Source organism: Virgisporangium aliadipatigenens (assembly GCF_016863615.1).
Classification (GTDB): domain Bacteria; phylum Actinomycetota; class Actinomycetes; order Mycobacteriales; family Micromonosporaceae; genus Virgisporangium; species Virgisporangium aliadipatigenens.
In genome coordinates, this window is record NZ_BOPF01000036.1 from 57,391 (window position 1) to 113,980 (window position 56,590).

Consider the following 56,590-nt stretch of genomic DNA (forward strand, 5'->3'; position numbering starts at 1 on the left):
GAGCATCTTCGAGTTCCCGCACTACGCCGGTTCGGCCAACAACTACAAGTCGGTGAACTCCATCTTCGGCAAGCGGTACGACCGGGGGCTGTACTTCCCGGGCCTGCTCAGCGGCAAGGCCGTCGACCACACCAAGATGTCGGGCCAGTTCTTCCCCTACGCCGTGCGTGACGTCTACGGTTCGGCCCTGGTGCCGGAGAACATCGGCAACATCGAGCCGGAGCCGTTCAACAACCACCCGGCGCGGCTGCCCGCCGACCTGATCGGCGCCGCCAAGCGCAACCTGGTGGTCCGCGACGGCACAGCGAGCTTCTTCTACCACCCGTACCTGGGTGTGGATCACCTGAAGGCCACGGTCGAGGGGATCCAGGGGCTCGGCTACACCTTCGTGACCGCGAGCTCGATGGTCCAGTAGTTGCCTCGGCGGACCGGGGCAGCGGGTGGGCTCCCGCGAACCGGTCCGCCCCTCCCGCCGCCGAGCGCGTCCGGGCGCGAGGCGGCGAAACGGAACGGCCCCGAACCTGGTGCACCAGGCTCGGGGCCGTTTCCCGTATGCCCGCACGGCCCCATCGACTGCGGGACGCGGACGTGGCAGCGCAGCGGTCGGTCACGCGAAGCGGACCGAGCCGGAGCGGTGCGGCTGGGAACAGCGGTCGCGCGCCCGACGGACCTGCGACATCACGCTCTTGATCCTTATGATTTCGGCTGGCTGAAGACGGCGAACTCGCTGCCCTCCGGGTCGAGCAGGTGGGCGTGGGTGAGGCCGGCCGGCGTGGTGTGCGGCGGCTGCACGACCTTGGCCCCGGCCTCCTCGGCGCGGCGCACGGTGTCGGCCACGTCGTCGACCAGCACCGCGAAGACCGCGTAGCTCGACCGCTTGCCCTGGGTGGCGGTGACGGCCCCGCCGATCGTGCCGGGACCCGCCGGCGGTGCGATCCGGTACGGCCGCTCCGCGTCCGGGTCGGCCTTGAACGTCCAGCCGAAGAGCCCGCCGTAGAAGCGCTCCGCCGCGTCGACGTCCTCCGCACCGATCTGGAACCAGGCAACTGTGGACATGTCTGTCTCCTTCTCTCGTCTGAACCCAGCCTCGACGGGATGAGCGACAGCCCTATGTCGGAGTTTTTCGGCCAACACCTACGCCGCGAATGCCAACGCGTGGACCTCGATGTCATCGGGGATGTCCATCTGGTCGCGGCGCAGCTCACGCAGCGGCGCCGGCTCCCCGGTGTCGCGCACGTCCGTCAGCCGGTCCATCCGGAACATCCGCGCCGCGTCCCGCATCCGGCACCACGCCACCAGATACCACCCCATGCGGCCGCTGAGCCAGCCCATCGGCTCCACGAGCCGCCGCGTCACCTCGCCGTTGCGGTCGATGTAGCCCAGGTCGAGCACGCGGCCCGCCACGAGCGCGTCGCCGACCACGGAGGGCACCGGCGCCGGGGGCGGCGGATCGTCGGGGCGCTTGACCAGGTGCACCCGGCCGGCGAGGTCACCCGCCCGGGCGGCGTCCGCCGGTGGCATGACCGCCAGCAGCTTGTGCAGCGCCACCCGTGCGGGTGACGCGAACGGCGTCCCCTCCAGCCGGCTCAGCGCCACGGCCATCGCGACGGCCTCGCCCGGCGAGATGTTGAGCGGCGGCAGGGTCGCCTTGCGGTCCAGCACGTAGCCGCCGGTGCGCCCCGGCTCGGCGTAGAGCGGCACGCCGGCCTGCTGTAACGCGCCCACGTCCCGCTCGATGGTGCGGCTGGAGACCTCGAAGCGGTCGGCCAGCCAGCGGGCGCTGCGCGGTCGGGGCGCCACTACCCGCAACTCTTCGACGATCGCGTACAACCGGTCGGTGCGGTTCACGCCCCGAAAGTTACCGAAGGGGTACGACTAAAATCCGGCCGTGAGCGGTAACCGTGTGCTGGTGGTGGAGAACGACCCGACCGACGACGCCCGGCTTCTCGGCGAGTGGCTGGTCGAGGGGGGCCTGGAGCTGCACGTGCTGCGCCCGCACGCCGGCGACGGGCTGCCCGAGGAGCTCGACGGATACGCGGCGCTGGTGGTGCTCGGCGGCGAGCAGGACGCGTTCGCGGGTGCCGACGGGTCGCCGGGCGCGCCGTGGTTCCCGGCCCTGGAGAAGCTGCTGCGCAAGGCGACCCGGCACAAGGTTCCGACGCTCGGCGTGTGCCTGGGCGGGCAGCTGTTGGCCACCGCACACGGCGGCACCGTCGAACGCAGCGCCGCCGGGCCGGAGATCGGGCCGAAGCTCGTGGCGCGGCGCGACAAGGCGGTCGAGGACCCGCTGTGGGCGGAGGTGCCGTTCGCGCCGGACGTGCTGCAGTGGCACCGCGACGAGATCACCGAACTGCCGGTGGGCGCCGTGCTGCTGGCCGCCTCGACGCGCTACCCGCATCAGGCGTTCCGGATCGGGCCGTGTGCCTGGGGTCTGCAGTTCCACATCGAATGCGACACCGACCAGTACGCGCGGTGGGCGCAGGACGGCGTGGACACGCTCGCGGACCTGGGTATCGACCCGGCCGCGCTGGTCGACGCGGTGACCGCGGCGCTGCCCGACGTGGCCGAGGTGTGGCGCCCGTTCACGCTGCGGTTCGCCGCCGTGGCAAAGGGCGAACTGCAGCCGGCGTCGCCGATGCGCCTGCCGATGATCGGCGGGTGAGGGATGCGCGAGCCAGGGACCGCACGGTCGACCCGCCTCTCCCGGTACGGCTTCGTCGACGCGGCCAAGGCCGCCGAGCACCTCTCCGGTGACGTGGGCCTGTGGGATCCGGTGACGGCCACGCCCCCGGAGGGTCCGGCGGGCGAACTGCTGGAGACGTTCGCGGTGGCTGCCGATCCGGACCTCGCCGCGTTGCAGCTGCACCGGCTGGTGGAGAAGGCCGGTCCGGAGCCGGTGCGCGCCGCCGTGCGGGACCTGCCGGGGTGGCGCCGCCTGCTGGCCGTGCTCGGCGCGTCGAGCGCCCTCGGCGACCACCTCGTGGCCAACCCCGACGAGTGGCGGCTCCTCGCCCAGCCGCTGTCCACAGTGGACCTCGGCGCGGTGGCGGACGTGCCGGCGCTGCGCCTGGCGTACCGGCGGGTGCTGGCGCGCATCGTCGCCGCCGACCTGACCGGGGCGTTCGCGCTGGAGGCGGTGATGGCGGCGCTGACCGACCTCGCCGACGCGACCCTGGCCGCCGCCCTCGACCTGGCCCGCGCCGAACGCCCCGACACCGCCGCGCAGTGCCGGCTGGCCGTCATCGCCATGGGCAAGTGCGGCGGCCGCGAACTCAACTACGTCAGCGACGTCGACGTGGTCTTCGTCGCCGAGCCGCCGGCCGGGGAGTCCGATGTGGACGGTGCCCTGCGCGCCTCCGCGACCCTCGCCGCGCGCATGATCACCATCTGCGGCATCGTGGCGTGGCCGGTCGACGCCGCGCTGCGCCCGGAGGGCGGCCGCGGGCCGCTGACCCGCACCGTCGCCTCGTACCTCGCCTACTACACGAAGTGGGCCAAGACGTGGGAGTTCCAGGCGCTGCTCAAGGCCCGGCCGGCGGCCGGCGATCTGGAGCTGGGCGCCGAGTGGCTGGCGGCGCTGCAGCCCGCGCAGTGGCACGCCGCCGATCGCCCCGAGGCGGTCGAGGAGGTTCGCGCGATGCGCCGGCGGATCGTCGACGCGGTGCCGCGCGGCGAGGTCGACCGGGAGATCAAGCGGGGACCGGGCGGGCTGCGCGACATCGAGTTCGCGGTGCAGCTGCTGCAGCTGGTGCACGGCCGCTCCGACGAGTCGCTGCGCACACCGTCCACTGTGGAGGCCCTGCGGGCGCTGACCGCCGGCGGCTACGTGGGGCGGGCCGACGGCGAGGCCCTGCTGCGGGCGTACCGGTTCCTGCGCTCGGTGGAACACCGGCTGCAGCTGCAGCGGCTGCGCCGCACGCACACCGTTCCGGAGGATCCGGACGAGCTGCGCTGGCTCGCGGCCGGCCTCGGCTTCCGGCCGAACGCGCAGCGCGATGCCGTCGAGGCGTTCCGGGCGGAGTGGACGCGTCTGTCCGGAGACGTGCGGCGGCTGCACGAGAAGCTGTTCTACCGGCCGATCCTGGAGGCGGTCGCGCGGGTGCCCTCGGAGGCGTGGCGGCTCACCCCGGAATCGGCGCGGGCCCGGCTGGAGGTGCTCGGGTTCGCCGACCCGGCCGGTGCGCTGCGGCACATCACGGCGCTGACCGGCGGGGTCTCCCGGACCGCCGCGATCCAGCGGACGCTGCTGCCGGTGCTGCTGAGCGAGTTCGCCGACGCGCCGGAGCCGGACGGCGGGCTGCTGGCCTACCGCAAGGTGTCGGACCGGCTCGGCAGCACGCCCTGGTACCTGCGGCTGCTGCGCGACGAGGGCGTGGTGGCGCTGCGCCTGGCCCGGCTGCTCGGCATCTCCCGGTACGTCACCGAGCTGCTGAGCCACGACCCGGAGGCGCTGCGGCTGCTGGCCGACGACGCCGAACTGGTGCCGCGCACCGGCGTCGACGGGTTCCTCGCGGCCGCGCGCCGCCACAAGAACGACCCGATCGCCGCCGCGCACGCGGTCCGGGCCAGGCGCCGGCGCGAACTGTTCCGCACGGCCTGTGCCGACCTGCTCGGCAGGCTCGACGTGCACGCCGTCGGCGACGCGCTCGCGGCGGTCACCGACGCCACCATCGCGGGAGTCCTGGAGGTGGCCAACCCGACCGGGCTCAGCTTCGCCGTCATCGGCATGGGCCGCCTCGGCGGCTGCGAGATGAACTACCCCTCCGACGCCGACGTCCTGTTCGTCTACGACCCGGGCGACCGGCCGGACGAGGAGGCGCGCCGCGCCGCGCAGGCCGTCGCCGAGGAACTGCGCGCGCTGCTGTCCCGGCCGGCGCCGGATCCGCCGCTGGGCATCGACGCCGACCTGCGTCCCGAGGGGCGGCAGGGGCCACTGGTGCGCAGCATCGCCGCCTACGCGCAGTACTACGGCCGCTGGTCGAAGGTGTGGGAGGCGCAGGCGTTGCTGCGGGCCCGGTTCGTCGCCGGCGATCCCGCGCTGGGCGCCCGGTTCATCGAGATGGCCGACCGGATCCGTTACCCCGCAGGCGGCCTGACCCGCGAGCAGGTGACGGAGATCCGCCGGATCAAGGCCCGGGTCGACAACGAACGCCTCCCGCGCGGCGCCGACGCCGCCATGCACACCAAGCTCGGCCGGGGTGGGCTCGCCGACGTCGAGTGGACGGTCCAGCTGTTCCAGCTGCGGCACGGGCACGAGGTGCCGGGGCTGCGCACGCCGCGGACCCTCGACGCGCTGACGGCGGCTGCGAAGGCGGGGCTGGTGACGCCGGCCGACGCCGACGCGCTGGCCGCCGCGTGGCGCCTGGCGACCCAGGTGCGCAACGCGCTGACGCTGGTGCGCGGCCGGGCGGTGGACCAGCTGCCGCGCCACGGCGCGGACGTCAACGCGGTGGCGCGCGCGTGCGGCCGGCCGGCGTCGGTGGAGTCGGGCGAGTTCGTCGACGACTACCTGCGCACGGCGCGGCACGCGAGGCAGGCGGTGGAGCGGACCTTTGACGCGGGCTGAGAAACTCGCCCTGCTGACGGGGCCGCTGCTCGCCGTCGTGTTCCTGCTGCTGCCGCCGATGGGGACGGACCTGTCGGCGCAGGTGGCGCACGCCGACTTCTTCGACGCCGCCAAGGTGGCCCCGCTGGACCTGCGCTGGTACGGCGGCACCGTGCAGTGGGGCTACAGCCTGCTGGCGCCGGAGCTGATGGCGCTGCTCGGCGTGCGCCTCACCGGTGCGCTGGCGGGCGCAGCGGCGTCGGTGGCATTGGCGTTGCTGCTGCGCCGCACGGGTGCGCTGCGGCCGACGCTCGGCGGGATCGTGGGGGCGTTCTGCGTCTTCGGCAACCTCGCCTCGGGCCGGGTGACGTACGCGCTCGGGGTGGCGTTCGTCCTCTGTGGACTGTGGGCGCTGGCCCGGGACCGCCGGATCCTCGCGGTGGTGGGAGTTTTGCTCGGCGCCGCGTGCAGTCCGGTCGCGGGCCTGTTCGCCGGTCTCGCCGGTGCCGCACTTTTCCTGGGAACGTCCGAACGCGCGCGCCGCGTCGACGGCGTGCTGCTGGGGATCGCCGGCGCGGTCCCGATCGGGGTGACCGCCGCGCTCGGTGACGCCGGCGGCTGGATGAACATCTCCGTCTCCGACACGGTGCGCGCGGTCGCGGCGGCGGTGCTCGTGGCGGTGTTCGTGCCGCAGCGGGTGATCCGCGTCGGCGCCGCGCTCGCCGCCCTCGGGGTGCTGGCCGCCTTCGCGGTCCACACGCCGGTGGGCCTGAACGCCACCCGCCTCGCCGCGATGTTCACCCTGCCGGTGCTGCTGGCCTACGCGCCCCGGCCGTCCCGGCCGGCGCCCTGGCCGCGAACGGCGGCGGCAGCGGCGCTGGTGGCGGTGGCGTTCGTGCAGTCGCCGGTGATGGTCGGGGATCTGCGCGACATGGGCGACCCGACCGCGTCGCGCCGGTACTTCGCACCGCTGCTGGCCCAGCTGCACGCCCGCGCACCGGTGGGCCGGGTCGAGGTGCTCGCCACCCGCAACTACTGGGAGTCCGCCCACGTGGCCCGGGAGTTCCACCTGGCGCGGGGCTGGCTGCGCCAGGCCGACCTGGCCCGCAATCCGCTCTTCTACGACGGCACGCTCGACGCGTCGTCCTACGGGGCCTGGCTGCGGGACAACGGCGTGAGCTACGTGGCCGTTCCGGACGCGCCGCTGTCCTGGGTCTCCCGCCGGGAGGCCGACATCGTGCGGGGCGGCCAGCCGTACCTGATGCAGGTGTGGCGCGGGGCGGACTGGACCCTGTACGAGGTCGCCGGCAGACCGTCCATCGTGGACGGTGGAACCCTGCTCGGCACGACACCGACGTCGGTGTCGGTGGACCTGCCCGGCCCCGGGACGTATGTCGTGCGGGTGCGCTGGTCGCGCTGGCTGCGCGCCGCCGGGGCGCAGCTGCGGCAGCGGCCGGACGGCTGGACCGACCTGACCGTGCGTAGCGGGGGCGGCTACCGGCTGGAGGGCGGCTACACGGAGCCGCCGCCGGACTGAACGGCTTCGCGGTCGCGGCGCAGGACCTCGGCCTGCCGTTGGTCGTCCTCGGCTATGCGCAGGTGAGCGGGCACGGCGGTGACTAGGAGCAGGTCAGCGCGGATTTCGCCGGGCGATTCGTGCCCGCCCGCTCACCGGATCCTCACAACTGCGTGAGTGCCTTCCACATGACGTGGATGTCGACCAGCCCGGCGGTGCGGTGCCGGTACGCCTGCGGCACGGTGCCGACGATCTCGAAGCCGAGGCTGCGCCACAGGGCGATCGCGCCCGTGTTGGTCGACACGACGGCGTTGAACTGCATCGACAGGTAGCCCGCCTCCCGCGCACGGCGCATGCAGTGCTCGGCCAGCAGCCGCCCGACGCCCTGGTTGCGGGCGGCCGGTGCCACCATGAAGCCGGCGTTGGCCACGTGCGCGCCCGGGCCCTTGCCGTTGGGCTTCAGCTGGTAGGTGCCGACGATCGCCGCGCCGGCGGTCGCCACCCAGGTCTCGGCCGGCGGGTCGGCCAGCCACATCCGCCGCGCCGCCTCGGGCGCGGTGAACGGGTCGAACATGTACGTCTCCTGCGCCGACACGATCGACTGCCAGATCGGCCACAGCGCCGGCCAGTCCGGGTCGCTCGCCCGCCTGATCTCCACGGAGCGGAGCTTAAACGGGGCCTTGACGCGACGCCACTGTTCTAGAACACTAACCACTGTTATAGAACTCTTGGGGAAGGCGGGCCATGCGATTCGGAGACCACGGCGGCCGCTACGTTCCCGAGCCGTTGATTCCGGCGTGCGAGGCGGTGGCGGAGGCGTTCGCCGACGCGTGGGCCGATCCCGGGTTCCGCGCCGAGTTGGACACGCTGCTGCGCCAGCACGCCGGGCGCCCCACGACACTCACCCCGGCGGCCAACCTCTCGGCCGACCTCGGGCTGCGGGTCACGCTCAAGCGCGAGGACCTGGCGCACACCGGTTCGCACAAGATCAACAATGTGCTCGGGCAGGCGCTGCTGGCCAGGCGGATGGGCAAGCCGCGCATCATCGCCGAGACCGGTGCCGGCCAGCACGGCGTCGCCACCGCCACGGCCGCCGCGCTCCTGGGCCTCGACGCGACCGTCTTCATGGGGCAGAAGGACGTCGAGCGCCAATCCCTCAACGTGTTCCGCATGCGGCTGCTCGGCGCCGAGGTCGTGCCCGTCCACGCCGGCAGCCGCACGCTGAAGGACGCGACCAGCGAAGCGATGCGGCACTGGGTCGCGCACACGGAGGACACGTACTACTGCGTCGGTTCCGTCATCGGGCCGCACCCGTATCCGACGATGGTCCGGGAGTTCCAGAGCGTCATCGGGATCGAGGCGCGCGGCCAGGGCGGCATCCCCGACTACGTCGTGGCGTGCGTCGGCGGCGGCTCCAACGCGGCCGGCACCTTCTCCGCCTTCCTCGACACCGACGCGACGCTGATCGGGGTGGAGGCCGACGGCGGCGCCGCGCTGACCAAGGGCGCACCCGGTGTGCTGCACGGCTTCCGGGGCTACATCCTGCAGGACGCGCACGGTCAGGTCGTCGAGGCGCACTCGATCTCCGCCGGGCTCGACTACCCGGGCACCGGCCCCGAGCACGGCCACTGGCGCGACAGCGGACGGGCCCGCTACGTCTCGGTCACCGACGACGAGGTGCTCGCCGCCACCACCCACCTCGCCCGCACCGAGGGCATCCTGCCGGCACTCGAGTCGGCCCACGCGATCGCGTGGGTGATGCGGGCCGCCCGCACCGGTGAGCTGCCCCGCGGGGCGAGTGTCCTGATCACCCTCTCGGGCCGTGGCGACAAGGACGTGCCGACGCTGATGGGAGCCCACCAATGATCTTCACGCGGGATCACAAGCAGCTGCTGCCCTACGTCACCGGCGACATCACGGACGACTGGACCGACATCGTCGCCGCCTACGCGGACGCGGGTGCGGACGCCGTCGAGGTGGGGTTGCCGTTCTCCGATCCGACCCTCGACGGGCCCACCATCCAGGAGGCCTCCTTCGTCGCGCTGTCGCGCGGTGCCACCGCCGACGCGATCATCTCCGACGTCGCGGGCGCACCGGTGCCGCTGGTCGCGTCGACCTACTACCAGCTGGTGGCCTACGCCGGCCCGGAGCGGTTCTGCGCCCGGCTGAGCAGGAGCGGGTTCCGCGGACTCATCGTTCCCGACCTGCCCCTGGAGGAGTCGGCGCACCTGGAGGCGGTGGCGGCCGACGCGGGCGTCGACCTCGTTCTGCTCGCCGCTCCGGTGACGCCCGCCGCGCGCCTGGCCGAGATCGCGCGCCGGTCCCGCGGGTTCATCTACGCCGTCTCGCTCATGGGCACCACCGGCGAACGCGACACCCTCGCCCCCGGCGCCGCGGCCCTCGCCCGCGCGTTGAGCACCCGGACCGACCTGCCGGTGTTGCTAGGCTTCGGCATCGCGACACCCGAGCAGGCCGTCGACGCGGCCCGCGGCGCCGACGGGATCGTCGTCGGCGCGGCGCTCATGCGCCGGGTGCTCGACGGCGTCCAGCCCGCCGCCGTCGGCGCGTTCGTCGCGTCGCTGCGCCGGGCGCTGGACAGTGGAGTGGCCGCTGATGGCGAGGTACCACGAGATCGCCGCTGATCTCGCCGCGAAGATCCTCAACGGGCAGTACGAGCCGGGTGCGGCACTGCCACCGCAGCGGGAGTTGAGCGCCACGTACCGGGTGACGCTGATGACGCTGCGCCAGGCGTTGCGGATGCTCAGCGACGACGGGCTCGTGGTGCAGCAGCCGGGGAAGGGCACGTACGTGGCGCCGGCGACAATGGCCTACCAGTTGGACACGCTGCGGAGCCTCGAGGAGGACCTGCGCGACCAGGGCAGCGAGGTCCGTACCGAGGTGCTGACCCAGCTCGTGCGGCGTCCGCCGGCCGCGGTCGCCGCGACGCTCAACCTGCCCGTGGGCCGTTCCGCCCTTCTGCTCGAACGGGTCAGGCACGTCGGCGGCCGCCCCGGAGTCCACCAGGTCTCGTGGGTGGTGCCGACCGGCCTGCGTGAAACGGATTTCACGAAGCACTCGTTGTACGCGGCCCTCGCCGGCACCGGGATGGTGGTGGCCCGCGCCGCCGAACGCATCCGCCCCGAGGCGCTGCCCGGCATCGTCGCCCGCATCCTCGGGGAGCCGCAGGGCACGCCGGTGTTCGTCAGCGACCGCACCACCTACCTCCTCGACGGCACGCCCGTCGTGACGGACCGCGCGACGATCCTCGGTCGCGTCATGGAGATCCGGACCGAACGTGCCGCAGCCGGGGTGTCCATTCGTTGGCAGCCACCTGCCTGATCGGGTAATGCTGGCGGGGACACCCGGACCATCGAGAGGAGCATCGACGCCGATGTACCGCCACCTCAGATCACTGGCAGTCGTGACTGCCGTGGGTCTCGCGGCGCTCGTACCCGCTGCCGCGCCGGCCTCGGCCGCGCCGTCAGCGGCCTTCCCAACGACGATCCAACTGCCCAACGGGTTCCAGCCCGAGGGCATCGCCACCGGCATCGGCACCTACGCGTACTTCGGTTCCCGGGGGACCGGTGTGGTCTACCGCGTGGACCTGCGCACCGGTGCGGGCAAGGTGATCACCGAACCCACCAACACCCCCTCGCTCGGCATGAAGACCGACGCGCGCGGCCGGCTCTTCGTGGCCGGCGGCACCGGCGGCGACGGCCGGGTCTACGACGGCCGCAGCGGCAGGCTGCTGGCGCAGTACCGGTTCGCCACCACGCCGCCCAACACGTTCGTCAACGACGTGATCCTCACCGACGACGCCGCGTGGTTCACCGACTCCAACCGGGCGGTGCTCTACAAGGTGCCGTTCGGCCGCCACGGCAGGCTGCCCGCCGCGGACGGCTTCGAGACGCTCGCCCTGACCGGCGCTTACCAGCACGTCGACGGCGCCGTCAACCTCAACGGCATCGCCCGCACCCCGGACGGCAAGGGCCTGCTCGTCGTCCAGTCCAACCTCGGCTTCCTGTTCCGCGTCGACCCGCGCACCGGCGTCACCACCCAGGTCGACCTCGGCGGCGTCTCCGTGGCCCGTGGCGACGGACTCCTCCTGCTCGGCCGCACGCTCTACGTCGTGCAGAACCGCGACAACCTGATTTCGGTGTTCACCCTCAACAAGGCCGGCACCGCCGGCACCAAGGTGAAGGAGATCACCGACACCCGCTTCGACATTCCGACGACCGTGGCGGCCTTCGGCAACCGGCTCTACCTGCCCAACGCCCGCTTCGGCGTCGCCGACCCGGGGACCGTGCCCTACAACGCGGTCGCCGTCGACAAGTAAGGCGCACCGACAGGACGACGGGCGCCGCACCCCGGAGGGTTGGTGCGGCGCCCGTCGCGTTCGGGTGGGTCATCGGGGGTCAGGCCAGCGGCACGCTGCCGCAGACCACGGCCGTGCAGCGCCACGACGCCCAGTCGGTGCCGTACCCCGCCAACGGGTTGGTGCCGGTGACCGGCGCCAGGGTGAGGCCGTTCAGCGCCGACGGGGCACCGAGGGCCGGACCCGGGCGGTAGGTCGTGCCTGCCGGTCCCGCCGGGGGAGCGGCCGGGCCGCTGACACCCGGGTTCGGGGTGCCGCCCGCGTTCGGGTCGCCGGTCCCGGGGTTGCCGGGAGCGCCCGCGCCCGGGTTGTCGACGGCCGGCGTGGAACCCGCGGCGGTGCCCAGGTACCGGTAGGCACCCGCCATCGTCACCGTGCGGCCGGAGTGGTCGCCCACCGTCACGTCCGCCGCGCCGGGCACACCGGTCGGGGCGATGACGGTCAGGCTCACCGACGAGCGGGCCGCCACGTAGGCGCCGTTGCCGCCGATGCTCACCACCGGGTACTCGGGCAGGTTCAGGCCCATGATCATGATGGCGTTGCCGCCGCCGGTGCTGCCGCTCGCCGGGGAGACGGACAGGATCGTGATGCCGTCGTCCGTGACCGGGGCCGGCGGGGGAGCCGGCGTGCCGGTCGACGGGTTGCCCGGGGCGGTGCCGCCGTTGCCCGTGTTCGGCGTGCTGCCGCCGCCGTTGTCGGGGGCCGCGCCGTTGCCCGGAGCGGTGCCGCTGTCAGGGGCCGTGCCGCCGTCCGGGGTGGTGCCGCTGCCGGGAGCCTGCCCGCCGCCGGGGGCCGGGTCGCCGCCGGGCGCGGGGTCTGCCGGAGCGGCCGCGCCGGGGCCGGACCCGGCGCCGGGAGCCGACGGCGCGGAGCCGCCGCCGTTGTTCGGTGCCGAGCCGCCGTTGTCGGGCGCTGCGCCATTGCCGGGTGTGGCGTTGCCACTGTCCGGCGTGGAGCCGCCGCTATCGGGTGCGGAGCCGTTGCCCGGCGTGGAGCCGCCGTTGTCGGGCGCGGTGCCGTTGCCGGGCGTGGTGGGAGCCGTGCCCCCGCTGCCCGGGGTCTCCCCACCGGTGGCCGGCGTCGTGCCCTTGCCGGGCGCGCTGTCGCCGGGGGCCGGCGCGCTCGGCGGGGTGATGCCGTCGCCGGGGACCGGAGCCGGGTTCGCCGGCGTCTCGCCGCCGCCCTGCGGCCCGTCCGGCGCGGGCTCACCGGGAGCGGCCGGTGCGCTCGGCGTCTGCGACGCGGCGGGGTTCACGGTGAAGAAGAGCGCCGCCGGTGCGCCGTACCCGTAGTCGGGCTGAGCGGCGGCCACCGCGTCGACGGCGATCGCATACTCGCCGGCCGGCAGCTGCGTGGCGAACGTGACCCGCAGACCCCCGCCGGTGAGCGTCGAGTCGGCCGGGTCGACCCCGTCGGAGCCGGTCAGCGTGATCCGCGCGGCGCCGTCTGTGCTCCCGTCCGCGCCGTTCACCGCGACCGGGTGGTTGACGACGGCGTACACGGAACCGTTCACGAGGCTGTAGAGCGTCGCGCGCACCGCCGCCGTGCTGCCCGAGGGGAAGAGCGACTTCGGGGCCCGCACGGTCAGCGTTGCCGTGTGCCGTTCGCCGGCGACGAACCCGTTCAGCGCACCGGCCTCCACCCGCAGCCCGTCCGCACCCAGCGCGCGTTCGGTGTTGAGGCGGCCACCGGTGACCGACCTGCCGGCGTACGCGCCGAACGGCTCAGCCGTCGACATGAGGCGTTCGCGGACGGCGGCGGGGCTCAGGCCGGACTCGCGGGAGAACACCAGGGCCGCCGCGGCGGTCACGTGCGGGGTGGCCATCGACGTGCCCTGCATGGCCGAGTACGCGGATTTGTCCACAGTGGACGCGATGAAGTGGCCGGGCGCGAAGAGGTCGACGGCGCTCGCACCGGTGTTGGAGAACGACGCCACCCCCTCGGCCGCCGTCGAGGCGCCCACGGTGACGACGTTGTCGTAGGGGAGGCTGGCCGGCCAGACCGGCTTGCTGTCGATGTTCACGCCGTTGTTGCCGGCCGCGGCGACGACGAGCACACCCTTGGAACGCGCGTACGCGACGGCGTCCTCCAGCACGGAGACACCGGCCCGGGTCGCGCCGGGGTTCGAGCCGAAGCTGGCGTTGATCACCTTCGCGCCGTTGTCGGCGGCGTAGCGGATCGCCTCGGCGGCGTGCGACAGCCAGATCGAACCGTTCGCGGTGATCTTGAGCGACATCAGGGTCACGCCGGGCGCGAGCCCCGCGACCCCGCGGCCGTTGTGCGGGATCGCGGCGATCGTGCCCGCCACGTGGGTGCCGTGGTCGTTGTTGTCGGCCGTGTCGTAGGGGGTGTTGTCGTTGTGCACGAAGTCCCAGCCGGTGCAGTCGTCGACGTAGCCGTTGCGGTCGTCGTCGACGCCGTTCCCGCAGACCTCGCCCGAGTTGCTCCAGAGGCGCGGCAGGTCGGGGTGGTTCGGCTGGATCCCGGAGTCGACGATCGCGACGACCACGCCGGCACCGGTGGCCCGGGCGCCGGCCTCCACGCCGTCCACGTCGGCGTCGGCGGTGCCGCTGACCCCGTCGAACGACCCGCCGCCCTTGTTCTCCAGCCCCCACAGCAGGTGCCGGTAGGTGTCGTCGGCGTCGAGGAACATCCGCTCGTCCGCGACGGTCGACAGGCCGGTGAGCGACGACACCGCCTGCGGGGTCAGGTCGCCGGTGACCCGCCACGTCAGCGAGTCCACCGGCGAGATCTCCCGCACCTGCGGCGAGGAGGCCAGCGCGGCGAGCGGCTCCGGCAGCGTGCGGGTGCTCAGCACGTCCGACGGCGCGGCGCCGTCGCCGGTGATGTCCACAGTGGACCCGTCGGTGAGCGTGGCGACGAGGCGTCCATCGGCGGTGCGGGAGACCTCGGCGACGCGGCCCTGGTAGCGGGCCAGCGCGGTGAAGTCGAGGCCGGGCGTCACCCGGGGCGTTCCCGCCGGCACCCGCACCAGAACGTGCTGGTAGCTGTCCGGTGCCGCCGGTCGGCCGGCCAGCGGACGCAGTTCGAGGGTGGGCTCACGCAGGGAGAGGGCGACGCCGGCGCCCCCGCTCGCGGCGAGGGCCAGCACCCCCAACCCGGAGAACACCCGCCGCCAGATACGCCCGTCCATGGACCGCTCCTTCCGCCGCGCCGCGCGGGGGCGGCGCACGGCGGCCGGAATGGCGCCGCGTGTGACCGATGACATCGGCCGGACGGTGCGGTGCGGTGCGGTGCCCGGTGCGGACGGGTTGCGGGCATTGGCGCCTGTCAGCCCTTCGGCTAGGGTGCGCCACCCGCACAGCATCAACCTCAAGAACGGGTGTGCGCCGGTTCAGGAGGAACGAAAGAAGCCCGGGCCAGGACGGCCCGGGCTTCGATCGAAGGAAACTGATTACACGTCGAAATACATGGCGAACTCGTGCGGGGTCGGCCGAAGGCGGACCGGGTCGACCTCGTTCTCCCGCTTGTAGCTGATCCAGGTCTCGATCAGGTCGGGCGTGAAGACGCCGCCCTCGAGCAGGAAGTTGTGGTCCTCTTCCAGCTTGTCGAGCACCTCCGGCAGCGAGCCGGGGACCTGCTTGACGTTGGCGATCTCGTCGGGCGCCAGGTCGTAGAGGTCCTTGTCGATCGGCTCCGGCGGCTCGATCTTGTTCTTGATGCCGTCGAGGCCGGCCATCATCATCGCGGAGAACGCGAGGTACGGGTTGGCCGACGGGTCCGGCACGCGGAACTCGACGCGCTTGGCCTTGGCGTTGGTGCCCGTCACCGGGATACGCGTGCAGGCCGAGCGGTTGCGCTGCGAGTACACCAGGTTGACCGGGGCCTCGAAGCCGGGCACGAGGCGCCGGTAGGAGTTGACGGTCGGGTTGGTGAACGCCAGCAGCGACGGCGCGTGGTGCAGCAGGCCGCCGATGTACCAGCGGGCCGTGTCGGAGAGGCCGCCGTAGCCGGTCTCGTCGTAGAACAGCGGCTCGCCGCCCAGCCACAGCGACTGGTGGGTGTGCATGCCGGAGCCGTTGTCGCCGAAGAGCGGCTTGGGCATGAACGTCGCGGTCTTGCCGGCGTTCCAGGCCACGTTCTTCACGATGTACTTGAAGAGCTGGAGCTGGTCACCCGCGTGCAGCAGGGTCGAGAACTTGTAGTTGATCTCGGCCTGGCCGGCGGTGCCCACCTCGTGGTGCGAACGCTCCACCGTGTAACCGGTGTCGATCAGCCGGCGCACGATCTGGTCGCGCAGGTCGGCGTAGTGGTCGACCGGCGGGACCGGGAAGTAGCCGCCCTTGTAGGTGGTCTTGTAGCCCCGGTTGCCGCCGTTCTCCTCGCGGCCCGTGTTCCACCAGCCCTCGACCGAGTCGATGTAGTAGTACGCCTGGTGGGGGCTGGTCTCGTGGCGGATCGAGTCGAAGATGTAGAACTCCGCCTCGGGGCCGAAGTACGCCGTGTCGGCGATGCCGCTGGCCGCCAGGTAGGCCTCCGCCTTCTTGGCCACGTTGCGCGGGTCGCGGCTGTAGGCCTCACGGGTGAACGGGTCGTGGATGAAGAAGTTCAGCGCCACGGTCTTCTCGGTGCGGAACGGGTCCACGAAAGCCGACGCCGCGTCCGGCAGCAGCAGCATGTCCGACTCGTGGATCTGCTGGAAACCGCGGATGGACGAGCCGTCGAAGGCGAGGCCGTCACTGAAGACCTTGTCGTCGAACGACTCCACCGGCACGTTGAAGTGCTGCATAACGCCGGGCAGGTCACAGAATCGTACGTCGACGAATCGGACGCCTTCGTCCTTGATGTATCTGAGGAGCTCGTCGGGGTTGGCGAACACGCGGTCCTCCAGGCTCGTGCGCGAAGTGGTCGCTAGTGGACTGGGACGCTATGACCGAGCGGTTGCCCGGGCATGTCTCGATTGTTTCCGCCATGTTTCGGTGGCCCCAATCGCGACGCTGAGTGTCGAGGAACACCCTGGTCCCGTGGGCGACGCTAGACGACCGACCTCAAAAACGTGCCGGATGTGCGAAAGATACCGTGGTGTTCCGTGGAGATCGCGACGTTGGACCGCCGATTCGGTGCCCTGATGATCGATTGGATTATCTGTCTGATCATCGGAGCGGCATTCGGCCCTTTGACCGGAAGTCCATGGCCGGTCGTCGTCCTGGTCGTTCAGCACGCATTTCTCGTGGGCCTCTGGGGTCACACGTTCGGGATGGCCGTCATGCGGATCAAGTGCGTGTCGGTGGCCGACCGGAAGCCGATCGGGATCCCGCTGGCGGCGCTGCGCGGCGGCCTGCTGGCGCTCATCGTGCCCGCCCTGATCATGGACGCGCAGCGGCGCGGGTGGCACGACCGCCTCGCCGGATCGATCGTGCTCCGGGCCGTTCCGGCGGACCGGGATCACTAGTGCGAAGACCAGACTAACTATACGACCGGTCGTTCATAAAATACGCTGCGACCATGATCGATGGTCGACTTCAACGCGGCGAACGCACCCGCACCGCCGTGCTCGATCGCACGCTGCTGCTCGCCTCCGCCGAGGGGCTCAGCGGCCTGTCGCTGGCCCGGCTCGCCGACACGCTGAACCTCAGCAAGTCGGGCCTCTTCGCGCACTGGGGTTCCAAGGAGGCGCTCCAGCTCGCGGTGATCGAGCACGCCCGGAGCCAATGGGAGCAGGAGGTGATCCGGCCGGCCGTGGCGGCGCCGCGCGGCCTGCGCCGGCTGTGGGCCACCCACGACCGGCGGATGGCCTACTACGAGTCGGAGAAGCAGCCCGGCTGCTTCTTCTTCGCCAACGCCTACTTCGAGTACAACGCCCGCCCGGGAGCCGTTCGGGAGCGGCTGCTGGTGGAGCTCGCCGACTGGGTCCGCTACCTGACCGGCCTGGTCGAGCAGGCCGTCGAGATCGGCGAACTCCCGCCGGGGATCGACGCGTCCGCGCTCGTCCACCTGACCGACGCCCTCGGCGTGTACGCGGCCATGCAGGCGCCTGCCGTCGGGGCCGCCGTGACCTGCCGGGGTTCCCGCGTCGCGCTGCTCACCCATCTGCGCTCGCTCGCCACCGACCCGACCGTGCTACCGGAGCCGACATGACCGACACCGTCACCGCGGCGCCGCGGGCCTCGTACGGGTTCGCCGCTTCCGCGTACGTCCACTTCGACGACCTCGACCAGTTCGGCATGCTGCACAACACCCGCCACGCGGTGCTCGTCGAACGGGCGATCGTCGCGTGGTGGGGCGAGCGCGGCGTGTCGTTCGCGGACGGGCGCCCGAGCAGTCCCGACGCGTTCAGCGCCGTGCGGGACTTCGCGATCACGTACCACGCGCCGATCCGCGGCACCGGCGAGATCGCCGTCCACTTCTGGATCGAACGGCTCGGCCGGACCAGCCTCGAATACAGGTTCCGGCTGACGTCCCTGGACCGCGCGACGCTGTATGCCGAGGGCCGTCGCCTGGCCGTTCGCCTCGACCCCGCCACTTTGGCGCCGACGGCGTGGACCGATCGGGGCCGCGAGATCGCCGCCGCGCTCACCGCACCCGGACGCCGGGCGGAGGACTCCGCATGACGGACGTCTCACGGCTGGACCTGTACGCGGCCGAGTTCAACGCCGATCCGTACCCGACCCTCGACCGGCTACGCGAGGAGACGCCGGCGCGGCCGGTCGACACGCCCGCCGGGCGGCTGTGGCTGGTGACCCGGCGCGCCGACGTCCGGCAGCTGCTCGCCGACCCGCGGCTGTCCAAGAGCGTCAACGTCGACCTGGGCTACTACCCGCTGCCCCCGCTGCAGCGCCGATCCGGCTTCCACATGCTCAACGCGGACCCGCCGGAGCACACCCGGCTGCGTCGCCTCGTGGCCAAGGCGTTCACCAACGGCCGGGTCGAGAAGCTGCGCCCCCACATCCGCGCCATCGTCGAGGAACTGGTGCGCCCGATGGTCGACCGGGGACACGCCGACCTGATCGCCGACCTCGCCTTCCCGCTGCCCATCACCGTCATCTCCGAACTCGTCGGTGTGCCGCCCGCCGACCGGTACGCGTTCGGCGACTGGACCGGAGCGATGATCGCGCCGCGCAGCCCCGAACACGCTCTCGCCGGGCGCGAGCAGATGACCGACTACCTCGTCGCGTTGATCGCCGAGAAGCGCCGCCACCCCGCCGACGACCTCTTCTCCGACCTGGTCGCGGTGCAGGACGAGGACGACGACCGGCTCACCGACCCGGAACTGGTGTCGATGGCGTTCCTGCTGCTGCTCGCCGGCTTCGAGACGACGGTGAACCTGATCGGCAACGGCACCTATCTCCTGCTCACCCATCCGGACGTGTACGCCCGGCTACGTGCCGACCGCGGCCTGATCCCGGCGGCCGTCGAGGAGTTCCTGCGGCTGGAGAGCCCGCTCTCCGGCGGCACCCCCCGGGTCACCACCGAACCGGTCGACGTCGGCGGCGTCACGATCCCCGCCGGCGAAGTCGTCTACACCTCGATCGCCTCGGCCAACCGCGATCCCGATCAGTACGTCGACCCGGATCGCCTCGACCTCGACCGCGCGGACGGCTCGCACCTCGCGTTCGGGCACGGCATCCACTTCTGCATCGGAGCCCCGCTGGCCCGGGCGGAGGGTCAGATCGCGTTCGACACGGTCCTCGCGATGCTGCCCGAGCTGCGGCTGGCCGTCCCGCCGGACGCGCTCGTGTGGCGTGGCGGCATCCTCATGCGCGGACTGGTGGACCTGCCGGTGCGCTGGTGACGTCCTAGCGACCCCGCGCGGCGCGGAACGCGCCGCGCGGCGGCCGCATGTTCTTGGGGATGGCGCCCTTGGGCATCTGCGGGCGGGCCGACAGGGCGGTGATCCGCGCCTCCAGGGCGTTGACCTCCTTGCCGGTGATCGTGCGCGGCAGCTTCATCAGCGTCATCCGCAGCTTGGCCAGCGTCAGCTGACCCTCTTCCGCACCGACCACGTACTCGCGCAGCTCGGTCGAGCCGATGATCTTGACGAGGCGCCGCTTCTCCTGGCTCATCAGCGAACGCACCCGCGACGGGCTGCCCTCGCCGATCAGGATCACGCCCGGCCGGCCGATCACGACGTGCACCATGTCGAACTGCGTCGTGCTCTGCACCGCCGGCTTGACCCGCCAGTCGCCGCGCATGCTCTGCACGATCTGGGCGGCGGCGCCCGGCTGCCCCTCGTACTCGTTCATCATGGCCTTGTTGGCCCGCAGGTTGAGCACGATCATGACCCCGAGCAGCGCCGTCATGACGGCGGCGATCAGCCAGAACCAGCTCGCCCCGAGCGCGATCGCCACCCCGGCGGCGATCAGCGGCACCAGCGCGGCCGCGAGAGCCAGCGGCGCGAACAGCTTGTCCCGCTTGGCCGTGAACTTGATCGCCATCGGAAGCTGCTTGAGGCTCGCGAGGAAGCCGGGCCTCTCGGGCTGTGCGTTCGCCATGTCTCGAAGTCTAGAGGCATAACGTGCGGGTCCGCCGTCGGCGTGGTGCGCAGAGATTCAAGAGCGTGCTGTCGACCGCACGCGGACGTGGAGCGAAGCGACCCGGCGGGAGCAGCGGTCGCGCCCCCGACGGGCCGTCGCGATGAAGCTCTTAGGCCTTTGCCCGTGCCTCGACGGCCTGGCTGTACAGGCGGCCGGCGCGGTACGACGAACGAACCAGCGGGCCGGACATGACGCCGGCGAACCCGATCGCCTCGGCTTCCTCGCGTAGCTCGACGAACTCCTCCGGCTTGACCCAGCGCTCCACCGGGTGGTGCCGCGGCGTCGGCCGCAGGTACTGCGTGATCGTGATCAGCTCGCACCCGGCGGCGTGCAGGTCGCGCAGCGCCTGCGACACCTCCTCGCGGGTCTCGCCGAGCCCGAGGATCAGGTTGGACTTCGTGACCAGCCCGGCCGCGCGGGCCTGCGTGATGACGTCGAGCGAACGCTCGTAGCGGAACGCCGGCCGGATCCGCTTGAAGATGCGGGGCACCGTCTCGACGTTGTGCGCCAGCACCTCCGGCCGCGCGTCGAACACCTCGGCGAGCTGCTTCGGCTCGGCGTTGAAGTCGGGGATGAGCAGTTCGACGCCGCAACCCGGCAGGAGCGCGTGGATCTGGCGAACGGTCTCCGCGTACAGCCATGCCCCGCCGTCGGGCAGGTCGTCGCGGGCCACACCGGTGACGGTGGCGTACTTCAGCCCCATCGCCTGCACCGACTCGGCCACCCGGCGCGGCTCGTCGGCGTCGAACTCGGCCGGCTTGCCCGTGTCGATCTGGCAGAAGTCGCACCGGCGCGTGCACTGGTCGCCACCGATGAGGAACGTCGCCTCCCGGTCCTCCCAGCACTCGTAGATGTTGGGACAGCCGGCCTCCTGACACACCGTGTGGAGGCCCTCCCGCTGGACGAGCCCGCGCAGGTGGGTGAACTCCGGCCCCATCTGCGCCTTGACCTTGATCCACGGCGGCTTGCGCTCGATCGGGGTCTGCGCATTGCGCACCTCGAGTCGGAGCAGCTTGCGGCCCTCGGGAACGACAGCGGTCACCCGGCAAGCCTACGCCGGTGACGGACGGCGGCGGCACGTGTGCCTCGCCACTACGCTGTCGGACGTGACATCGGAGGTCGTCGTTCAACTGGCGTTGGGCGTGGGGTCGAGTGTGATCACCGGTGCGGGAGTCTGGCTCGCGCAGCGCGTGCGCGCGACCGGGCGGGTCCGGCGCCTGCGCCGGTTCCTCGGCCTGCACGGGCTGGTCGGCGGGGACTGCCGGCTCGTCATCGGGGACCACTTCTCGCAGCCCGGCGCCGTGCACCGGCGGGACATGGCCGCCATGCTCGAACTGGCGACCGTCGTGCGTTCGGCCGGCGCACGACCCGAGGTGCTCTCCGCCGGCCAGGCGACCGCTCCCAGCGACGACGTGGAGTTCAGCGTCGCCGGCGTGCACGCCAACCGGCGCACCGAGGCTCATATGCGCCGTTACCTGCCGGGGCTGTCGATGCGCAACCGCGACGGGGTGACGGTGCCGGACATCGTCGTCGGGACGACCTGGTATCCGGTCAGCGACGACGCGCACCACGGAATCATCGCGCGGGTGTGCCGGCCGGGGCGGCCGCATCTGTTCCTGGTGTTCGGGCAGACCGGCATCAGCACAGTCGCGATGGCGGCCCACTTCGCGGCGCAACTGCCGGCCCTCGACCGGCGTTTCGGGGCGGAGCGGACGTTCTGCCTGGTGCTGCGGGCGCACACGCCGCGGGCGTACGGGTACAGCGAGGTGGAGGAACTGGCCGACGTCACCGAGGCGGTACTGAGCCCGTCGATCCCGGAAGTGGAGTCCGAGACATCCGCGTAGGGCCTAATCGCGCTGCGGCGGCAGCATCGGCGGGGCGTTGAGGTCCCGGCACGTCTGGGGCACGCAGGGACGGTCCCAGCCGCGCAGTTCGTGACAGGGCACGTAGACGATCGAGTACCACGGCTGCGGAGCCGTCCGGATCCAGACGTGCTGCAGCTGCGGATCGTCGCGGCACATCTTCGAGGCCGCCACGACCTGGTCCTTCCAGCGCGGCGAGTTGTGCCGGTAGGTGTCCTCGAAGCGGTAGTTGACCGCTCCCACGACGAGGACGTACGCGGCGAGCGCCAACACCGGAGCGGTGCGCCGGTCGAACCGGGGCCGCCAGCCGGCCGTCTCCCGCGGCGCGGGACTCTCCCGTGGCGCGGGAGACAGGAACATCCCCAGCGCGGCGAACAGCAGCAGCTCCACCACCAGCACGTACCGCATCGCGGCGCCGCCGCCGGCCATCACCATCATGCAGTGCAGCGCCACCGCGTGCAGGAGCGTGACCGTGAGCAGCAGCCACGGCGGCCGGGTCCAGCGCTTCCACGCGGCGAACGCCCCCACCGCCACGATCACCGCCACGACCAGCCAGCCGAGCACCGACGTCGTCACGTCCGGCCCGAACGCGAGCACCTTCGCCCAGCGGAACCCGAGCATCGACAGGGGCACCGTCTCGTCGCCGAACATCTTCAGCGCCCACACCGGGTCGAGGACGGTCTCGTTGATGCCGTTGCGGCTGGTGAGCCCGCGCACGTTCGCGGAGTAGTGCAGCGCCGAGCCGCCGAGGAGCGTCAGCAGCGCGAGCACGCCGAACCGGTCGCGGCGCACCACCACCCGCAATGCGGCGAGCGGGATCATCCCGGCCACGAGCACCGTGCTCGTCGCGGTGAAGAACAGGATCGCCAGGCCCGACCACCGGCCGCCGCGCCCCTGCGGGGTCCACAGCAGCACCCAGAACAGCGTGTACAGGGCGAAGAAGTGCAGGCAGACCGGACGGTTGTAGACCTCGGAGAGGAAGTTCTCGGCGACCGGCGCGAAGAGGATCGGCGCCGCCGCGAGCAGCCGTGGCACCCGGTGCGACAGGTGCGCGGCGCTGGCGACGTACACGGTCAGGGCCAGCAGCGCCGTCACGATCGCCGAGGAGATCGAGAGGACCGCCGCCGCCCACGAGATCGGGAACAGCGCCGCCAGCTCGCCGAGCAGGCGGGGGAAGATGATGTAGTAGCCGACCGCCGGCCGGGTGACGGCCTTCAGCCCGGACATGTTGAGCGCGTCGGTGAGGACGTCGCGGGAGTCTTCCTCCCAGATCGTCTGGAACGGCCCGGTGCCGCTCACCCGGAACAGGCTCACGGCGGTGCCGGCCAGCACGGCGACGATCGCGGCGATCCAGTGCGCCCGGGTGATCCTCACGGCGGGCGCCGCCGGGAACAGCGTCTCCAGAAGGGTGAGCCCGCGCCGCCACCACGGAGCGGCCGGCTCCGGCTGCTCCGTGTCGGTCTGAGGTTCGTCGACGGCCAGCGCCACAGCGTCCACTCCCGATGTGTGTCCTCACCGGCGGTGCCGGCGGAGCGCACTTTAACACCGGGCGATATCGCCCTCCGGCGCTAGGCCGCTTGCACCATCGGGAGGCGCCGCTCGACCAGGGGGAGGACCTCGTCGACGGTCACCGTGCGCCCCAGTTCCCGCGTCAGCGAGGTGACCCCGGCGTCGGAGATCCCGCACGGGACGAACCGGTCGTACGCCGACAGGTCGCAGTCGCAGTTGATCGCGAACCCGTGCTGCGTTACCCCGCGCGCCACCCGGATCCCGATCGCCGCGACCTTGCGCTCCGGCCCCCGCGCGTCCGCCGCCACCCACACGCCGCTGCGCCCCCTGATCTCGGAGCGGATCGTCGGCAGGCCCAGCTCGGCGCAGACCTCGATGAGCAGCTGCTCGGTGCGGCGCACGTAGGCCACCACGTCGATCGGCTCGCCCAGGTGCACGATCGGGTAGCCGACGAGCTGCCCCGGCCCGTGCCAGGTGATCTTGCCGCCGCGGTCGACGTCGACGACGGGACTGCCGTCGATCGGCCGGTCCTGCGCCTCCGTGCGCTTGCCCGCCGTGAAGACGCTCGGGTGCTCCAGCAGCAGCACGGTGTCGGGCCGGGCGCCGGCCACCACCTCCGCGTGGATCTCCTGCTGGCGGCGCCACGCCTCCGTGTACTCCACCGTGCCGGCGCGGATCACGGTGAGCGGACGGGTCGTCGTAGTCACGCCGGCAAGCGTATCCCTCTACAGAACGGCGGCCAGCGCCTCGTCCACGGTGCGGTGCCGGAAGCCGAAGCCGCCGTCGGTCAGGCGCGCGGGGATCACCCGCCGGCTCGCCAGCATCTCGTCGGCGAACTCGCCGAGCGCGATCCTCAGTGCGAACGCCGGCGCCGGGATCAACGCCGGCCGGTGCAGCCGCTTCGCCAGCACCCGGGTGAATTCCGCGTTCGTCACCGGCTGCGGGCCGGTGAGGTTGAGCGGGCCGTCGAGATCCCGTTCGAGGAGGAACTCCACCGCGCCGAGCCAGTCGGCCATCGAGATCCACGGCAGGTACTGCCGGCCGGAGGAGAGCCGCCCACCGGCCCCGAGCAGGAACTGCAGGCGGGTGGGGCCGAGCAGGCCGCCGCCCTTGTCCAGCACCAGCCCGGAACGCAGCAGCGCCACGCGCACCCCGGCGTCGGCGGCCGGGCGGGTGGCGTTCTCCCACTCGACGCAGAGCCCCGCGAGGAAGTCGTCGCCGGGTGAGGCGAACTCGTCGAGCGTGGTGTCGCCGCGATCCGTGCCGTAGTAGCCGACGGCCGATGCGTTGAGCAGCGTCGCCGGGCGGTGCTCGGGCGGCAGCGCCGCGATCGTGCGCGCGAGCGTGCCCGTCGTGTCGAGCCGGCTGTCCCGCAGCTGCCGCTTGTACGCCGCCGTCCAGCGATGGCCGCCGACGTTGGCGCCCGCGAGGTTGAGCACCGCGTCGGTGCCGGCCACGACGGTCGCGTCGAGCACACCGCCGGCCGGGTCCCAGCGGGCCTCCTTGGCCCCCGGATCCCGGCGCACCAGGCGGGTCACGTCGTGCCCGGACTCCCGCAGCCGTGCCGCGAGGCGGGTGCCCAGGAAGCCCGACGCACCGGCCAGCAGGATCTTCATCCGTCCACACTAGACAGAAAAGGGCCGCCCGCCCGGGCGACCCTTTCCTATTGCGTCGGTTGCCTAGCCGAGGCCGACCTCGGACTCGAACGCGCCGTGCTCGAGGCGTTCCTTGATGGTGGTGAGGAACCGGGCCGCGTCCGCACCGTCGACGATCCGGTGGTCGTAGGACAGGGCCAGGTACATCATCGAACGCGGCACGATGACCTCGCCCAACTCCGGGTCCTGCACGACGACCGCGCGCTTGACGATCGCACCGGTGCCGAGGATGCCCACCTGCGGCTGGTTGATGATCGGCGTGTCGAAGAGCGCACCACGGCTGCCGGTGTTGGTCAGCGTGAACGTGCCGCCCGAGATCTCATCCGGCTCGATCTTCATCGAACGGGTGCGCGCGGCGAGATCGGCGATCCGCTTCGCGATGCCGGAGATGTTGAGGTCCTCGGCGTTCTTGATGACCGGCACGAGCAGGCCGCGCTCGGTGTCCACGGCGATGCCCAGGTGCACGGCGCCGTGGTACGTGATGGTCTTCTCTTCCTCGTTGATCTGGGCGTTGACGACCGGGTGGGCCTTCAGCGCCTCGATCGTCGCGAGCGCCATGAACGGCAGGAACGACAGCTTCACCCCGTGGGTGCGCTCGAAGTCGTTCTTCACCTTGGCCCGCAGCTTCGCGATCGCGGTCACGTCGACCTCGACCACGGTGGTCAGCTGCGCCGACGTCTGCAGCGACTGCACCATGCGCTTGGCGATGGTCTGCCGCAGGCGGGTCATCTTCTCGGTGCGCCCCTCGGCGGGGACGGCCGGCGCGGCGGCCCTGGCGGGCGCGGGCGCAGCGGCGGCCGCGGGCGCGGCCTGCTTCGCCTTGGCCTCGGCGGCCTTCTTGGCCTCGGCCGCCGCCAGCACGTCCTGCTTGCGGATGCGGCCGCCGACACCGGTGCCGCTCACCGTCGACAGGTCGACGCCGTGCTGGCCGGCGAGCTTGCGCACCAGCGGGGTCACGTAGCCGGACGGGTCGCCGCCGTTGCCGCCCGCCGCGGGGGCCTGCGCGGGCGGGGCGGCCGGGGCCGGCTGGAAGCGGGACTCCTGCTTGCCGGTGGTCTCCGCGTCGGCCGACGGCGTGGCGTAGGACGCCCCGGCGGTCTGCGGCGCGGGCTGCTCCTGCTTCGGAGCCTCCTGCTTGGGGGCTTCCTGCTTCGGAGCTTCCTGCTTGGCGGCGGGGGCCTCCTGCTTGGGCGCCTCCTGCTTCGGTGCGGGCGCGGCACCGGCCGCACCGATCACGGCCAGGTCGGCGCCGACCTCGACGGTCTCGTCCTCGGGAACCTTGATCTCCAGCAGCGTGCCGGCCACCGGGGACGGGATCTCCGTGTCGACCTTGTCCGTGGAGACCTCCAGCAGCGGCTCGTCGGCCTCGACGGTCTCACCGACCTGCTTGAGCCAGCGGGTGACGGTGCCCTCGGTGACGCTCTCGCCGAGCGCGGGCATCTTCACGGCCGTTCCCTCGGCGGAACCGCCACCGGCCGCGGCCGGAGCCGCCTCCTCCTGCGGCGAGGGAGCGGGCGCCGGGGCCTCCTCCGGCTCGGCCTGGGCCGCCTCCTCGGCGGGAGCCTCCTCCTGCTGCGCGGGGGCGGCCGCGGGCGCGGAACCGCCGTCGCCGTCGCCGCCGATGACGGCCAGCTCGCTGCCGACCTCGACGGTCTCGTCCTCGCCGACCACGATGCGGGTCAGCACGCCGGCCGCCGGGGAGGGGATCTCGGTGTCCACCTTGTCGGTGGAGACCTCGAGCAACGGCTCGTCGGCCTCGACGTGGTCACCCTCCTGCTTCAACCAGCGGGTGACGGTGCCCTCGGTGACGCTTTCGCCCAGCCGGGGCATGGTGACCGATACCGGCATGTCGTACTGCTCCTTGATCTGCTGTTCGAAAGCGGGGCTAGTGGACGTGCAGCGGCTTGCCGGCGAGCGCCAGGAACGCCTCGCCGAGCGCCTCGGTCTGGGTCGGGTGGCCGTGGACCAGCGACGCCACGTCGGCCGGCCACGCCTCCCAGTTGTAGATGAGCTGCGCCTCGCCGATCAGCTCGCTGACCCGGGCGCCGACCATGTGCACACCGACGACCGGGCCGTCCGCGACGCGCACCAGCTTGACGAAGCCGGCGGTCTTCAGGATCTGGCTCTTGCCGTTGCCGGTGAGGTCGTAGGTGACGGTCTCGACCTTGTCCGCGCCGTACTGCTCCTTGGCCTTGGCCTCGGTGAGCCCCATCGAGCCGACCTCGGGCTCGCAGTAGGTGACGCGCGGGATGCCGGCCTCGTCGATGACGGCGGGGTTGAGGCCCGCGATCTCCTCGGCGACGAAGATGCCCTGCTGGAACCCGCGGTGTGCGAGCTGCAGCCCGGGAACGATGTCGCCGACCGCCCACACGCCCGGCACACCGGTGCGCAGCCGCTCGTCGGTGATGACGAACCCGCGTTCGAGCCGCACGCCCTGGGCCTCGTAGCCGAGCCCGTCGGTGACCGGACCACGGCCGACGGCGACCAGCAGCACCTCGGCCTCGATCGCCTCGCCGCCCTGCAGCGTCACCTTCACGCCCGACTTGGTCTTCTCGACCTTCTCGAACGGCTTGCCGACCTTGAACGCGATCTTCCGCTTGCGGAACGCCCGCTCGAGCGCCTTGGAGGACTGCTCGTCCTCGGCGGCGAGCAGCCGCGGCAGCGCCTCGACGATGGTCACGTCGACGCCGAGCGACTTCCACGCACTGGCGAACTCGCACCCGATCACGCCGCCGCCGAGCACCACCGCGGAGGCCGGGGCGGAGTCGAGCGCCAGCGCGTGCTCGGAGGTGATGATCTTCTCGCCGTCGACCTCGAGGCCGGGCAGCGACTTCGAGTACGAACCGGTGGCGAGCACGATGTTCTTGCCCGTGTAGGTCTTGCCGCCGACCTCGACGGCGTTGGGGCCGACGAGCTTGCCCGCGCCCTCCACGTAAGTGATCTTCCTGGACTTGATCAGCCCCTGGAGACCCTTGTACAGCTTGCTGACGACGCCGTCCTTGTAGGCGTTGACCGCCTTGAAGTCGACCCCGTTGAAGGTCGCCTGCACGCCGAACTGCTCGGCCTCGCGAGCGTTGTCGGCGACCTCTCCGGCGTGCAGCAGAGCCTTTGTGGGGATGCAGCCGCGGTGCAGGCAGGTGCCACCCACCTTGTCCTTCTCGATCAGCACTACGGACATGCCGAGCTGTGCCGCCCGCAGCGCTGTCGCGTAGCCGCCGCTACCGCCGCCGAGCACGACGACATCGTGTCCGGGGTTACCTTGAGTCACGTCATCTCCCGAAGTCGCGTTCGCGCGGACGCGACCGGCGTATGGAGCTAACGGTGATCCGGTGAGAGGCGTCCGACGTCCTCGACCATCTTGTCACTCGGACCGGGCGGTTGCGACGCCAGGTGCCAAAGGACACTGAACATGATCTCGTCGGCCCCCCGCTCACGGGCTTCCCGCGTACCCTTGCCGCCAGTCGGGGAGGGAGTGAACGGTGGCCTGGTTCAAGAGGCGCACAGCGGAGCAGGACGACGTCGCGCACCTGGAGGAGTTCGTGCGCTCCCGGCGCGGGGTCGAGGCGTATCTGGAGCCGCGCACGACCGTCACGCCGCCGACGATGATCCTGATCGCGCACGACGGGGAGTGGACCCGCCGCCGCGTGCCGGACGAGCGGGCCGCGCGCCGGTTCGCCGAGAAGCAGCGGATCCCGGTCTACGACATCGCGTTGACCGGGTATCCGCAGCGTAAGCGCGACTGGGACGAGCGCCAGAAGCGATCTAGCCGTTGAGGGCGATGTCCTCGACCAGCTCGATCAGGGTGCGCACCGGCACGCCCGTCCCGCCCTTGTGCCAGTAGCCCGTCGGCTCGCCCGAGTGGTAGGCGGGACCGGCGATGTCGATGTGCGCCCACGGGACGTCGTCGGCGACGAAGTTCGACAGGAAGATGCCGCCCTGCAGCATGTGGCCGGCGCGGTCCATCCCGGCGCTGACCTGCGAGAGGTCGGCGACCTCGGAGTCCATGCCCTTGCGCACGTCGTCCGGTAGCGGCATCGTCCACGCCGGCTCGCCGATCCGGTCGCCGAGGGCCTGGACCCGCTCGCTGAATTCCGGTGAACCCATCAGTCCGGCGACCCGCCGGCCGAGCGCGACGACCTGGCCGCCGGTCAGCGTCGAGGTCTCCACGACGTAGTCGGTGCCCTCCGCGCAGGCGCGGGCGATCGCGTCGGCGAGGATCATGCGCCCCTCGGCGTCGGTGTTGAGCACCTCCACCTTGGTGCCGTCGAACATCGTGACGACGTCGCCGGGCCGGTACGAGGTGCCCGAGGGCATGTTCTCCGCGATCGGCAGGTAGGCGGTGACCGACACCTTCGGCTTGAGCGCGGCGACGGCGGTCATCGCGGCGACGACGGCGGCCGCACCGGCCATGTCGCTCTTCATCTCCCACATGTTCGCGGCCGGCTTGATGGAGACGCCGCCGGTGTCGAACGTGATGCCCTTGCCGACCAGCGCCACCCGGGACTTGGCGCCGCGCGCGGTGTAGGCGATGCGCACGAAGCGCGGCGGCTCGCCGGAGCCCAGCCCGACGGCGAGGAGACCGCCGTAGCCGCCCTTGCGCAGCGCCTTCTCGTCCAGCACCTCGACGTCGAGCCCGGCCTTCGTGGCGGCCTCGGCGAACGACGCGGCGAGCACCGGCGGCCGCTTCTCGTTGGGTGCCAGGTTGACCCAGTCGCGCGCGCGGGTCACCGCACCGGCGATCACCGTGGCCCGCTTGAGCTCGGCCCTGTCGGCCTTCGCCGAGGCGCCGTCCGCGACGATCGAGACCGTCTTCACCGGGTCGCGGCGGTCGGTGTCCCGGGTCTTGTACCCGGTGAACCGGTACGCGCCGAGCAGCGCGCCCTCGGCGACCGGCCGGACGGCGGCCGGGAGAGCGAGCGCCACCCGCCCGTTGCCGGCGAGCCCGCGCACGGCAGCCCCGACGGCGCGTCGCAGCGTCTCGTCGGCGACGTCCGCACCGTCCTGCGGCACGGGGCCGAGCCCGACGGCGGCGAGCACCGGTGCGCCGATCGCGCCGAACGTCGCGAGCTTCACCACCTCGCCCGCCTTGCCCGTGGCGCCGAGCGCGGTCAACGCCGTGAGCAGCCCGCCGCCCTTGAAGGCCGCCCCGACGGATTCCGCGCCGGCCGCGAGGGCCAGCGGTTCGGCGTGGACACCGATGACCACCGCGTCGACGTCGAGCGTCGCCGGGTCCCGGTCGCTGAGGTTCACAACGGTCACGCGAGCGCTCCAGGTTTCTTCGGCGGAAATTTGTCCGTCGGTGGGTAGGCCTGCCGGTGAAATGATGTTGGCACCGATGCTAACGGGCGTTAGGTCCCTAGTAAGTTCCCACCCATGACAGCACCCTTGCGCCGTTCCCCGCTGCACGATCGGCATGTCGCCCTCGGGGCCAAACTCGCGCCGTTCGGCGGCTGGGAGATGCCGCTGGAGTACGCCGACGGCGGGGTGCTGAAGGAGCACGCGGCCGTCCGGGAGGACGTCGGGGTGTTCGACGTCTCGCACCTGGGCAAGGTCACCGTGCGGGGGCCGGGGGCGGTGGCGTTCCTCAACCGGTGCCTCACCAACGACCTCGACCGGGTGACCGCGGGGCAGGCGCAGTACACGCTCTGCTGCGACGAGGCCAAGGGCGGGGTGGTCGACGACCTGATCGCGTACCGGCACGCCGACCACGAGGTGCTGCTGGTGCCCAACGCCGCCAACACGACCGAGGTCGCCGCGCGCCTGAGGGCCGCCGCGCCGGCCGGCATCGACGTCGTCAATCAGCACCAGGAGTACGCCGTGCTGGCCGTGCAGGGGCCGCGTTCGGCGCGCGCGCTGGCCGCGTTGGACCTGCCGACCGGCCACGACTACATGAGCTTCGCGACGGCGACCCGCGGCGGGGCGGCCGTCATCGTGTGCCGGACCGGGTACACCGGCGAGCACGGCTACGAACTCGTCGTCCCGAACGCCCTCGCCGGCGAGATCTGGGACCAGCTGCGCACGGCCGGCGTCCGGCCCTGCGGGCTCGGCGCACGCGACACGCTGCGCACCGAGATGGGCTACCCGCTGCACGGCCAGGACATGTCGCCGACGATCTCCCCGGTGGAGGCCCGGCTGGGCTGGGCGGTCGGCTGGAAGAAGCCGGAGTTCTGGGGGCGGGCGGCGCTCGTGGCGGAGAAGGAGGCCGGCCCGCTGCGCACCCTGTGGGGCCTCGAAGCCGTCGACCGGGCGATCCCGCGCCCGGGGATGCTGGTGCTGTCGCAGGGCTTCCCGGCCGGACAGGTGACGAGCGGGACGTTCTCGCCGACGAGGAAGGTCGGCATCGGGCTGGCGCTGCTGGAGCACCCGGCAGGTTCGCCCGAGGGCACCGAGGTCGAGGTGGACGTGCGCGGGCGGCGGGCGCGGATGAAGGTCGTGAAGCCGCCGTTCGTCCCGGCGCGGGTGCGCGACAGGACCTAGGGCTACTCGCCGCCGCCGGCGGTGTCGAGGTGGTACTGGTGGTATCCGGTGTCCCCGGCGGGGCGCAGGCTGTGTCCGCTGCCGGGGGCGATCCGCAGCCCGTCCTCGTCGGCGTGTTCGTGGCGGTACGTGTGGGCGATCCAGCCGAGGACGATCGTCCCGAAGAGCATCCCGACGACGGTCCAGCCGGCCGCGCCGGAACGCAGGTCGCGCGCGGCGATGACGCCGAAGGTGACCACGCCGACGATCGCGCACAGCGCGGCGGCCAGGTACAGCGCCACCACGCCGGCGCGCAGCCGGGCCCGCCGTCGCCGCAGGGCGGCCGCGCTCAGCACGGTCAGCTCCACCGGCCTGCCGCACGTCGCGCAGGTGACCTCGACGGTCGATTCCCCCGCCGCCGGTCGGGGCGCGTCGATCGGCTGGAGGGCGTACGTCGCCGAACTGGAGTCGATGTCGGCGCGGTGCTCGACCAGGTGCGCGAGGTGCCTCATCGATGAAGGCTAAGGCAGCGCCCTAGGTCAACGACAGCACCGCGTACGCCGCCAGCCAGTGCTCGACCATGTAGTCGCCGCCGGTCGCGAACGGTTCCGCCGCCCGGTCGTGCGCCTCGGCCGACGCGAGCAGCTCCGCGGTGCGCGGGTGATCCGCGGGCAGGGCGGCGGTGACGGCCTTGAAGCCGCGGGCCCGGCTGTAGTTCAGGCCGGCGAGGTGGGCGCCCTGGCCGTCGGTGGGGTCGGACACCGTCACCGGCGTCGCGAGCACCGGCGGCACCGCCGGCAGGAAGCGGTCGAACCAGGCCACGAACTCGTCGGCGGGCAGCACCAGCGACATCAGTTCGGCCTCGGTGAGGGCGGGGGAGAGGAAGTCCGACGGGCCCGGCTCCCACGCCGCCGGATAGTTCTCGTCGGAGGCGAACCAGCGCCGCGCCGCGTCCTCGATCGCTTCGCGCAGCCCCGAACCGGGATGCGCCACCGCGTAGTCCCACGAACGGCACAGCGCGAACGCCCCGTTGTTGTGGAACCCGTACCGCACCGGGAACTCGTTGCGCGGCAACCACCGGGCGAGCCCGTCCGCGACGGCCTCGCCCAACGGCGCGGCGGCCGGCCCCCAGGGCGTGTCGCGCAGCTCGTGCACCAGCGTCAGCGCCCAGCCGCGCCCGTACGGCCGGGAGAACCCGGGCCGCGCGACGAGGTACGCCGTCTCGGCGGCCAGGTTCTCGGCGGTCAGGTGCGCGTCGAGCACCGCGCGGATCTCCCCGGCGGGCACCTCCTCGGGTGCGAGGCGCAGCAACCGGGCCGCCACCCAGTGCATCTCGACGCACGAGTGCCAGTCGAAGCTGCCGTAGAACGCCGGGTGCACCTGGCGCGGGGTGGGCCGGTCGTCCGGGCCGTTCATCAGGTGGCGCAGGTCGTTGGGGTACTCGCGCAGCACCGTGCCGAGGGCGGTGCGGGCCAGATCCTGCCAGTGCGTCACGGGTTTCCTCCCAGGGAGACGCCCACGAGGGCGACGGTTGTCGTGATCTCCACGCTCGCCCCGATCACATCACCGGTGATGCCGCCGAAGCGCCGCACACAGTGCCGCACGAGGAGTTCCCCCGCGAGGAGGGAGACCAGGACGGCGAGCGGGCCCTGCCACGGACGCCCGGGGACGGCGGCGGCGCAGAGACCGAGCACCGCGACGGTGGCGACGGCGAGCGCCCACGGCGGGACCGTGCCGGCGACCGTCGCGCCCAGCCCGTCGGGGCGCGCGGCGGGCGTCCCGCGCCGGCACGCCCACGGGACCGAGAGCCGTCCGCCGGCGACGGCGACGATCACCGCGACCGGTCCCGGGACGGAGGCCAGCGCCGCGACCTGCACGAGCAGGGCGCAGCCGATCGCGATCACCCCGAACGCCCCCACGTCCGGGGCCTTCGCCACGGCGAGCGCGCGCTCCGGGGCGCCGTAGGTGCCGAGCCCGTCGGCGGTGTCGGCGAGCCCGTCGAGGTGCATCCCCCGGGTCAGCAGCGCGCCGGCGGCGACGATCACGGCGGCGGCGAGCAACGGGGTGGCCCCGGCGGCGCGCAGCCCGGACCCGATTCCGCCGAGCACGGCGCCGAGACCGGCGCCGACCAGGGGAGCGAGGGTCATCGCGACGGCCGCCGTCGGCCGGTCCCAGCGCGCCGCCCGCACGGGCAGGACGGTCAGCACGGAGACGGCGAGCCGCAGGCCGTGGAGGAGGATCACCCCTTCTTGACGACGGGCAGCTCGGTCGTCGGGAAGTCGGCGACCGCCCAGCGCGGCGAGTCCTCGGTCAGCGGCGTCGGCGGGATCTCCGGCGTCCCCGCCGCCAGCGTCAGCGCCGCCCGCAGCAGCGGCAGCGCGGCCAACGCCGTCGCCCCCTCGCCGAGCCGCAGCTTCAGGTGCAGCACCGGCTTCAGCCCCAGGACGTCGGCGCCGTAGCGGACCAGCGGGTTGTCGCCGTTGTCCGGCAGGACCAGCCAGTGCCGGGTCTGTCCGCCCATGTCGCGGGCGGCGAGCGCGGCGGCGACCCCGACCGGCCCGTCGATGATCACCGGGGTGCGCCGGAACGTCGCCCCGAGGATCACCCCGGTCGCCACCGCGATGTCCCAGCCGCCGACGGTGCCGAGCAGCCCGCGGGTGTCCCGCTGCCGGTTGCGCACCCGGTGCATCGCGTCGCGGATCGCGGAGAGCCGGCGCATCCAGGCGGTGTCGTCCACGTGTCCGGAGGGGCTCACGACGCGGTCGAGTAGCGCGGCCGGTTCGCCGCCGGCGGCCAGCGCGGACAGCGCCACGGCGGCCGCCTCGCTGCCGATCCCGAGCGCGGCGATCACCAGCGCGTCGGCGCCCTCGTCCACGGCCGACTCGGCGAGCCGCCAGCCGGTCGACAGCGCGTCCTCGACCTCCTCCGAGGTCAGCGCGTCGCCGTCCTCCATCGGCCCGGAGATCGGGCAGCTGACGGTGGCCAGGGTCGCGCCGGCCGCGCCGGCGAGGAGCGCCAACGGACCCGTGCCCTCGTGTGCCTGCTCCAGGTGCCGAGCCGTCGCCGCCGGGTCGTCTCCCGCCCCGGCTTTTCCCTCGTGAACGGCATTGAGCACGAGCACCCGCACGTTCTCCCACGGCCGGGGCACGCCGCGCTGCTGAGTACCGCCGGCGAGCGACACCACCCCGGCGAGCGTGCCGAGGCCGGAGCCCGCGAAGTCCAGGCCGGCCAGGTGGGTGACGGCGGCCGCCGCGGAGGTCTCGTCCGGGATCGGCAAATCCAGGTTCGGCTCGAACCTCGTGTCGCCACGCTCCACAGTGGACTGCCCGGCGGCGGTGCCCACGAGGGGAGCCGGCGGGGCGGCGGGCCGCGGCACGGCCCCGGGCGGCCCGCCCTTCAGCCAGGTCGCCTGCCCGGCCACCACCAGACTCACCCCGTCCGCCACCTCGGCGATGCGCCGGTTGAGCCGCCCGAGCGCGTCGGCGAACGTCCGCCCCGCCTCGGTCGCCGGCACCACCGACAGCCCCACCTCGGGACTGACCAGCACCACCCGGCCGGCCGGCGAATCGCGCAGCCCGTCGGTCAGCGCGTCGATCGCGTCATCGGCGGCCGCCGGGTCGGACCAGTCACCGGCCAGTTCCAGAACGGTCGTCAGCCACGCCCCGAGGTCGTCGACGAGCAGCGCCTCCTGGGGCTTCGCGCCGGACAGCCGCAGCGCCAGCCCGTACGGATCGGCCGCGAACTCCTCGGTCGACCAGTCGGCGGGGCGGCGTTCGCGGTGCGCGGCGACGCGCTTCTCCCACGCAGTGTCTGCTGTGGCTCGCGACAGCGGTCCTCGCAAGCTGCGGTCCTCGCTGCTCGCCGGGTCGTCCTCCCGCAGGGGCGCCGTGGCCAGATAACTCACCTGCTCGGACGCTGACAACAGCGCCTCGGCGAACTCCGATTTGCCGGAGCGGATGCCACCCAGGACGAGCACGCGCGACGTGGACATGCCCGTACCTTATGGGCTGCGGGCGGATGCGACGCGGCGGCCCGTACCCTTGCACTGTCGAGGCAGCGGCTGGCGAGGGAGCGGGCATGGCGTGGACGTGGCGGTACGAAGACGCATCGGGTGGGCCGGTCGACTACCCCTCCGAGGCGTTCTCCAGCCAGTCCGACGCCGAGAGCTGGATCGGCCAGAGCTGGCGCGAGCTGGCCGCGGCCGGCGTCGTGCGGGTCGTTCTGCTGGAGGACACCCGCCAGGAGTACCGGATGTCACTGGCACCGGCCGGGGACTGACCGTCGTGTCCTGGGGAGGGGGCCTGACGGTCGGTGCGCCACGCGGCGCGTTCCGGCCGAGCGTGATCTTTCTGTGCCTGGTGGCGCTCTTCGCCGCCACGGGCGTGATGCTCTGGGTCGGGTTCGGCAGCGTCGGGCTCAACGTCTTCCTGTTCGTGCTGGCCGGGTGGCTGGTGTCGCTGTGCCTGCACGAGTACGCGCACGCGCTGGTGGCGTTCAAGGGCGGGGACCGGTCGGTGGCGCACAAGGGCTACCTGACGCTCAACCCGCTGCTGTACTCGCACCCGCTGCTGTCGATCGCCCTGCCGCTGTTGATCATCATCATCGGCGGGATCGGGCTGCCGGGCGGCGCCGTTCAGGTCGAACGCCACGCGCTGCGCAGCAAGCTGTGGGACAGCCTGGTGAGCCTCTGCGGCCCGCTGGTCAACGTGGCGTTCGCGATCGTGCTCATCGTGCCGGTGGTGGTGACCGGCGGGACCATCGGCAGCGCGGGGTTCTGGGCCGGGGCGGCGTTGCTCGGGTTCCTGCAGCTGACCGTGGCGGTGCTCAACCTGCTGCCGGTCCCGGGGCTCGACGGCGGCAACCTGATCTTCCCGTGGCTCTCCCCACAGGGGCAGCGCGGCTTCGCCAACGTGGCGCCGTACGGGCTGCTGATCGTGATGGCCGTGCTCTTCGTGCCGCAGATCAACCGCATCTTCTTCACCGTCGTGTACGCGATCGCGGATGTCGTCGGCCTGTCGCCGCAGCTGTACGCGCAGGGCTACGACCTGTTCCGCTTCTGGTCCTGACGCCCCACCCATCACGGCATGGTGCGATAGAGGCTGGTTGATATAGCTTGTGCCTCGGCGGCGTACCTTCGCACGTTGGGAGCCTTGTGAACGACTTCGACCTGCTCCCGCAACCCGCCCTCGGTGAGCGGCTGCGCCGGCTGCGCCTGCAACGCGGGCTCAAGCAGGCCGACCTGGCCGACAACGGCGGCCTCTCCACGAGCTACGTCTCCCGGATCGAGTCCGGCAGCCGCAGCGTCAATCTGCACATGGCGCAGACCCTCGCCGCCCGGCTCGGCGTCGACGTGAGCATCTTCCAGGTCAGCCGCGAGGCGTACCTGTCCCGGGTGCTCGCCGAGGGGCAGCGGGCGCTCGCCGCCACCAACCTGGCCGCCGCGCGGGAGCTCTTCACCGACGCCTACGCCCGGGCCGCCCGCACCTCGCTGGCCGTCCAGTGGTCGGTGCGGGCCGGTCTCGTGCTCGCCCTGCGCGGCCTCGGCGCCCACGACGAGTGGTTGCGTTATCAGCGGGAACTGGTCGAACTGGCCCACGAGGCCGCCAGCCCGGCCCTGCTGACCGAGGCCTACGTGGGGCTGAGCGAAGGGCTGCGCCGCAGCGGGCGCATCGGCGAGGCGTACGCCGCCGCGCGCACCGCCGCCGACCACGCCGACGATCCCGAGGTGCCCGACGACCAGCGGATGCTCGCCCGGTTGGCGCTCGTCGCGACGGAGTCGGAGACCGGGCGGGCGTTCGACGCCGACCGGCACGCGCAGGACCTGCTGGCGGAGCTGGGCGGCGACCTGCCCGGCGCCCTGCGGGCCCAGGTGCTGTGGGTGGTCGCCGAGGTGGAGACCGACCGGGGGCGCGGCGCGGAGGGGATCCGGCTGATGCGCGACGCCGTTCTGGCGCTGCCGACCGGCCAGGATCCGGTGCTGTGGGTGCGGCTGCGGATGGCGCTGGTGTCGCTGACCCTGCGGGCCGGCCGGAGCCTCGACGAGGAGACCCACGAGTGGTTCGCCGCGGCGGCCGGCGTGGTGCGGGTACTCGCGATCCCGGTGTACCTGGCGCAGTTGGACCTGCTGGCCGCACGGATCGCGTTCGCCGAGGGGCGCTACGAGGAGGCCCGGACGCGCTGCGAGGAGGCGCTGGAGCGGGCGCCGCTGCTGTCGTTCCAGGCGCGCACCCGGGCCCGGATGTTGCACGCCCGCACCGGGGCGCATCTCGGTGAACGGGCGCCGGCGATCAAGGCCATCCGTTCCATCGCGGAGGAGCTGGACGAGGTCGGTGCCCGCGACCTCGCCGCGGAGGCCTGGCGGCTCCTGGCCGAACTGGCCCTGGACGGGACGGACGGGACGGACGGCACCGCCGGCGCCGCACCCGCCTGAACGGGCGCGGCGCTGCCGACACCTAAGGCCGCTTCGGCGGGCTGGCGGTCTTCGACGGGTCCCGCTCGACGACCGAGCCGAGCACCTCGTCGATCGCCTTGAGCGCGTCCGCGTCGAGCTTCACGTCGGCCGCCTTGACGGTGTCGGTGAGCTGCTCGGGGCGGGTGGCGCCGACGATCGCGGAGGCGACGTTGGGGTTGCTGAGCACCCACGCGATCGCGAGCTGGGCCAGGGTGAGCCCGTGCTGCTCGGCGATCGGCTTGAGCCCCTGCACGGCGGTCAGCACCGGGTCGCTCATCCAGCGGGCGATCATGTTCTTGCCGCCCTTGTCGTCGGTGGCCCGCGAACCCTCCGGCGGCGCCTGCCCCGGCAGGTACTTACCGGTCAGGACGCCCTGGGCGAGCGGCGAGAAGACGATCTGCGAGATGCCCAGCTCCTCGGACGCGGGAACGATCTCCGGCTCGATGACCCGCCACAGCATGTTGTACTGCGGCTGGTTGGACACGAGCGGGATGCGCAGTTCCTTGGCGAGCGCGGCGGCGGCCCGGATCTCCTCGGCCTTCCACTCGGAGACGCCGATGTAGTGCGCCTTGCCGGCGTGCACGATGTCGGCGAAGGCCGACATGGTCTCCTCGAGCGGCGTGGCGTAGTCGTACCGGTGCGCCTGGTACAGGTCCACGTAGTCGGTCTGGAGCCGCTTCAGCGAGCCGTTGATCGACTCCTGGATGTGCTTGCGCGACAGGCCCCGGTTGTTCGGGCCCGGACCGGTCGCCCAGTAGACCTTGGTGGCGATCTCCAGCTCCTGGCGCGGTACCCCGGCGAGGGCCCGACCGAGCACCGACTCGGCGCGGGTGCCGGCGTACACGTCGGCGGTGTCGAACGTGGTGATCCCGAGGTCGAGCGCGGCCTTCACGCACGCGCTCGCCTGCTCCTCCTCGACCTGCGAGCCGTGGGTCAACCAGTTGCCGTACGAGATGGCGCTCACCAGCATGCCCGAGCGCCCGAGGTGTCTGAACTCCATAAGGGAAACCCTAGCCGGAAGCTAGATCATCAAACCTCTCAGAGCACCGGCTTCGTATCGGCCAGCAGCCGGTCCAGCTCGTCGATGACGCCGTTGCGGCTTGGGTAGTGCGGATCGACCAGGACCCGGCCGCGCCGGTCCAGCGCACCCCAGCGCTGCGACTGGTCCACGATCAGGTACGCCACCGGGTGGATCACGACGTTGGCGTACATGGACGGGACCAGCACGTGCCCGGTGCGGTCCACCACGCCCTTCTTGCCGTCCAGGATCACGACGGCGAGCCCCTCGTCGTTGAACCCGTCGATGTACCGCCCGTCGGCCAGCGCCGTCGCGAACCCCTCGTACGCCAGCGGCACCACCTCGTCGCCGGCCGCGTTGACCGCTCCCCAGCGGCCCTCCTTCGACACCGCCGCGAGCCCCCGCCGGAACGGCCGCACGTCGTCGTAGTACGGCTGGATCATCACGGCGCCGGTCTTGTCGATCGCCAGCCAGTTGCTGGTGCCGTTGCGGGCGACCCAGGCGAGCCCGTCGGCGAAGCTGCTCACCCCGAGCCACCCCGACGCGGGCTGGATCAGCATCTGCCCGTCGAGGTCGATCAGGGCCCAGGTGAGCGCACCGGGCAGCTGCACCCACGCCACCCCGTCCCGGAACGGCTGCACGTCGTTGTACCGCGGCGCGATCAGGAACTGCCCGTCCGGCCCGGTGTACCCCCACAGCTCCTTCTCCTCGGAGAACGCCGGCACCGGCGGCCGGCGCAGCTGCAGCAGCTCCTCGGGGGTGCGCGGGTAGGGGCCCCAGCCGCGTTCGGCCACCCGGCGGAAGACCGCGTCGAGCGCCAGCTCCGTCTGGGCGATCATCTCCGGGTCCTCGGCGCGGCGCAGGTCCAGCGCGCGCTCGAAGTGGTTGCAGGCCTCCATGTAACGGCCCTGGTCGTAGGCGCACTTGCCGATGTGCTGGTGCATGCTGGCGCGCAGGCGATCCGGCAGTTCCCCCGAGTTGGCCAGCGTGAACAGCCGGTCCGCCTCGGCGAACTCGCCGGCCCACTGCAACACGTGGGCGAGCCGGGCCTGCACGATCGCGATCCGGCGCAGTTCCCCCGTGGCCTCGGCGTGGGCGAGGGCCCGGCGCCCGTCCGCGAGCGCCCGGGGGAGATCACCGAGGACCCGGCTGACCGCGGCCCGCAGGCTGAACAGCCGCGCCCGGTCGGCGTCGTTGTGCCGCTCGTCGATGCGGGCGGTCAGCGCGCGGCCGATCGCCATCAACGTCACGGCCTCCCGCTCGTCGACCAGCTCCCGCAGGGTGTCCGGGTCGTAGCGCCAGTCGAACGCCGCGAGCGCCTGCTCGGGGTCCGGCCCCTCGTGCGCGCTCGGCGGGCGGGGCGCCGGAATGCGCGGGCCGGCGTCGGTGTCCCGGTCCCGCGGCGGCCGCGGCGCCTCCCGTGCCGGCTCGCGGTAGTCCGTCATATCGCGGGCCGGGGCGGCGTACTCCGGCAGGTCGCGGAGGGGCGCACGCTGCTCCGGCAGGTCACGCAGCGGCTCTGCTGGTGGCGCCTCCGGCTCGGCCGGCGGCTTCGCCAGCGCACCCGGAACGGGCACCGGCCGCCAGGTCTGGGTCGCCATGGACGCCCACGCCGGCCGGGCGACGCGCGGTCGCGGCGGCCCTTCGGCCTCCGCGGCGTCGCCTGCCTCGGCTACCCGGTTGTCGTCCACACCACCACCTCAGGCGCGACTTTATTCGTTGTCGATCACGCCGGTCGCACCGGTAGAGTCTCCCGGCCGTCCACCGGCAATCGGCACATCTTCTCCCGAACACCGCTCAGCGAACGAGATGGAGGTTACGGCTTGCCTCCGCTCACGGTCTACTGGGCGCTGGTGCGAGCCGGCTTCCGGCGCTACTCGACCTACCGGCAGGCGACCGTCGCCGGCGCCACCACCAACGTGATGTTCGGCTTCCTGCGCACGTACGGGATGTTCGCGGCCGCGGCCGCCGCGGGCGGGGTGCTCGCCGGCTACGACCGGCCCCGCCTCGCCACGTTCGTCTGGGTCAGCCAGGGCATGCTCGCCACGATCAACATCTGGGGGCCGCCCGAGTACGCCGAACGCGTCCGTACCGGCGACGCCGTCACCGACCTGCTGCGCCCGGTGCACCCCGTCTGGCAGCTGCTCGCCGTCGACCTGGGCCGGGCCGGCTTCGCGCTGCTCACCCGGTTCGTGGCGCCGGTGGTGGTGGGCGCGCTGGCGTTCGGGCTGTACGCGCCGGCGCGCTGGAGCACGTATCCGGCGTTCGCGCTCTCGCTGGTGCTCGCGCTGCTGGTGACGTTCGGCTGCCGGCACGCGCTGTTCTGCTCGGTGCACTGGCTGCTGGACGTGCGCGGGCCGATGACGGCGTGGGTGCTGTTCTCCACCCTGCTCTCCGGCATGGTCTTCCCGCTGTGGATCCTGCCGGAGCCGCTGCCCGCGCTGGTCGTGTACGGGATGCCGTTCGCGTCGATGGTGCAGGCGCCGATGGATGTCCTGGTCGAACGGGGTGATCCGCTGCGGCTGCTGCTGACCCAGGCGGCCTGGGCGGCGGTGGCGCTGCCGGCGGCGGTCCTGATCCAGCGGCGGGGCGAACGCAAGATGGTGATCCAGGGTGGCTGAGTACTACCGCCTCTTCCTGGCCCAGGCGCGCGGGCAGGCGCAGTACCGGGCGTCGTTCTGGTTCGACGTGGCGGCCAGCACCGGCTTCGGGGTGATCGACCTCCTCGGTGTGCTCGTGGTGTTCCACGCGTCGGGTTCGCTCGGCGGGTTCACTCAGGCCGAGGGGTTGCTGATCGCGGCGCTCGCCGGCGCCGGTTTCGCGCTCGCCGACCTTGTCGTGGGCAGCGTCGAACGGATCCGCAACTACGTGCGCACCGGCCTGTTCGACGCGGTGCTGCTGCGCCCGCTCGGCGCGCTGGGGCAGCTGATCGCCATGGACTTCGCGCCCCGCCGCGCCGGCCGGGCGGTGCTGTGCGCCGCGCTGATCCCGGTGACGGCGGTCGGCGCCGGGGTGCAGTGGACGCCGGTGCGCCTGCTCGTGGCGGTCCTCGCCCCGCTCTGCGGCGCCGTGCTGTTCGGCGCGATCTTCGTGGCCACCGCGACGGTGGCGTTCTGGTGGATCGACTCCGGCGAGTTCGCCAACTCGTTCACCTACGGCGGGCGGGACTTCTCCACCTGGCCGGCCACGATCTACGGAGGGGTGTTCCGACGCGTGTTCGCCTACGGCTTCGGCTTCGCTTTCGCCGGGTACTACCCGGCGCTGATCCTGCTCGGCCGCCCCGATCCGCTCGGCGGGCCGCCGTGGCTGGCCTGGCTCTCGCCGCTGGTGGCGGCTGTCGCCGCGGTGGTCGCCGGCCTGTTCTGGCGCCGCGGGGTGCGGCAGTACCGGAGCACCGGCTCGTGAGCGCGGTCATCGAGACGCGGGGGCTGCGCAAGGAGTTCGTCGTGCGCAAGCGCGCCGGGCGGTTCCGCCGGACCAGGCACGCGATCGCCGCCGTGGACGGGGTGGACCTGCGCGTCGAGGCCGGCGAGATGCTCGGCTACATCGGGCCGAACGGCGCCGGCAAGTCCACCACGCTCAAGATGCTCACCGGCGTGCTGCACCCGAGCGGCGGCGACGTGCGCGTGTGCGGGTTCGAGCCGGTGCCGCAACGGGTGCGGCTGGCGCGGGGGATCGGCGTGGTGTTCGGCCAGCGTTCGCAGCTGTGGTGGGACCTGCCGTTGCGGGAGTCGTTCGACCTGCTGCGGCACATCTACCGGGTGCCGCCGTCCGAGCACGCCGCCCGGCTGGCCCGGTGCCGTTCGATGCTGGAGCTGGATCCGTTCCTGGACACGCCGGTGCGGCAGCTTTCGCTGGGGCAGCGCATGCGCGGGGAGATCACGGCCGCGCTGCTGCACGGGCCGGCGGTGCTCTTCCTCGACGAGCCCACGATCGGGCTGGACGTGGTGAGCAAGCAGTCGGTGCGGGCGTTCCTGGCCGAGGTGGGTGCCCGCGGCGACACGACGGTGGTGCTGACCACCCACGACCTCGCCGACATCCAGCGCCTCTGCGAACGCCTCGTCGTCATCGACCACGGCCGCGTGGTCCACGACGGGACCCTGGCCGCACTGCACGCCCGCTACGGCTCGCGGCGCCGCGTCGTCGCCGACCTGGACGCCCCGCTGGACCGGCCGGTGGCGGTGCCGGGCGCCGACCTGGAGTCGACGGAGGGCGGCGGCGCGCGCCTGACCTACGCGCTGGACCAGCCCCCGGGCGCGCTGATCGCCGCCCTCGCGCAGACCGGCGTCCTGCGCGACGTGAAGATCGAGGAGCCGGACATCGAGGAGGTCGTCGCCCGCCTCTACAAGGACCGCTGACCTTCCCGCGGGCTACGGCGCCTCAGACCTTGGTGCCGATCTTGACCCGCGGCTTCGGCATGCGCAGGCGGCGGAACGTCAGCCCGCGCATCGCGCCGTACAGGTACAGGCTGCCCATGCGCTGCTCCGTCTTCGGGAAGCGCGCCTTGACCTCGCGCTTGATCTCCCGCGCGATCAGCAGGCTGTCGATCAGCGTGGCCGCCGCGAGCAGGGCCCACAGGAGGTTGGAGACCACCTGGATGAGCTGCGGCATGGCCCGCGAGGAACCGACGAGCACGAGCAGCGCGCCGCCGAAGAACCACGTGCCGATCGTCAGTCGCCGGTCGACCAGGTCGCGGACCAGCGCGCGCTCCGGGCCCTTGTCGCGGGCGAGCAGATAACGGTCGTCGCCGTTCATCATGCCTTCGCGCCGCTCGATGCGGTCCTGCTTGGCCTTCTCCCGCTGGCGCTGGCGCGCCTCCTTGGTGTTGGCCGGCGGCTCGGCCACGCGGCGACGCGTGGTGTCCTGCCGCTTCGGCGTCACCTTGCCCAGTTCGCGCTTGCTGGGGGTGTGTCCCCGGGGGCGCACTGCGGCGCCGAAGGACTCCTCGGCCGGAGTCTCATCGACGGCTTCTTCTTCGACCTTGCGTTTGAACAGCGACGGCACGTCGCACACGTTAACCCACCGGGACGGCGGCGCCGCCATCCCGGTGGGAGGAGCTTCAGCCCCGTTCGACCGATGCGCCGAGGGCGGCGAGCTTGGCCTCGAAGTCCTCGTACCCGCGCTTGATCAGCTCGACGCCGTACACGCGGGACGTGCCCTCGGCCGCCAGCGCGGCGATGAGGTGGCTGAACCCGGCCCGCAGGTCGGGGATCACCACGTCGGCCGCCATCAGCTTGGACGGGCCGGCGATGACGGCGGAGTGCATGAAATTGCGCCGTCCGAACCGGCACGGCGTGCCGCCGAGGCAGTCCCGGTAGACCTGGATCGTGGCGCCCATCTGGTTGAGCGCCTCGGTGTAGCCGAGCCGGCTCTCGTAGACCGTCTCGTGCACGATCGACAGCCCGCGCGCCTGGGTCAGCGCGACGACCATCGGCTGCTGCCAGTCGGTCATGAAGCCGGGGTGAACGTCCGTCTCCAGCGCCGTGGCGCGCAGCTCGCCGCCGGGGTGCCAGAACCGGATGCCGCCGATGCTGTTCGGCCCGGGATCCTCGATCTCGAAGGCCCCGCCGATCTTCGTGTACGTGTTGAGGAACGTCATCATGTCGGCCTGCCGGGCCCCGCGCACGTAGACGTCGCCCTGCGTGGCGAGCGCGGCGGCGGCCCAGCTGGCGGCCTCGATCCGGTCCGGGATCGGCCGGTGCTTGTAGCCGCGCAGCCGGCTCACACCCTCGATCTCGATGACGCGGTCGGTGTGCACCTTGATGATCGCGCCCATCTTCTGCAGCACGGCGATCAGGTCCATGATCTCCGGCTCGACGGCGGCGTTGCGCAGCTCGGTGACGCCGTGCGCCCGAACGGCGGCCAGCAGCACCTGCTCGGTGGCGCCGACGCTCGGGTACGGCAGCTCGAACTTCGTGCCGTGCAGGCCGTTCGGCGCGGTGATGTCCAGGCCGGAGGGGGTCTTGTCGACGACCGCGCCCATCTCGCGCAGCGCCTGGAGGTGGAAGTCGATGGGACGGCCGCCGATGTTGCAGCCGCCGAGGTCCGGGATGAACGCGTGGCCGAGCTTGTGCAGCAGGGGCCCGCAGAACAGGATCGGGATGCGGCTGGAGCCGGCGTGCACGTTGATCTCGTCGACGTTGGCGCGTTCGACGTTGGAGGTGTCGAAGACCAGTTCGCCGTGCTCGGCGCCGTCGGTGACCTTGACACCGTGCAGTTCGAGGAGGCCGCGCACGATCTCCACGTCCCGGATCAGCGGAACGTCGTAGAGGTGACTCGGGCCGTCGCCGAGGAGCGCGGCGACCATCGCCTTCGAGACCAGGTTCTTCGCGCCACGAACCCGGATCTCACCGTGCAAGGGTGCGCCGCCGTGCACAACGAGGACGTCGGTGGTCACGCAAACCTCCACGTGGGGGGACATTGAAGCTGACTCTGGGTGATCGAACCATTCAGATATGGATCACCCGTGGGCAAATACGCCCGGGCAGCATAACCCCGATTCAACAGCGTGGCGCGGCCTCACTCGTCCCACGTGGCACGAAGCCGGTACCCCGCCGCCCGGCCTGCGCGGACGGCGGAGAGTAACCGGTAATGACGGATAGTTACGGAAGTGCGAGCATCTGGTCCAGGGCGACGCGGGCGTGGTACGCGGTGTCCGGATCGACCTGAATCTGGTTGGGCACCCGGCCCGCCACCAGCTCTTCCAGTGCCCACACGAGGTGCGGCAGGTCAATCCGGTTCATGGTGGAGCAGTAGCAGACCGCCCGGTCCAGGAACATGATCTGCTTGTCCGGGTGGGCCTTCGCCAGTCGGCGCACCAGGTTCAGCTCGGTGCCGATCGCCCACGCACTGCCGGCCGGTGCCGCGTCCAGCGCCTTGATGATGTACTCCGTCGATCCGACGTAGTCGGCCGAGAGCACCACGTCGTGGCGGCACTCCGGGTGCACCAGGACGTTGACGCCGGGGACCCGTTCGCGGATCTCCTTGACGCTGTCCAGCGTGAACCGGCCGTGCACCGAGCAGTGCCCGCGCCACAGGATCACCTTGGCCGCGCGCAGCTGCTCGTCGGTCAGGCCGCCGCCGGGCTTGTGCGGGTCGTAGAGCACGCAGTCCGACAGGGAGAGTCCCAGCTCCAGCACGGCGGTGTTCCGGCCGAGGTGCTGATCCGGGAAGAAGAAGATTTTCTCGCCTCGCTCGAACGCCCAGCGCAGCGCCCGTTCGGCGTTGGACGACGTGCACACCACGCCGCCGTGCCGCCCGACGAACCCCTTGATGGCGGCGGTGGAGTTCATGTACGTGATCGGGACCGTCACGTCGGCGATGCCCAGCTCCGCCAGGCGCTCCCAGCCCTCTTCGACCTGGGTCAGTTCGGCCATGTCGGCCATGGAACAGCCGGCCGCGAGATCCGGCAGCACGACCCGCTGGCTGTCTGCGGTGAGGATGTCGGCGGATTCGGCCATGAAGTGCACGCCGCAGAAGACGATGTACTCCGCCTCCGGCCTGGCGGCCGCCTCGCGGGCGAGCTTGAACGAGTCCCCGGTCACGTCCGCGAACTGGATCACCTCGTCGCGCTGGTAGTGGTGGCCGAGCACGAACACGCGGTCGCCCAGCGCGGCCTTGGCGGCGGCGGCGCGGGCGACGAGGTCGGGATCGCTGGGAGCGGGCAGTTCGCCGGGGCAGTCGACGCCCTTCTCGGCGGCAGGATCGCTGCCCCGGCCGAGAAGGAGGAGGGCGGTCCCGGTCGGCGACGGTTCGGTCCAACTCATCCGACCATGGTGGCATCCCTGTGACCAGGGCGTACCCTGCCGCGGAGTGTGACGTGGCAGACTCTGCGCGTATGCGGGTCCTGGTCTGTCCGGACAAATTCGCCGGCACTCTGTCCGCCGTCGAGGCGGCCGAAGCCATCGAGGCCGGTTGGCGCGCGGGGGCGCCGCGCGACGAGGTGACGCTGCGGCCGCTCGCCGACGGCGGGCCCGGGTTCCTCGAGGTGCTGGCGCAGGCGCTCGACGGCAACCTGATCACGGTGCCGACCGTCGACCCGCTGGGCCGTCGGGTCACCGGCCAGGTGCTGCTGGTCGGCGACACCGCGTACGTCGAGAGCGCCCAGGCCTGCGGGCTGCACCTGCTCGAGCGGGGCGAACGCGATCCGAAGATCACCACCTCGTTCGGCCTCGGCCCGCTGGTCACGACCGCCGTGGAGGCCGGCGCGCGGCGGGTCGTCATCGGCCTCGGCGGCTCCGCGACCAACGACGCCGGCGGCGGTTTCCTCGCGGCGCTCGACGCGGCGCCGTTGGACGCCGACGGCTACGCGCTGCCGTTCGGGGGAGCGGCGCTGGCCGCCTGCGACCGGCTCGCCGGCCCGCCGAAGATCCGCGACGGCGTGACCCTGGTGGCGGCCACCGACGTCGACAACCCCCTGGTGGGCATCCACGGGGCCAGCGCCGTCTACGGCCCGCAGAAGGGCGCCACCCGGGAGGACGTGCAGCTGCTGGACATCGCGCTCGAGCGGTTCGCCGACGTTCTCCAGAAAGAGAAGACCTGCCCACCGGGACTGGCGGCACTGCCCGGCGCCGGCGCGGCGGGTGGCCTGGGCGCGGTCCTGCTCGCCCTCGGCGGCGAACGGATCTCCGGCATCAACCTGGTCCGCGACCTCATGGGCCTCGACGCGCAGCTCGACCAGGCGGATCTGGTGATCACCGGGGAGGGCTCCTTCGACCACCAGTCGCTGCGCGGCAAGCTGGTCGCCGGGGTGGCCGCCGCCGCCCGCGAACGCGGCGTGCCCTGTCTCGTCGTCGCCGGCCAGGTCAGCGCCGGCCGGCGGGAGGCCGCGATGGCCGGTATCGAGGAGGCGTACGCGCTGGTCGACGAGGTCGGCCCGGAGGACTCGATGCGCCGGGCCGGGCCGTCGCTGCGCCGCCTCGCACAGCGTCTGGCCGGGCAATGGTCCAGGTAGAATGGGGGGTCCCGAGGAACGTGGCAGAATCGGGAATGTTCTCCGGGTGAGATCCTGTTGCGCCGGGAGAAACCTTGAAACCCGCGCCGAGGAGCACTGACATCGTGACCACTCCGCAGACCGAGCCGGCCAAGGCCGCTGACGCCGTCGACAACCCGACCGGCGTGAAACTCACGGAGACCGCTCAGCAGAAGGTCAAGGTGCTGTTGGCCGAGGCCGACCGGGACGACCTGAAGCTGCGGGTCGCCGTGCAGCCCGGCGGCTGCTCCGGCCTCCGCTACCAGCTCTTCTTCGACGACCGTTCGCTCGAGGGCGACAAGGAGAAGGTCTACGACGGCTTCTCCGTGGTGGTCGACCGCATGAGTGTGCCGTACCTCACCGGCGCCGAGATCGACCACGTCGACCGGATCGACGCCCAGGGGTTCACCATCGAGAACCCCAACGCCCAGGGCTCCTGCGCCTGCGGCGACTCGTTCCACTAGAAAGATCGCTCGTAACGGCCCGGACCGCGAGGTCCGGGCCGTTCGTGTGTCCGCGCAGCCCGGTACGCTGAGCCACGGCCGTTGGTTCGCCGTACACCCCGAGGACGCCTTCATGAAGATCGCCGTGACCGGCTCGATCGCCACCGACCATCTGATGCACTTCCCGGGGAGGTTCGCCGAGCAGCTCCTGCCCGACCAGTTGCACAAGGTCTCGCTCTCGTTCCTGGTGGACGACCTGGTCGTGCGGCGCGGCGGCATCGCCTCCAACATCTGCTTCGGCCTCGGCCAGCTCGGGGTGCGCGCCACCCTCGTCGGCGCCGTCGGCAACGACTTCGCCGACTACCGCGCCTGGCTCGAGCGCCACGGCGTCGACTGTGAGTCGGTGTACGTGAGCGAGGTCGCGCACACCGCCCGGTTCGTCTGCACCACCGACGACGACCTGTGCCAGATCGCGTCGTTCTACGCGGGTGCGATGAGCGAGGCGCGCAACATCGAGCTGGCGCCGGTCGCCGCCCGGCTCGGTGGGCTCGACCTGGTGCTGATCAGCCCCAACGACCCCACGGCGATGGTGCGCCACACCGAGGAGTGCCGGGAGCGCGGCATCCCGTTCGTGGCGGACCCGTCGCAGCAGCTCGCCCGCATGAACGGCGACGAGGTGCGCCAGCTCATCGACGGCGCCGCGTACCTGCTGACCAACGAGTACGAGAGTGAGCTGCTCACCTCCAAGACCGGCCTCAGCGAGGAGCAGCTGCTCGACCTGGTCGGCATCCGGGTGACGACCCTGGGCAAGGACGGCGTGCGGATCACCGGGCGTTCGCTGCCGGCGCCGATCCACGTGCCGGTCGCGCGGGAGATCCAGGCGTACGACCCGACCGGGGTCGGCGACGGCTTCCGCAGCGGCTTCTTCGCCGGTCTCACGTGGGGGCTGTCGCTGGAGCGTTCGGCGCAGGTGGGTGCGCTGCTCGCGACGCTGGTGCTCGAAACGGTCGGCACCCAGGAGTACGTCGTCAAGAACGACGAGTTCCTCAAGCGGCTCGCCGAGTCCTACGGGGACGACGCCGCCGAAGAAGTGCGCCCTCACCTGGGCTGATGGTGGCACTAAACCTACCGCCGAAGTAGGATGTGCCGGTGGGTGGAGGTGTGATCGTGGCGGTCGCCGTGCTGGCGGTCGCCACGATCTTCGGTCTGGTGTGGCGTTCGCGTCAGGGCCGGCTCGTGCGCGTGGCTGAGGCCGCGGCGAGCGGTCCGGTGACGCTGCTGCAGTTCTCCGCGCCGGCCTGCGGGCCGTGTCGCCAGGTGCGCGCGCTGTGCGAGTCCCTCGCCGGGCCCGACGTCCGACACGTCGAGGTCGACGCCGCCGCGGATCCGGACCGGTCGCGTGAGTTCGACGTTCTGCGCACGCCGACGCTGCTGGTGCTCGACGCGGCCGGGACGCCCGTGTGGCGCACCGTCGGGGTGCCGCGTCGCGCCGACCTCGAGGCCGCGCTGGCGGGGGTGCGCTGATGACCGAGCGTCCGCCGTTGCTCGATCCGCGTGGGCCGCGGTTCGTCGCCGCCGTCACGACCGTCGTGCTCGTCGTGATCCTCGCCACCGGCAGCGGTTGGCTCGCCCTGGCCCAGGCGGCGGTGTTCGCCCTCGGCGCCCTCGGTCCGCGCCGGAGCCCGTACGCGCTGGTCTACGCCAAGGTGATCCGTCCCCGGCTCGGGCCGCCGGGGGAACTGGAGGACGTGGCGCCGGTGCGCTTCGCCCAGCGGGTCGGGCTGGTGTTCACCCTCGCGGCCGCGGTCGCCTACCTCGCCGGCGGCTGGGTCGTCGGGACCGTCCTCGCGGCGTGCGCCCTCGGCGCGGCGTTCCTCAACGCCGCCTTCGGGCTCTGCCTCGGCTGCGAGGCGTACGTCCTGCTCGGGCGCCTGAAAGCAAAATCCTGAAGAGCGTCATTGCGACGGTCCGTCGGGGGCACTACCGCTGCTCCCGCCGGGTCGCTGCGCTCCACGTCCGCGGGTAGTGGTCAGCTCCGGCGGCGTACGTCGTAGGCGCCTTCCGCGGGCTCACCCAGGTACTCCTGGTTCCTCATGCGGCACCAGGCCGGGATGTCGACCGCCGCCGCCGGGTCGGTCGCCAGGACGCGCACCACGTCGCCGATCGCCACGCCGGGCAGCGCCCTGGCCAGGTGGATCACCGGGAGGGGGCAGCGCATGCCCCGGCAGTCGAGTTCCTCGGCGACGCTCACAGCCCGCTCACCCCGGCCTCCTCGCGCAGTGCGGCGACGACGCCGGGCAGGACCGCCAGGAAGCGGTCCACGTCCGCCTCGGCGGTCCCGGGGTGCAGGGAGATCCGCACGTTGCCGTGCGTCAGGACGCCCATCGCGGCCAGCACGTGCGAGGGACGCAGGGTGTCGGCCGTGCACGCCGAGCCCGACGACACCGCGAACCCCTCGCGCGCCAGGGCGTGCAACAGCGCCTCCCCGTCCACGTACAGGCACGAGAACGTCACCACGTGGGGCAGCCGGTCCACCGGGTCGCCGACCACCTCCACGTCCGGCACGCCCGCCGGGACGACCGCGCGGATCCGGTCCACCAGTGCCGAGAGCCGCTTCGCCTGCCGGTCGGCGTCGGCCCGCACGGCGCGCAGGGCCGCCGCCGCGCCCACCAGCAGCGGAATGTTGACCGGCGGGAGCGCCGGCCGCGGATCGACCCAGCGAACCCCCGGGCGCAGCACCAGGAAGCCCACGCCGGCCGGGCCGCCCCACTTGCGCGCGCTCATCGACAGCAGGTCCCAGCCCGTCGGCACGGGCTCCCACGGCACCGTCTGCGCGGCGTCCACGTACAGCGGCACGCCCGCCTCGTGGCACGCCCGGGCCACCTCGGCGACCGGCTGCCTGGTGCCCACCTCGTGGTTGGCGCTCATCAGGGCGGCCATGGCGACACCGGGCTCCCGGACGGCCGCCGCGAAGGCATCCGCCGAGACCCGGCCGAGCCGGTCGACCGGAATCTCCACGGCGTCCCCGCCGACCGCCTTGATCACCGACGAGTGCTCGACCGCGCTGCGGACCACGGTCCCGCCGATGCGCCTGCGGCCGCGGCGTACGCCCGCGACGGCGTAGCCCGCCGCCTCGCCGCCGCCCGGGGTGGCGTGCACGCGCTCCGGACGTTCCCCCAGAATCTCGGCGACGACGGAGAGCGCGGCGTCGACGAGCTGCCGCGCCCGGCGGGCCTCCGGGTACAGCCGGCCCGGATCGGCCCACCCGTCGGTGAGCGCCGCCAGCATCGCCTCGCGCGCCACAGGGTGCAGCGGCGTCGCGGTCGCCGCGTCGAAATAGCCGCCCACAGCTGGAATCTATCCGCCGGGGAATGCCCGAGTTCCACCCCCACGACCTGCCCTGCCCGCATGGTCGAGTAATCTGCGCCTGTTGGTGCTGCCGCCGTATTCCATTCGGTGGCGCAGCTTGAGGAGGCAGGAGCTCAGGTGGTCGCAAGGGGACCCGGGTCGCGCCTGACCCGGCTGACCGGCCTCGGCGCCGTCGGCATCGCGTTGATCGTGAGCCTGACGGGCTGTTCGGTGGGCGACACGTTCGCCGGCTTCGGTTGGCCCAAGGGCGTCTCGCCGCAGGCCCGGCAGATGTACGACCTGTGGATCGGCGCCGTCGTCGCCGCGCTCGCGGTCGGTGTCTTCGTGTGGGGTCTCATCTTCTGGTGCGTGGTGCGCTACCGGAAGCGCGGTGAGGAACTGCCGCCGCAGACCCGTTTCAACATGCCGATGGAGTTCCTGTACACCGTGCTGCCGTTCCTGGCGATCGCGGTGCTCTTCTACTACACGGCCATCATCCAGACCGACGTCGACAAGCGGACGGCCAACCCGGACGTCACCGTCGAGGTCGTCGCCTACAAGTGGAACTGGAAGTTCCGGCACGTGCAGGTGCGCGGTGCCGACGGACAGGCCAGCAAGCCGGTCGGCCCGGACGGGCAGCCGATCACCACGGTCGGGGCCAGCGACTACATCCCGGTGCTCGTGCTGCCGGTCAACAAGCGGATCCGCTTCGTGGAGCACTCCGAGGACGTCATCCACTCGTTCTGGGTGCCGGACCTGCTCTTCAAGCGGGACGTCTTCCCGGGCAGCATCACCAACGAGTTCGAGGTCACCATCGACCGCGAGGGTGCCTACGTCGGCCGGTGCGCGGAGCTCTGCGGCGCCTACCACTCGATGATGAACTTCGAGGTGCGGGTCGTCAGCCAGGCCGAGTTCGACCGGTACCTGCAGGAGCGGCGGCAGGGACGCAGCACGCCGGAGGCACTCACCGCGATCGGCAAGCCGCCGTACGCGACCACGACACGGCCGTTCAACACCGAGCCGGAGCAGCAGGTACGGGCGGGGGCGAAGTAATGAAGGCGGAATGGCGGCTCTTCGGGTTCCTGACCGCGTTCGTCGCGGCGGTCACCCCGCTCTACGCGTGGTGGACCCACAACCAGACCGGTGGGGTCGAGTGGGTCGGCACCGTGGCGCTGATCCTCACCGGCATGCTGTGCCTGATGTGCGCGGGCTTCTTCCTCATCGTCACGCGGCGCATCGACCCGCGGCCGGAGGACCGGCCCGACGCCGAGATCGTCGAGGGCGCCGGTGAGCTGGGCTTCTTCAGCCCGGGCAGCTACTGGCCGTTCGGGGTGGCGCTGTCGGCGTTCGTGACCGCGCTCGGCATGGTGTACATGCAGATCTGGCTCATCGCGGCCGGTATCGGGGCGGTGCTGCTGTCCACCGGCGGCCTGCTGTTCGAGTACTACACCGGTTCGCGGCGCGCCGAGCACTGAGCGACCGACGTGCGGAGGCCCCCGGGGTGATCCCGGGGGCCTCCTTCGTATGCCGGGTCAGCGGGCGCCGGCCTCGTAGGCCGCCTTCTCCGCCTCGCCGATCTTCTTCAGCGTGGCCGCGCGGTCGAGGTCGGCCTGGCTGACCGACACGCTGCCGAAGGCCACGACCGCCTGGTAGTAGACCCACGCGAGGGACGTGCACGCCGGGCGCACCCACTGGTTGTAGGTGGCGCACTTGCGCTTCAGGTCCTCGTAGAACGCACTGTCCAGGCGCGACTTGTTGGCCGGGAACCGGTTGGCGAGCTTCCAGTTCCGGTAGCCGAAGTCGTGCCGCCAGCACGCGATGGTGAAGTCGAACCCGAGGGGGTTGTCCGGGCTCGAGGAGCAGTAGTCCGTGCCCCATTCGAAGCCGTAGGCCGACCACGCGCCCTGGTTGAGACGCGCGGCGTTCCACGAGTTGAAGCTGGTGACCGAGGTCTGCGTCCACTCGGTCAGCTTGGCGATCTTCTGCTCGTTGGTGACGGCGGCGGCGGGGGTGGCCGCTCCGATCACCAGGGCGAGGCAGAGTGCGGGGAGGGTGAGAAGTGCGGCGAGTCTGCGGGTCATGCTCACCTCATCGGGGACAGGCCCCCCGTGTGGGGCCGATGTGAGCGTGATTGTGCCTGCCCGCTATCTCCCCTGGTAAGAGCTACGGGATGTCTTTACCGAATCGACAGCGGTCGTTGGCGTGGCGATCGCTAGCCGGGTTCGCCGTCGGTGACCGCCGCGCCCTTCGGCAGGCTGAACATCTCCGCCGCCGGCGCCCCCGCCTTGAACTGCGTCAATGTGAGCTTCGCGTCCGGCGACTCGAAGTACGTCAGCACCCCCAGCGGGGTGGCGCACGCCGTGAACACCTTCTCGATCGCCACACACGAACCGGCCTGTTCGGCGTGCACCTGTTCGGAGCGGATCACCTTGCCCGGGGGATTGGTGGCCGCCCGGCTCAGCCACGAGGCGATCACCTCCGGCGCCGCGAACGACCCCTGCAGCAGCTCGATGAGGGCCCGCGCATGGGTGAGGGGCACCCCGTCCACCCCGGCCGTGCGGGCGCACACGGGGCGCTCGTTCTCCGGGGTACGGCAGGCGTACGTCGCCTCCGGGCCGCTCACGTACTGGCCGGCGGGGCTGCGGTACACGTGCCGGGGCGGCTCGTTGGCGCTCACGATCGCCAGACCCGTGCCGGTGGTGTACCAGGCGGTGTACGTCTGGTCGTCGGCCGCGTCGAGCGTGGTGACGAAGTCCCGGAGGGTCTCGGCCGCCTCCGCGCGGGCGGCCAGGGCCTGCGTGTCCTCGCCGGGCTTGGGGCCGAACAGCTTCGCCGCACCGATGAGGGCCGGCACGGCCAGCGAGACGGCGAGCAGGATCGCGGCGGCGCGCTTCTTGTCCACGGACGGCTCAACGCCGTGCACCCCGCCCGGGCTACGGGGGAGGCGCGCTACGGGAGGATCGTGACGCGGCCCGTGTCGAGGTCGTAGCGGGCGCCGACGATGCCGAGCTCGCCGGAGTGCACCCGTTCCGCCAGAATCTCGCTGTCGGCGGTAAGGGCCGTGACGGTCGCGCGGACGCTGGCCCGGACGCCCGCCTCGACCCGGTCCGGGGCGGTGCGCAGCGGCTCCAGGACGGGGCGCAGGGCCGTCACGATCGTGCCGATGTGGCCCGGCGCGGGCTGACCCGAGTCGAGCGCCGCGAACGTCGCCGAGACGGCACCGCAGCGCTCGTGGCCGAGCACCAGGATCAGCCGCGGCCCGAACTCCTCGACCGCGAACTCGATGCTGCCCAGGAGCAGGTCGTCGGCGATGTTGCCGGCCACCCGGTTGTCGAACAGGTCGCCGAGGCCCTGGTCGAAGAGCACCTCCGGCGGCACCCGCGAGTCGGCGCAGCCGAGCACGATCGCGAACGGGTGCTGGCCGGCCGCGACCTCGTGCAGGTCGGCGGCGGTCTGGTGCGGGTGGCGCAGGTGTCCGGAGACGAAGCGCTGGTTGCCGGCGAGGAGCCGGGCCAGCGCCCGTCCCGGATCGGGTGGGGTGGGCTCTGTGGGCGTGCTCACGGCGACGGGGACGAGGGCGGGCTCCCGGGTGACGGCGCCGGGGTCCTGGGCGAGTGCCCGGCCGGTCAGCGTAGCCATTCCCGCGGTCGCGGCGAGTCCGCCGAGCAGGGCGCGGCGCCCCACCTTGTCGATCCCGGACAACGGACCTCCTCGATGTCGCTCGCAGTCGATGCTAGTGCGCTGTCGGGCGACCCTGAAAGCGTCCTATTTATGGGACCCCATGGACATGCGAAAGGCCCGCCGCGAATGCGACGGGCCTCTCGGGAAAGCGATGGTCAGCTGCCGGTGGTGATCTCCGAACGGGCCGGAGCCGGCGAGACCGGTGCCTCGCTCGGCTGGTCCAGCCGCACCGGCGGGGCCGGCTTCTCGATCGGGTAGAAGAAGCCCCGGACCGTCGGCAGCAGCGCGCCCAGGCGGTTCATCTTCTTCGGCACGGGAGCGCCGAGGTACTCCAGCGGCTCCGGGTGCCCGTGCGCGTCGAGCGGCGCCAGCGGCTGGTGGATCTCGACGAAACCGCCGTCCGGCAGCCGCTTGATGATGCCGGTCTCCACACCGTGCGCCAGCACCTCCCGGTCGTGCTGCTGGAGCGCGAGGCAGACCCGGTAGGCGATGTAGTAGGCCAGCGGCGGGACCACGATCAGGCCGATCCGGCCCGCCCAGGTCATCGCGTTGAGGCTGATGTGGAACTGCTCCGCGATGACGTCGTTGCCGCCGGAGAGCGTCAGGACGGCCCAGAACGCCACCGCCATCGCGCCGAGCGCCGTGCGGGTCGGCACGTCACGCGGGCGCTGGAGCAGGTGGTGGGCCTGGTTGTCCTTCAGGAACCGCGCCTCGATGAACGGGTACAACAGCGGCAGCATCGTCAGCACGCCGGGCAGTGCCACGGTCGGCCAGAACAGCGGCGGCAGCGTGTACCCGAAGAGGCGGATCTCCCACGGCGGCATGAGTCGCGTCGAGCCGTCGAGGAACATGACGTACCAGTCGGGCTGGCTCGCCGAGGAGACGGTGGCCGCCTGGTAGGGACCGAAGATCCAGATCGGGTTGATCTGGAACAGGCCCGCCATCAGCGCGATGACCGCGAACACGATCATGAAGAACCCGCCGGCCTTGGCCGCGAAGCCCGGGAACATCCGCACGCCGACCACGTTGTCGTTGGTCCGGCCGGGGCCCGGCCACTGCGTGTGCTTCTGCTTGACCAGCAGGCCCATGTGGGCCGAGATGAGCCCGAGCAGCACACCCGGGATCAACAGCACGTGCGCGATGTACATGCGGGGCACGATCACCGTGCCGGGGAACTCCCCGCCGAAGAACGAACTGGCCACCCACGAGCCGATCACCGGGATCGACAGCATGATCGCGTGCGCGATGCGAAGACCCGTGCCGGA

General features: G+C 72.2%; 56 protein-coding genes (2 of these 56 running past the window's edge). 28 read left to right on the plus strand and 28 right to left on the minus strand.

Annotated features, from left to right (window positions below; genetic code table 11):
* Positions 1-415 carry the 3' portion of a DUF2334 domain-containing protein gene (locus tag Val02_RS36635; protein WP_239153615.1) on the plus strand. 1,379 nt of this gene lie to the left of the window's left edge, so only the last 415 of its 1,794 coding nucleotides appear in the window; its start codon lies off the left edge, out of view; the stop codon is at positions 413-415.
* Between the two features lie 278 nt (positions 416-693).
* On the opposite strand, the gene Val02_RS36640 is transcribed toward Val02_RS36635, so the two are convergent.
* Positions 694-1,056, minus strand: coding sequence for a VOC family protein (locus Val02_RS36640; protein ID WP_203903898.1), 363 nt, complete (start codon positions 1,054-1,056; stop codon positions 694-696).
* A gap of 78 nt (positions 1,057-1,134) precedes the next feature.
* Entirely contained in the window at positions 1,135-1,848 is a 714-nt protein-coding gene (locus Val02_RS36645; RefSeq protein WP_203903899.1) for a helix-turn-helix transcriptional regulator, read from the minus strand.
* A 40-nt stretch (positions 1,849-1,888) separates the two neighbouring features.
* On the opposite strand from Val02_RS36645, the gene Val02_RS36650 reads away from it, so the two are divergent.
* Genes Val02_RS36650 through Val02_RS36660 form a run of 3 tightly spaced genes read left to right on the plus strand, consistent with a single transcriptional unit; the run spans position 1,889 to position 7,082 of the window.
* Positions 1,889-2,662: a type 1 glutamine amidotransferase gene (locus Val02_RS36650; RefSeq protein ID WP_239153616.1), complete on the plus strand. Its 774-nt coding sequence runs from the start codon at positions 1,889-1,891 to the stop codon at positions 2,660-2,662.
* A gap of 3 nt (positions 2,663-2,665) precedes the next feature.
* Positions 2,666-5,566, plus strand: a complete 2,901-nt coding sequence (locus tag Val02_RS36655) for a bifunctional [glutamine synthetase] adenylyltransferase/[glutamine synthetase]-adenylyl-L-tyrosine phosphorylase (protein ID WP_203903900.1) — start codon at positions 2,666-2,668, stop codon at positions 5,564-5,566.
* 58 nt (positions 5,567-5,624) lie between these two features.
* Positions 5,625-7,082 carry a hypothetical protein gene (locus Val02_RS36660; RefSeq protein ID WP_373318003.1) on the plus strand — a complete coding sequence of 486 codons (1,458 nt, stop codon included), beginning with the start codon at positions 5,625-5,627 and terminating at the stop codon, positions 7,080-7,082.
* A gap of 142 nt (positions 7,083-7,224) precedes the next feature.
* Here Val02_RS36660 and Val02_RS36665 read toward each other — a convergent pair whose 3' ends face one another.
* Positions 7,225-7,719: a GNAT family N-acetyltransferase gene (locus Val02_RS36665; RefSeq protein WP_203903901.1), complete on the minus strand. Its 495-nt coding sequence runs from the start codon at positions 7,717-7,719 to the stop codon at positions 7,225-7,227.
* A gap of 86 nt (positions 7,720-7,805) precedes the next feature.
* Between Val02_RS36665 and trpB the strand changes: the two genes are divergently transcribed.
* The 4 genes from trpB (at position 7,806) to Val02_RS36685 (ending at position 11,397) form a co-directional block, all read left to right on the plus strand.
* A complete protein-coding gene (trpB, locus tag Val02_RS36670) occupies positions 7,806-8,927 on the plus strand; it encodes a tryptophan synthase subunit beta (RefSeq protein WP_203903902.1) in 1,122 nt (373 codons plus the stop codon).
* Positions 8,924-9,703, plus strand: a complete 780-nt coding sequence (gene trpA, locus Val02_RS36675) for a tryptophan synthase subunit alpha (RefSeq protein WP_203903903.1) — start codon at positions 8,924-8,926, stop codon at positions 9,701-9,703. The genes trpB and trpA overlap by 4 nt, the downstream gene beginning before the upstream one ends.
* Positions 9,675-10,400, plus strand: a complete 726-nt coding sequence (locus Val02_RS36680; protein ID WP_203903904.1) for a GntR family transcriptional regulator — start codon at positions 9,675-9,677, stop codon at positions 10,398-10,400. Before trpA ends, Val02_RS36680 begins: the two co-directional genes overlap by 29 nt.
* A gap of 82 nt (positions 10,401-10,482) precedes the next feature.
* Positions 10,483-11,397, plus strand: coding sequence for a superoxide dismutase (locus tag Val02_RS36685; RefSeq protein WP_239153618.1), 915 nt, complete (start codon positions 10,483-10,485; stop codon positions 11,395-11,397).
* A gap of 79 nt (positions 11,398-11,476) precedes the next feature.
* Here Val02_RS36685 and Val02_RS36690 read toward each other — a convergent pair whose 3' ends face one another.
* Together Val02_RS36690 and glnA are read right to left on the minus strand one after the other, a co-directional pair.
* Positions 11,477-14,590, minus strand: coding sequence for a S8 family serine peptidase (locus Val02_RS36690; RefSeq protein ID WP_203903906.1), 3,114 nt, complete (start codon positions 14,588-14,590; stop codon positions 11,477-11,479).
* 261 nt (positions 14,591-14,851) lie between these two features.
* Positions 14,852-16,276: a type I glutamate--ammonia ligase gene (gene glnA / locus Val02_RS36695; RefSeq protein ID WP_203903907.1), complete on the minus strand. Its 1,425-nt coding sequence runs from the start codon at positions 16,274-16,276 to the stop codon at positions 14,852-14,854.
* A 210-nt stretch (positions 16,277-16,486) separates the two neighbouring features.
* On the opposite strand from glnA, the gene Val02_RS36700 reads away from it, so the two are divergent.
* From Val02_RS36700 to Val02_RS36715, 4 genes are read left to right on the plus strand one after another with little or no spacing between them, the layout of a single operon-like run.
* Positions 16,487-16,849 (plus strand): RDD family protein, encoded by a 363-nt coding sequence (locus Val02_RS36700; protein ID WP_373318001.1) that lies wholly within the window; start codon positions 16,487-16,489, stop codon positions 16,847-16,849.
* 53 nt (positions 16,850-16,902) lie between these two features.
* Positions 16,903-17,535, plus strand: a complete 633-nt coding sequence (locus tag Val02_RS36705) for a TetR/AcrR family transcriptional regulator (RefSeq protein ID WP_203903909.1) — start codon at positions 16,903-16,905, stop codon at positions 17,533-17,535.
* On the plus strand, positions 17,532-18,008 hold the full coding sequence (locus tag Val02_RS36710; protein WP_203903910.1) for an acyl-CoA thioesterase: 477 nt from the start codon (positions 17,532-17,534) through the stop codon (positions 18,006-18,008). The genes Val02_RS36705 and Val02_RS36710 overlap by 4 nt, the downstream gene beginning before the upstream one ends.
* The gene (locus tag Val02_RS36715; protein ID WP_203903911.1) at positions 18,005-19,189 is read left to right on the plus strand and encodes a cytochrome P450 family protein; all 1,185 of its coding nucleotides are present in this window, start codon (positions 18,005-18,007) and stop codon (positions 19,187-19,189) included. Before Val02_RS36710 ends, Val02_RS36715 begins: the two co-directional genes overlap by 4 nt.
* Before the next feature lie 4 nt (positions 19,190-19,193).
* On the opposite strand, the gene Val02_RS36720 is transcribed toward Val02_RS36715, so the two are convergent.
* Together Val02_RS36720 and lipA are read right to left on the minus strand one after the other, a co-directional pair.
* Positions 19,194-19,889, minus strand: a complete 696-nt coding sequence (locus Val02_RS36720) for a DUF4191 domain-containing protein (protein ID WP_203903912.1) — start codon at positions 19,887-19,889, stop codon at positions 19,194-19,196.
* Between the two features lie 151 nt (positions 19,890-20,040).
* Positions 20,041-20,973: a lipoyl synthase gene (gene lipA, locus Val02_RS36725; RefSeq protein WP_203903913.1), complete on the minus strand. Its 933-nt coding sequence runs from the start codon at positions 20,971-20,973 to the stop codon at positions 20,041-20,043.
* A gap of 64 nt (positions 20,974-21,037) precedes the next feature.
* Here lipA and Val02_RS36730 point away from each other — a divergent pair, with 64 nt between their 5' ends.
* On the plus strand, positions 21,038-21,775 hold the full coding sequence (locus tag Val02_RS36730) for a hypothetical protein (protein WP_203903914.1): 738 nt from the start codon (positions 21,038-21,040) through the stop codon (positions 21,773-21,775).
* Between the two features lie 3 nt (positions 21,776-21,778).
* On the opposite strand, the gene Val02_RS36735 is transcribed toward Val02_RS36730, so the two are convergent.
* From Val02_RS36735 to lpdA, 5 genes are all read right to left on the minus strand, one after another.
* Positions 21,779-23,290: a hypothetical protein gene (locus Val02_RS36735; RefSeq protein WP_203903915.1), complete on the minus strand. Its 1,512-nt coding sequence runs from the start codon at positions 23,288-23,290 to the stop codon at positions 21,779-21,781.
* A gap of 71 nt (positions 23,291-23,361) precedes the next feature.
* Positions 23,362-24,009, minus strand: coding sequence for a lipoyl(octanoyl) transferase LipB (gene lipB, locus Val02_RS36740; protein ID WP_203903916.1), 648 nt, complete (start codon positions 24,007-24,009; stop codon positions 23,362-23,364).
* Positions 24,010-24,027: 18 nt separating this feature from the next.
* Positions 24,028-24,918, minus strand: a complete 891-nt coding sequence (locus Val02_RS36745; RefSeq protein ID WP_203903917.1) for a TIGR01777 family oxidoreductase — start codon at positions 24,916-24,918, stop codon at positions 24,028-24,030.
* 63 nt (positions 24,919-24,981) lie between these two features.
* A complete protein-coding gene (gene sucB, locus Val02_RS36750) occupies positions 24,982-26,805 on the minus strand; it encodes a 2-oxoglutarate dehydrogenase, E2 component, dihydrolipoamide succinyltransferase (RefSeq protein ID WP_203903918.1) in 1,824 nt (607 codons plus the stop codon).
* Positions 26,806-26,842: 37 nt separating this feature from the next.
* Entirely contained in the window at positions 26,843-28,225 is a 1,383-nt protein-coding gene (gene lpdA, locus Val02_RS36755; protein WP_203903919.1) for a dihydrolipoyl dehydrogenase, read from the minus strand.
* Positions 28,226-28,436: 211 nt separating this feature from the next.
* Between lpdA and Val02_RS36760 the strand changes: the two genes are divergently transcribed.
* Positions 28,437-28,730 (plus strand): hypothetical protein, encoded by a 294-nt coding sequence (locus Val02_RS36760; protein WP_203903920.1) that lies wholly within the window; start codon positions 28,437-28,439, stop codon positions 28,728-28,730.
* Here Val02_RS36760 and Val02_RS36765 read toward each other — a convergent pair.
* Complete coding sequence (locus Val02_RS36765) at positions 28,720-30,216, minus strand: leucyl aminopeptidase (protein ID WP_239153620.1); 1,497 nt, start codon at positions 30,214-30,216, stop codon at positions 28,720-28,722. The genes Val02_RS36760 and Val02_RS36765 overlap by 11 nt on opposite strands.
* A gap of 114 nt (positions 30,217-30,330) precedes the next feature.
* On the opposite strand from Val02_RS36765, the gene gcvT reads away from it, so the two are divergent.
* Positions 30,331-31,434: a glycine cleavage system aminomethyltransferase GcvT gene (gene gcvT / locus Val02_RS36770; RefSeq protein WP_203903922.1), complete on the plus strand. Its 1,104-nt coding sequence runs from the start codon at positions 30,331-30,333 to the stop codon at positions 31,432-31,434.
* 2 nt (positions 31,435-31,436) lie between these two features.
* Here the strand turns inward: gcvT and Val02_RS36775 are convergent, their stop codons facing one another.
* Genes Val02_RS36775 through Val02_RS36790 form a run of 4 tightly spaced genes read right to left on the minus strand, consistent with a single transcriptional unit; the run spans position 31,437 to position 35,404 of the window.
* Complete coding sequence (locus Val02_RS36775; protein WP_203903923.1) at positions 31,437-31,925, minus strand: hypothetical protein; 489 nt, start codon at positions 31,923-31,925, stop codon at positions 31,437-31,439.
* A gap of 22 nt (positions 31,926-31,947) precedes the next feature.
* Positions 31,948-32,907, minus strand: coding sequence for a DUF2891 domain-containing protein (locus Val02_RS36780; RefSeq protein WP_203903924.1), 960 nt, complete (start codon positions 32,905-32,907; stop codon positions 31,948-31,950).
* Entirely contained in the window at positions 32,904-33,656 is a 753-nt protein-coding gene (locus tag Val02_RS36785; protein WP_203903925.1) for an adenosylcobinamide-GDP ribazoletransferase, read from the minus strand. Before Val02_RS36785 ends, Val02_RS36780 begins: the two co-directional genes overlap by 4 nt.
* A complete protein-coding gene (locus Val02_RS36790) occupies positions 33,653-35,404 on the minus strand; it encodes a bifunctional adenosylcobinamide kinase/adenosylcobinamide-phosphate guanylyltransferase (protein WP_203903926.1) in 1,752 nt (583 codons plus the stop codon). Before Val02_RS36790 ends, Val02_RS36785 begins: the two co-directional genes overlap by 4 nt.
* Positions 35,405-35,490: 86 nt before the next feature.
* On the opposite strand from Val02_RS36790, the gene Val02_RS36795 reads away from it, so the two are divergent.
* From Val02_RS36795 to Val02_RS47805, 3 genes are all read left to right on the plus strand, one after another.
* Complete coding sequence (locus Val02_RS36795) at positions 35,491-35,691, plus strand: hypothetical protein (RefSeq protein ID WP_203903927.1); 201 nt, start codon at positions 35,491-35,493, stop codon at positions 35,689-35,691.
* Between the two features lie 5 nt (positions 35,692-35,696).
* Positions 35,697-36,479, plus strand: a complete 783-nt coding sequence (locus Val02_RS36800) for a site-2 protease family protein (protein ID WP_239153621.1) — start codon at positions 35,697-35,699, stop codon at positions 36,477-36,479.
* 86 nt (positions 36,480-36,565) lie between these two features.
* Positions 36,566-37,843 carry a helix-turn-helix domain-containing protein gene (locus Val02_RS47805; protein ID WP_239153622.1) on the plus strand — a complete coding sequence of 426 codons (1,278 nt, stop codon included), beginning with the start codon at positions 36,566-36,568 and terminating at the stop codon, positions 37,841-37,843.
* Between the two features lie 22 nt (positions 37,844-37,865).
* On the opposite strand, the gene Val02_RS36810 is transcribed toward Val02_RS47805, so the two are convergent.
* On the minus strand, positions 37,866-38,864 hold the full coding sequence (locus Val02_RS36810) for an aldo/keto reductase family protein (protein ID WP_203903928.1): 999 nt from the start codon (positions 38,862-38,864) through the stop codon (positions 37,866-37,868).
* Between the two features lie 38 nt (positions 38,865-38,902).
* On the minus strand, positions 38,903-40,573 hold the full coding sequence (locus Val02_RS36815) for a WG repeat-containing protein (protein ID WP_239153623.1): 1,671 nt from the start codon (positions 40,571-40,573) through the stop codon (positions 38,903-38,905).
* Between the two features lie 132 nt (positions 40,574-40,705).
* On the opposite strand from Val02_RS36815, the gene Val02_RS36820 reads away from it, so the two are divergent.
* Genes Val02_RS36820 through Val02_RS36830 form a run of 3 tightly spaced genes read left to right on the plus strand, consistent with a single transcriptional unit; the run spans position 40,706 to position 43,240 of the window.
* A complete protein-coding gene (locus tag Val02_RS36820; protein WP_239153624.1) occupies positions 40,706-41,503 on the plus strand; it encodes an ABC transporter permease in 798 nt (265 codons plus the stop codon).
* Positions 41,496-42,287, plus strand: a complete 792-nt coding sequence (locus Val02_RS36825) for an ABC transporter permease (protein WP_203903929.1) — start codon at positions 41,496-41,498, stop codon at positions 42,285-42,287. Before Val02_RS36820 ends, Val02_RS36825 begins: the two co-directional genes overlap by 8 nt.
* Positions 42,284-43,240, plus strand: a complete 957-nt coding sequence (locus Val02_RS36830) for an ABC transporter ATP-binding protein (RefSeq protein WP_239153625.1) — start codon at positions 42,284-42,286, stop codon at positions 43,238-43,240. The genes Val02_RS36825 and Val02_RS36830 overlap by 4 nt, the downstream gene beginning before the upstream one ends.
* A gap of 22 nt (positions 43,241-43,262) precedes the next feature.
* On the opposite strand, the gene Val02_RS36835 is transcribed toward Val02_RS36830, so the two are convergent.
* The 3 genes from Val02_RS36835 to nadA all read right to left on the minus strand — a co-directional run bounded on the left by Val02_RS36835 (position 43,263) and on the right by nadA (position 46,648).
* Positions 43,263-43,886, minus strand: coding sequence for a DUF3043 domain-containing protein (locus Val02_RS36835; protein ID WP_203903930.1), 624 nt, complete (start codon positions 43,884-43,886; stop codon positions 43,263-43,265).
* A 55-nt stretch (positions 43,887-43,941) separates the two neighbouring features.
* Complete coding sequence (gene murA, locus Val02_RS36840) at positions 43,942-45,303, minus strand: UDP-N-acetylglucosamine 1-carboxyvinyltransferase (protein ID WP_203903931.1); 1,362 nt, start codon at positions 45,301-45,303, stop codon at positions 43,942-43,944.
* Positions 45,304-45,484: 181 nt separating this feature from the next.
* Positions 45,485-46,648, minus strand: a complete 1,164-nt coding sequence (gene nadA / locus Val02_RS36845) for a quinolinate synthase NadA (protein ID WP_203903932.1) — start codon at positions 46,646-46,648, stop codon at positions 45,485-45,487.
* 71 nt (positions 46,649-46,719) lie between these two features.
* On the opposite strand from nadA, the gene Val02_RS36850 reads away from it, so the two are divergent.
* The 5 genes from Val02_RS36850 (at position 46,720) to Val02_RS36870 (ending at position 50,245) form a co-directional block, all read left to right on the plus strand.
* A complete protein-coding gene (locus Val02_RS36850) occupies positions 46,720-47,835 on the plus strand; it encodes a glycerate kinase family protein (RefSeq protein ID WP_203903933.1) in 1,116 nt (371 codons plus the stop codon).
* A gap of 104 nt (positions 47,836-47,939) precedes the next feature.
* Positions 47,940-48,317 (plus strand): HesB/IscA family protein, encoded by a 378-nt coding sequence (locus Val02_RS36855; protein ID WP_203903934.1) that lies wholly within the window; start codon positions 47,940-47,942, stop codon positions 48,315-48,317.
* A gap of 112 nt (positions 48,318-48,429) precedes the next feature.
* On the plus strand, positions 48,430-49,407 hold the full coding sequence (locus tag Val02_RS36860; RefSeq protein ID WP_203903935.1) for a carbohydrate kinase family protein: 978 nt from the start codon (positions 48,430-48,432) through the stop codon (positions 49,405-49,407).
* Positions 49,408-49,445: 38 nt separating this feature from the next.
* A complete protein-coding gene (locus Val02_RS36865; RefSeq protein ID WP_239153626.1) occupies positions 49,446-49,820 on the plus strand; it encodes a thioredoxin family protein in 375 nt (124 codons plus the stop codon).
* Positions 49,820-50,245: a DUF4395 domain-containing protein gene (locus tag Val02_RS36870; RefSeq protein ID WP_203903937.1), complete on the plus strand. Its 426-nt coding sequence runs from the start codon at positions 49,820-49,822 to the stop codon at positions 50,243-50,245. The genes Val02_RS36865 and Val02_RS36870 overlap by 1 nt, the downstream gene beginning before the upstream one ends.
* A gap of 80 nt (positions 50,246-50,325) precedes the next feature.
* On the opposite strand, the gene Val02_RS36875 is transcribed toward Val02_RS36870, so the two are convergent.
* Positions 50,326-50,547 (minus strand): sulfurtransferase TusA family protein, encoded by a 222-nt coding sequence (locus Val02_RS36875; protein WP_203903938.1) that lies wholly within the window; start codon positions 50,545-50,547, stop codon positions 50,326-50,328.
* Entirely contained in the window at positions 50,544-51,653 is a 1,110-nt protein-coding gene (locus tag Val02_RS36880) for a cysteine desulfurase family protein (protein ID WP_239153628.1), read from the minus strand. Before Val02_RS36880 ends, Val02_RS36875 begins: the two co-directional genes overlap by 4 nt.
* A gap of 99 nt (positions 51,654-51,752) precedes the next feature.
* Between Val02_RS36880 and ctaC the strand changes: the two genes are divergently transcribed.
* On the plus strand, positions 51,753-52,697 hold the full coding sequence (ctaC, locus tag Val02_RS36885; protein WP_373318002.1) for an aa3-type cytochrome oxidase subunit II: 945 nt from the start codon (positions 51,753-51,755) through the stop codon (positions 52,695-52,697).
* The gene (locus tag Val02_RS36890; RefSeq protein WP_203903940.1) at positions 52,697-53,119 is read left to right on the plus strand and encodes a cytochrome c oxidase subunit 4; all 423 of its coding nucleotides are present in this window, start codon (positions 52,697-52,699) and stop codon (positions 53,117-53,119) included. The genes ctaC and Val02_RS36890 overlap by 1 nt, the downstream gene beginning before the upstream one ends.
* A gap of 57 nt (positions 53,120-53,176) precedes the next feature.
* Here Val02_RS36890 and Val02_RS36895 read toward each other — a convergent pair whose 3' ends face one another.
* The 4 genes from Val02_RS36895 to qcrB form a co-directional block, all read right to left on the minus strand.
* Entirely contained in the window at positions 53,177-53,725 is a 549-nt protein-coding gene (locus tag Val02_RS36895) for a phospholipase (RefSeq protein WP_203903941.1), read from the minus strand.
* Between the two features lie 131 nt (positions 53,726-53,856).
* On the minus strand, positions 53,857-54,546 hold the full coding sequence (locus tag Val02_RS36900) for a hypothetical protein (protein WP_203903942.1): 690 nt from the start codon (positions 54,544-54,546) through the stop codon (positions 53,857-53,859).
* A 47-nt stretch (positions 54,547-54,593) separates the two neighbouring features.
* Entirely contained in the window at positions 54,594-55,346 is a 753-nt protein-coding gene (locus tag Val02_RS36905) for a carbonic anhydrase (RefSeq protein WP_239153627.1), read from the minus strand.
* Between the two features lie 134 nt (positions 55,347-55,480).
* Positions 55,481-56,590: the 3' portion of a cytochrome bc1 complex cytochrome b subunit gene (gene qcrB, locus Val02_RS36910; RefSeq protein ID WP_203903943.1), read on the minus strand. Its footprint extends 507 nt past the window's final position; 1,110 of the gene's 1,617 nt are visible here — the last part of the coding sequence; its start codon lies off the right edge, out of view; the stop codon is at positions 55,481-55,483.

What these genes read in the sequence shown, in the direction of transcription:
- Val02_RS36640 (WP_203903898.1), bottom strand. Translation starts at nt 1,056, where the DNA reads ATGTCCACAGTTGCCTGGTTCCAGATCGGTGCGGAGGACGTCGACGCG.
- Val02_RS36655 (WP_203903900.1), top strand. Translation starts at nt 2,666, where the DNA reads ATGCGCGAGCCAGGGACCGCACGGTCGACCCGCCTCTCCCGGTACGGC.
- Val02_RS36660 (WP_373318003.1), top strand. Translation starts at nt 5,625, where the DNA reads ATGGGGACGGACCTGTCGGCGCAGGTGGCGCACGCCGACTTCTTCGAC.
- trpB (WP_203903902.1), top strand. Translation starts at nt 7,806, where the DNA reads ATGCGATTCGGAGACCACGGCGGCCGCTACGTTCCCGAGCCGTTGATT.
- trpA (WP_203903903.1), top strand. Translation starts at nt 8,924, where the DNA reads ATGATCTTCACGCGGGATCACAAGCAGCTGCTGCCCTACGTCACCGGC.
- Val02_RS36680 (WP_203903904.1), top strand. Translation starts at nt 9,675, where the DNA reads ATGGCGAGGTACCACGAGATCGCCGCTGATCTCGCCGCGAAGATCCTC.
- Val02_RS36690 (WP_203903906.1), bottom strand. Translation starts at nt 14,590, where the DNA reads ATGGACGGGCGTATCTGGCGGCGGGTGTTCTCCGGGTTGGGGGTGCTG.
- Val02_RS36705 (WP_203903909.1), top strand. Translation starts at nt 16,903, where the DNA reads ATGATCGATGGTCGACTTCAACGCGGCGAACGCACCCGCACCGCCGTG.
- Val02_RS36710 (WP_203903910.1), top strand. Translation starts at nt 17,532, where the DNA reads ATGACCGACACCGTCACCGCGGCGCCGCGGGCCTCGTACGGGTTCGCC.
- Val02_RS36715 (WP_203903911.1), top strand. Translation starts at nt 18,005, where the DNA reads ATGACGGACGTCTCACGGCTGGACCTGTACGCGGCCGAGTTCAACGCC.
- Val02_RS36720 (WP_203903912.1), bottom strand. Translation starts at nt 19,889, where the DNA reads ATGGCGAACGCACAGCCCGAGAGGCCCGGCTTCCTCGCGAGCCTCAAG.
- Val02_RS36745 (WP_203903917.1), bottom strand. Translation starts at nt 24,918, where the DNA reads ATGAAGATCCTGCTGGCCGGTGCGTCGGGCTTCCTGGGCACCCGCCTC.
- sucB (WP_203903918.1), bottom strand. Translation starts at nt 26,805, where the DNA reads ATGCCGGTATCGGTCACCATGCCCCGGCTGGGCGAAAGCGTCACCGAG.
- gcvT (WP_203903922.1), top strand. Translation starts at nt 30,331, where the DNA reads ATGACAGCACCCTTGCGCCGTTCCCCGCTGCACGATCGGCATGTCGCC.
- Val02_RS36775 (WP_203903923.1), bottom strand. Translation starts at nt 31,925, where the DNA reads ATGAGGCACCTCGCGCACCTGGTCGAGCACCGCGCCGACATCGACTCC.
- Val02_RS36790 (WP_203903926.1), bottom strand. Translation starts at nt 35,404, where the DNA reads ATGTCCACGTCGCGCGTGCTCGTCCTGGGTGGCATCCGCTCCGGCAAA.
- Val02_RS36795 (WP_203903927.1), top strand. Translation starts at nt 35,491, where the DNA reads ATGGCGTGGACGTGGCGGTACGAAGACGCATCGGGTGGGCCGGTCGAC.
- Val02_RS36810 (WP_203903928.1), bottom strand. Translation starts at nt 38,864, where the DNA reads ATGGAGTTCAGACACCTCGGGCGCTCGGGCATGCTGGTGAGCGCCATC.
- murA (WP_203903931.1), bottom strand. Translation starts at nt 45,303, where the DNA reads ATGTCCCCCCACGTGGAGGTTTGCGTGACCACCGACGTCCTCGTTGTG.
- nadA (WP_203903932.1), bottom strand. Translation starts at nt 46,648, where the DNA reads ATGAGTTGGACCGAACCGTCGCCGACCGGGACCGCCCTCCTCCTTCTC.
- Val02_RS36850 (WP_203903933.1), top strand. Translation starts at nt 46,720, where the DNA reads ATGCGGGTCCTGGTCTGTCCGGACAAATTCGCCGGCACTCTGTCCGCC.
- Val02_RS36860 (WP_203903935.1), top strand. Translation starts at nt 48,430, where the DNA reads ATGAAGATCGCCGTGACCGGCTCGATCGCCACCGACCATCTGATGCAC.
- Val02_RS36870 (WP_203903937.1), top strand. Translation starts at nt 49,820, where the DNA reads ATGACCGAGCGTCCGCCGTTGCTCGATCCGCGTGGGCCGCGGTTCGTC.
- Val02_RS36890 (WP_203903940.1), top strand. Translation starts at nt 52,697, where the DNA reads ATGAAGGCGGAATGGCGGCTCTTCGGGTTCCTGACCGCGTTCGTCGCG.
- Val02_RS36895 (WP_203903941.1), bottom strand. Translation starts at nt 53,725, where the DNA reads ATGACCCGCAGACTCGCCGCACTTCTCACCCTCCCCGCACTCTGCCTC.